The organism is Lederbergia sp. NSJ-179 (assembly GCF_022867885.1).
Lineage (GTDB): Bacteria > Bacillota > Bacilli > Bacillales > Bacillaceae_C > Lederbergia.
Map to the genome: position 1 here is coordinate 1 of NZ_JALIFP010000021.1, position 57397 is coordinate 57397.

Annotated in this window: 66 protein-coding genes, 6 tRNA genes, 1 riboswitch and 2 other annotated features; of the genes, 65 read left to right on the top strand and 7 right to left on the bottom strand. The window is 39.6% G+C overall.

What is annotated here, in order from left to right; all coding sequences use genetic code 11:
• The first annotated feature begins 191 nt into the window (after window positions 1-191).
• Window positions 192-350, top strand: coding sequence for a PspC domain-containing protein (locus MUB24_RS14820; protein ID WP_244705526.1), 159 nt, complete (start codon window positions 192-194; stop codon window positions 348-350).
• Window positions 351-380: 30 nt separating this feature from the next.
• On the opposite strand, the gene MUB24_RS23510 is transcribed toward MUB24_RS14820, so the two are convergent.
• Window positions 381-2252, bottom strand: coding sequence for a glucose PTS transporter subunit IIA (locus tag MUB24_RS23510; protein ID WP_244705389.1), 1872 nt, complete (start codon window positions 2250-2252; stop codon window positions 381-383).
• Here MUB24_RS23510 and MUB24_RS14830 point away from each other — a divergent pair.
• Entirely contained in the window at window positions 2166-3395 is a 1230-nt protein-coding gene (locus tag MUB24_RS14830) for an enolase C-terminal domain-like protein (protein ID WP_244705390.1), read from the top strand. The genes MUB24_RS23510 and MUB24_RS14830 overlap by 87 nt on opposite strands.
• A 29-nt stretch (window positions 3396-3424) precedes the next feature.
• Here the strand turns inward: MUB24_RS14830 and MUB24_RS14835 are convergent, their stop codons facing one another.
• On the bottom strand, window positions 3425-4132 hold the full coding sequence (locus MUB24_RS14835) for a GntR family transcriptional regulator (protein WP_244705392.1): 708 nt from the start codon (window positions 4130-4132) through the stop codon (window positions 3425-3427).
• A gap of 121 nt (window positions 4133-4253) precedes the next feature.
• On the opposite strand from MUB24_RS14835, the gene MUB24_RS14840 reads away from it, so the two are divergent.
• The 28 genes from MUB24_RS14840 to MUB24_RS14970 all read left to right on the top strand — a co-directional run bounded on the left by MUB24_RS14840 (window position 4254) and on the right by MUB24_RS14970 (window position 27862).
• Complete coding sequence (locus MUB24_RS14840; protein WP_244705395.1) at window positions 4254-4901, top strand: bifunctional 4-hydroxy-2-oxoglutarate aldolase/2-dehydro-3-deoxy-phosphogluconate aldolase; 648 nt, start codon at window positions 4254-4256, stop codon at window positions 4899-4901.
• 451 nt (window positions 4902-5352) lie between these two features.
• Window positions 5353-6852 (top strand): DUF1538 domain-containing protein, encoded by a 1500-nt coding sequence (locus MUB24_RS14845; protein WP_244705397.1) that lies wholly within the window; start codon window positions 5353-5355, stop codon window positions 6850-6852.
• The gene (locus MUB24_RS14850) at window positions 6836-7504 is read left to right on the top strand and encodes a P-II family nitrogen regulator (RefSeq protein ID WP_244705399.1); all 669 of its coding nucleotides are present in this window, start codon (window positions 6836-6838) and stop codon (window positions 7502-7504) included. The genes MUB24_RS14845 and MUB24_RS14850 overlap by 17 nt, the downstream gene beginning before the upstream one ends.
• 166 nt (window positions 7505-7670) lie before the next feature.
• Entirely contained in the window at window positions 7671-8492 is an 822-nt protein-coding gene (locus MUB24_RS14855) for a GNAT family N-acetyltransferase (protein ID WP_244705401.1), read from the top strand.
• Between the two features lie 29 nt (window positions 8493-8521).
• The gene (locus MUB24_RS14860) at window positions 8522-9676 is read left to right on the top strand and encodes a glycerate kinase (RefSeq protein ID WP_244705403.1); all 1155 of its coding nucleotides are present in this window, start codon (window positions 8522-8524) and stop codon (window positions 9674-9676) included.
• Between the two features lies 1 nt (window position 9677).
• The gene (gene larC, locus MUB24_RS14865; RefSeq protein ID WP_280517006.1) at window positions 9678-10574 is read left to right on the top strand and encodes a nickel pincer cofactor biosynthesis protein LarC; all 897 of its coding nucleotides are present in this window, start codon (window positions 9678-9680) and stop codon (window positions 10572-10574) included.
• A 35-nt stretch (window positions 10575-10609) separates the two neighbouring features.
• The gene (gene larC2 / locus MUB24_RS23310; protein ID WP_280517007.1) at window positions 10610-11014 is read left to right on the top strand and encodes a nickel pincer cofactor biosynthesis protein LarC2; all 405 of its coding nucleotides are present in this window, start codon (window positions 10610-10612) and stop codon (window positions 11012-11014) included.
• A 103-nt stretch (window positions 11015-11117) separates the two neighbouring features.
• A complete protein-coding gene (locus MUB24_RS14870; RefSeq protein ID WP_244705405.1) occupies window positions 11118-12023 on the top strand; it encodes a TIGR01777 family oxidoreductase in 906 nt (301 codons plus the stop codon).
• Between the two features lie 371 nt (window positions 12024-12394).
• Window positions 12395-12643, top strand: coding sequence for a hypothetical protein (locus MUB24_RS14875; RefSeq protein WP_244705407.1), 249 nt, complete (start codon window positions 12395-12397; stop codon window positions 12641-12643).
• A complete protein-coding gene (locus MUB24_RS14880) occupies window positions 12640-13020 on the top strand; it encodes a retropepsin-like aspartic protease (protein WP_244705409.1) in 381 nt (126 codons plus the stop codon). Before MUB24_RS14875 ends, MUB24_RS14880 begins: the two co-directional genes overlap by 4 nt.
• A 379-nt stretch (window positions 13021-13399) precedes the next feature.
• A complete protein-coding gene (locus MUB24_RS14885; RefSeq protein WP_244705411.1) occupies window positions 13400-13945 on the top strand; it encodes a hypothetical protein in 546 nt (181 codons plus the stop codon).
• Window positions 13946-14149: 204 nt separating this feature from the next.
• Window positions 14150-14386 (top strand): hypothetical protein, encoded by a 237-nt coding sequence (locus tag MUB24_RS14890; RefSeq protein WP_244705413.1) that lies wholly within the window; start codon window positions 14150-14152, stop codon window positions 14384-14386.
• Window positions 14387-14447: 61 nt separating this feature from the next.
• Window positions 14448-14557: riboswitch (TPP riboswitch) on the top strand.
• Window positions 14558-14716: 159 nt separating this feature from the next.
• Window positions 14717-15700: an ABC transporter substrate-binding protein gene (locus MUB24_RS14895; RefSeq protein WP_244705415.1), complete on the top strand. Its 984-nt coding sequence runs from the start codon at window positions 14717-14719 to the stop codon at window positions 15698-15700.
• A 12-nt stretch (window positions 15701-15712) separates the two neighbouring features.
• Window positions 15713-16003, top strand: coding sequence for a thiamine-binding protein (locus MUB24_RS14900; protein ID WP_244705417.1), 291 nt, complete (start codon window positions 15713-15715; stop codon window positions 16001-16003).
• Window positions 16003-16764, top strand: a complete 762-nt coding sequence (locus tag MUB24_RS14905) for an ABC transporter permease (protein ID WP_244705419.1) — start codon at window positions 16003-16005, stop codon at window positions 16762-16764. The genes MUB24_RS14900 and MUB24_RS14905 overlap by 1 nt, the downstream gene beginning before the upstream one ends.
• Window positions 16764-17510: an ABC transporter ATP-binding protein gene (locus MUB24_RS14910; protein WP_244705421.1), complete on the top strand. Its 747-nt coding sequence runs from the start codon at window positions 16764-16766 to the stop codon at window positions 17508-17510. The genes MUB24_RS14905 and MUB24_RS14910 overlap by 1 nt, the downstream gene beginning before the upstream one ends.
• Window positions 17503-18279 (top strand): TatD family hydrolase, encoded by a 777-nt coding sequence (locus MUB24_RS14915; RefSeq protein WP_244705424.1) that lies wholly within the window; start codon window positions 17503-17505, stop codon window positions 18277-18279. Before MUB24_RS14910 ends, MUB24_RS14915 begins: the two co-directional genes overlap by 8 nt.
• Window positions 18280-18752: 473 nt before the next feature.
• On the top strand, window positions 18753-19619 hold the full coding sequence (locus MUB24_RS14920; protein WP_244705426.1) for a YitT family protein: 867 nt from the start codon (window positions 18753-18755) through the stop codon (window positions 19617-19619).
• A gap of 106 nt (window positions 19620-19725) precedes the next feature.
• Window positions 19726-19976 (top strand) — a binding site (T-box leader).
• 65 nt (window positions 19977-20041) lie between these two features.
• Window positions 20042-20252, top strand: a binding site (T-box leader).
• Window positions 20253-20324: 72 nt separating this feature from the next.
• A complete protein-coding gene (gene trpD, locus MUB24_RS14925; RefSeq protein WP_244705428.1) occupies window positions 20325-21350 on the top strand; it encodes an anthranilate phosphoribosyltransferase in 1026 nt (341 codons plus the stop codon).
• Complete coding sequence (trpC, locus tag MUB24_RS14930; RefSeq protein WP_244705430.1) at window positions 21351-22139, top strand: indole-3-glycerol phosphate synthase TrpC; 789 nt, start codon at window positions 21351-21353, stop codon at window positions 22137-22139. It begins immediately after the preceding gene.
• Window positions 22140-22799 carry a phosphoribosylanthranilate isomerase gene (locus tag MUB24_RS14935; RefSeq protein ID WP_244705432.1) on the top strand — a complete coding sequence of 220 codons (660 nt, stop codon included), beginning with the start codon at window positions 22140-22142 and terminating at the stop codon, window positions 22797-22799.
• Entirely contained in the window at window positions 22774-23979 is a 1206-nt protein-coding gene (gene trpB, locus MUB24_RS14940) for a tryptophan synthase subunit beta (protein ID WP_244705434.1), read from the top strand. Before MUB24_RS14935 ends, trpB begins: the two co-directional genes overlap by 26 nt.
• Window positions 23972-24763, top strand: coding sequence for a tryptophan synthase subunit alpha (trpA, locus tag MUB24_RS14945; protein WP_244705436.1), 792 nt, complete (start codon window positions 23972-23974; stop codon window positions 24761-24763). The genes trpB and trpA overlap by 8 nt, the downstream gene beginning before the upstream one ends.
• A 185-nt stretch (window positions 24764-24948) precedes the next feature.
• Window positions 24949-25224, top strand: a complete 276-nt coding sequence (locus tag MUB24_RS14950) for a hypothetical protein (RefSeq protein ID WP_244705438.1) — start codon at window positions 24949-24951, stop codon at window positions 25222-25224.
• 132 nt (window positions 25225-25356) lie between these two features.
• The gene (locus MUB24_RS14955) at window positions 25357-26193 is read left to right on the top strand and encodes a metallophosphoesterase (protein WP_244705440.1); all 837 of its coding nucleotides are present in this window, start codon (window positions 25357-25359) and stop codon (window positions 26191-26193) included.
• A gap of 61 nt (window positions 26194-26254) precedes the next feature.
• Window positions 26255-26614 carry a DUF2512 family protein gene (locus MUB24_RS14960; RefSeq protein WP_244705441.1) on the top strand — a complete coding sequence of 120 codons (360 nt, stop codon included), beginning with the start codon at window positions 26255-26257 and terminating at the stop codon, window positions 26612-26614.
• 332 nt (window positions 26615-26946) lie between these two features.
• On the top strand, window positions 26947-27444 hold the full coding sequence (locus MUB24_RS14965; RefSeq protein WP_244705443.1) for a helix-turn-helix domain-containing protein: 498 nt from the start codon (window positions 26947-26949) through the stop codon (window positions 27442-27444).
• Between the two features lie 268 nt (window positions 27445-27712).
• Window positions 27713-27862: an Lmo0850 family protein gene (locus MUB24_RS14970; protein ID WP_244705444.1), complete on the top strand. Its 150-nt coding sequence runs from the start codon at window positions 27713-27715 to the stop codon at window positions 27860-27862.
• A 114-nt stretch (window positions 27863-27976) separates the two neighbouring features.
• Here the strand turns inward: MUB24_RS14970 and MUB24_RS14975 are convergent, their stop codons facing one another.
• Window positions 27977-29278, bottom strand: a complete 1302-nt coding sequence (locus MUB24_RS14975) for a hemolysin family protein (RefSeq protein WP_244705446.1) — start codon at window positions 29276-29278, stop codon at window positions 27977-27979.
• A gap of 551 nt (window positions 29279-29829) precedes the next feature.
• On the opposite strand from MUB24_RS14975, the gene MUB24_RS14980 reads away from it, so the two are divergent.
• From MUB24_RS14980 to MUB24_RS15005, 6 genes are all read left to right on the top strand, one after another.
• Window positions 29830-30615 (top strand): hypothetical protein, encoded by a 786-nt coding sequence (locus MUB24_RS14980; protein WP_244705448.1) that lies wholly within the window; start codon window positions 29830-29832, stop codon window positions 30613-30615.
• 222 nt (window positions 30616-30837) lie between these two features.
• Window positions 30838-31914, top strand: coding sequence for a D-alanine--D-alanine ligase (locus tag MUB24_RS14985; RefSeq protein ID WP_244705450.1), 1077 nt, complete (start codon window positions 30838-30840; stop codon window positions 31912-31914).
• Between the two features lie 68 nt (window positions 31915-31982).
• Window positions 31983-33359, top strand: coding sequence for a UDP-N-acetylmuramoyl-tripeptide--D-alanyl-D-alanine ligase (locus MUB24_RS14990; protein ID WP_244705452.1), 1377 nt, complete (start codon window positions 31983-31985; stop codon window positions 33357-33359).
• Between the two features lie 230 nt (window positions 33360-33589).
• Window positions 33590-35032 carry a degradosome RNA helicase CshA gene (gene cshA / locus MUB24_RS14995; protein ID WP_244705454.1) on the top strand — a complete coding sequence of 481 codons (1443 nt, stop codon included), beginning with the start codon at window positions 33590-33592 and terminating at the stop codon, window positions 35030-35032.
• A gap of 402 nt (window positions 35033-35434) precedes the next feature.
• Window positions 35435-35917, top strand: a complete 483-nt coding sequence (locus tag MUB24_RS15000) for a PH domain-containing protein (RefSeq protein ID WP_244705456.1) — start codon at window positions 35435-35437, stop codon at window positions 35915-35917.
• Window positions 35910-37412, top strand: coding sequence for a PH domain-containing protein (locus tag MUB24_RS15005; protein WP_244705458.1), 1503 nt, complete (start codon window positions 35910-35912; stop codon window positions 37410-37412). The genes MUB24_RS15000 and MUB24_RS15005 overlap by 8 nt, the downstream gene beginning before the upstream one ends.
• A gap of 29 nt (window positions 37413-37441) precedes the next feature.
• Here the strand turns inward: MUB24_RS15005 and MUB24_RS15010 are convergent, their stop codons facing one another.
• Window positions 37442-38044 (bottom strand): rhomboid family intramembrane serine protease, encoded by a 603-nt coding sequence (locus MUB24_RS15010; protein ID WP_244705459.1) that lies wholly within the window; start codon window positions 38042-38044, stop codon window positions 37442-37444.
• A gap of 504 nt (window positions 38045-38548) precedes the next feature.
• On the opposite strand from MUB24_RS15010, the gene acpS reads away from it, so the two are divergent.
• The 16 genes from acpS to MUB24_RS15090 all read left to right on the top strand — a co-directional run bounded on the left by acpS (window position 38549) and on the right by MUB24_RS15090 (window position 50767).
• Window positions 38549-38908 (top strand): holo-ACP synthase, encoded by a 360-nt coding sequence (acpS, locus tag MUB24_RS15015; protein ID WP_244705461.1) that lies wholly within the window; start codon window positions 38549-38551, stop codon window positions 38906-38908.
• A 238-nt stretch (window positions 38909-39146) separates the two neighbouring features.
• Window positions 39147-40169, top strand: coding sequence for a LolA family protein (locus MUB24_RS15020; RefSeq protein WP_244705462.1), 1023 nt, complete (start codon window positions 39147-39149; stop codon window positions 40167-40169).
• A 207-nt stretch (window positions 40170-40376) separates the two neighbouring features.
• Window positions 40377-41495, top strand: coding sequence for an alanine racemase (alr, locus tag MUB24_RS15025; protein ID WP_280517008.1), 1119 nt, complete (start codon window positions 40377-40379; stop codon window positions 41493-41495).
• A gap of 305 nt (window positions 41496-41800) precedes the next feature.
• Entirely contained in the window at window positions 41801-42082 is a 282-nt protein-coding gene (locus tag MUB24_RS15030) for a CopG family ribbon-helix-helix protein (protein WP_244705464.1), read from the top strand.
• Between the two features lie 4 nt (window positions 42083-42086).
• Complete coding sequence (locus MUB24_RS15035) at window positions 42087-42437, top strand: type II toxin-antitoxin system PemK/MazF family toxin (RefSeq protein WP_244705466.1); 351 nt, start codon at window positions 42087-42089, stop codon at window positions 42435-42437.
• Between the two features lie 176 nt (window positions 42438-42613).
• Entirely contained in the window at window positions 42614-43447 is an 834-nt protein-coding gene (locus MUB24_RS15040; protein WP_244705468.1) for an STAS domain-containing protein, read from the top strand.
• On the top strand, window positions 43444-43800 hold the full coding sequence (locus MUB24_RS15045; protein ID WP_244705470.1) for an STAS domain-containing protein: 357 nt from the start codon (window positions 43444-43446) through the stop codon (window positions 43798-43800). The genes MUB24_RS15040 and MUB24_RS15045 overlap by 4 nt, the downstream gene beginning before the upstream one ends.
• A 3-nt stretch (window positions 43801-43803) precedes the next feature.
• The gene (locus MUB24_RS15050) at window positions 43804-44205 is read left to right on the top strand and encodes an anti-sigma regulatory factor (protein ID WP_244705472.1); all 402 of its coding nucleotides are present in this window, start codon (window positions 43804-43806) and stop codon (window positions 44203-44205) included.
• Between the two features lie 13 nt (window positions 44206-44218).
• Entirely contained in the window at window positions 44219-45226 is a 1008-nt protein-coding gene (locus MUB24_RS15055; RefSeq protein WP_244705474.1) for a PP2C family protein-serine/threonine phosphatase, read from the top strand.
• Between the two features lie 73 nt (window positions 45227-45299).
• The gene (locus tag MUB24_RS15060) at window positions 45300-45629 is read left to right on the top strand and encodes an anti-sigma factor antagonist (RefSeq protein WP_244705529.1); all 330 of its coding nucleotides are present in this window, start codon (window positions 45300-45302) and stop codon (window positions 45627-45629) included.
• A 1-nt stretch (window position 45630) separates the two neighbouring features.
• On the top strand, window positions 45631-46104 hold the full coding sequence (rsbW, locus tag MUB24_RS15065) for an anti-sigma B factor RsbW (protein ID WP_244705476.1): 474 nt from the start codon (window positions 45631-45633) through the stop codon (window positions 46102-46104).
• Entirely contained in the window at window positions 46082-46876 is a 795-nt protein-coding gene (gene sigB, locus MUB24_RS15070; RefSeq protein ID WP_244705478.1) for an RNA polymerase sigma factor SigB, read from the top strand. The genes rsbW and sigB overlap by 23 nt, the downstream gene beginning before the upstream one ends.
• Window positions 46873-47469, top strand: coding sequence for a PP2C family serine/threonine-protein phosphatase (locus MUB24_RS15075; protein WP_244705480.1), 597 nt, complete (start codon window positions 46873-46875; stop codon window positions 47467-47469). Before sigB ends, MUB24_RS15075 begins: the two co-directional genes overlap by 4 nt.
• Before the next feature lie 148 nt (window positions 47470-47617).
• On the top strand, window positions 47618-48043 hold the full coding sequence (locus MUB24_RS15080) for a hypothetical protein (RefSeq protein WP_244705482.1): 426 nt from the start codon (window positions 47618-47620) through the stop codon (window positions 48041-48043).
• Window positions 48021-48491, top strand: a complete 471-nt coding sequence (locus MUB24_RS15085; RefSeq protein WP_244705484.1) for an endolytic transglycosylase MltG — start codon at window positions 48021-48023, stop codon at window positions 48489-48491. The genes MUB24_RS15080 and MUB24_RS15085 overlap by 23 nt, the downstream gene beginning before the upstream one ends.
• A 104-nt stretch (window positions 48492-48595) precedes the next feature.
• A complete protein-coding gene (locus MUB24_RS15090; protein WP_313898455.1) occupies window positions 48596-50767 on the top strand; it encodes a Tex family protein in 2172 nt (723 codons plus the stop codon).
• A 294-nt stretch (window positions 50768-51061) separates the two neighbouring features.
• Here MUB24_RS15090 and cmpA read toward each other — a convergent pair whose 3' ends face one another.
• Window positions 51062-51175 (bottom strand): cortex morphogenetic protein CmpA, encoded by a 114-nt coding sequence (gene cmpA / locus MUB24_RS15095; RefSeq protein WP_244705486.1) that lies wholly within the window; start codon window positions 51173-51175, stop codon window positions 51062-51064.
• A gap of 85 nt (window positions 51176-51260) precedes the next feature.
• Here cmpA and MUB24_RS15100 point away from each other — a divergent pair, with 85 nt between their 5' ends.
• From MUB24_RS15100 to MUB24_RS15160, 13 genes are all read left to right on the top strand, one after another.
• Window positions 51261-51734: a SprT family protein gene (locus MUB24_RS15100; RefSeq protein ID WP_244705488.1), complete on the top strand. Its 474-nt coding sequence runs from the start codon at window positions 51261-51263 to the stop codon at window positions 51732-51734.
• An 81-nt stretch (window positions 51735-51815) separates the two neighbouring features.
• A tRNA-Asn gene (locus tag MUB24_RS15105) sits at window positions 51816-51887 on the top strand.
• Window positions 51888-51979: 92 nt separating this feature from the next.
• A tRNA-Ser gene (locus tag MUB24_RS15110) sits at window positions 51980-52070 on the top strand.
• A gap of 11 nt (window positions 52071-52081) precedes the next feature.
• Window positions 52082-52153, top strand: a tRNA-Glu gene (locus tag MUB24_RS15115).
• Between the two features lie 170 nt (window positions 52154-52323).
• Window positions 52324-52398: transfer RNA gene (locus tag MUB24_RS15120), tRNA-Gln, on the top strand.
• A 19-nt stretch (window positions 52399-52417) separates the two neighbouring features.
• Window positions 52418-52499: transfer RNA gene (locus MUB24_RS15125), tRNA-Leu, on the top strand.
• Between the two features lie 59 nt (window positions 52500-52558).
• Window positions 52559-52642 (top strand) — tRNA-Leu (locus tag MUB24_RS15130).
• A 332-nt stretch (window positions 52643-52974) separates the two neighbouring features.
• Complete coding sequence (locus MUB24_RS15135) at window positions 52975-53178, top strand: hypothetical protein (RefSeq protein ID WP_244705490.1); 204 nt, start codon at window positions 52975-52977, stop codon at window positions 53176-53178.
• Between the two features lie 55 nt (window positions 53179-53233).
• The gene (locus MUB24_RS15140) at window positions 53234-53647 is read left to right on the top strand and encodes a DUF5412 family protein (RefSeq protein ID WP_244705492.1); all 414 of its coding nucleotides are present in this window, start codon (window positions 53234-53236) and stop codon (window positions 53645-53647) included.
• 327 nt (window positions 53648-53974) lie between these two features.
• Window positions 53975-54061, top strand: coding sequence for a DUF4467 domain-containing protein (locus MUB24_RS15145; protein ID WP_244705533.1), 87 nt, complete (start codon window positions 53975-53977; stop codon window positions 54059-54061).
• A gap of 293 nt (window positions 54062-54354) precedes the next feature.
• Window positions 54355-54822 carry an 8-oxo-dGTP diphosphatase gene (locus MUB24_RS15150; RefSeq protein ID WP_244705494.1) on the top strand — a complete coding sequence of 156 codons (468 nt, stop codon included), beginning with the start codon at window positions 54355-54357 and terminating at the stop codon, window positions 54820-54822.
• 210 nt (window positions 54823-55032) lie between these two features.
• Entirely contained in the window at window positions 55033-55476 is a 444-nt protein-coding gene (locus MUB24_RS15155) for a GNAT family N-acetyltransferase (RefSeq protein ID WP_244705496.1), read from the top strand.
• Window positions 55477-55686: 210 nt separating this feature from the next.
• On the top strand, window positions 55687-55929 hold the full coding sequence (locus MUB24_RS15160) for a hypothetical protein (RefSeq protein ID WP_244705498.1): 243 nt from the start codon (window positions 55687-55689) through the stop codon (window positions 55927-55929).
• A 174-nt stretch (window positions 55930-56103) separates the two neighbouring features.
• Here the strand turns inward: MUB24_RS15160 and MUB24_RS15165 are convergent, their stop codons facing one another.
• Both MUB24_RS15165 and MUB24_RS15170 read right to left on the bottom strand, forming a co-directional pair.
• The gene (locus MUB24_RS15165) at window positions 56104-56406 is read right to left on the bottom strand and encodes an addiction module toxin RelE (protein ID WP_244705500.1); all 303 of its coding nucleotides are present in this window, start codon (window positions 56404-56406) and stop codon (window positions 56104-56106) included.
• A 63-nt stretch (window positions 56407-56469) separates the two neighbouring features.
• Window positions 56470-56826: a hypothetical protein gene (locus MUB24_RS15170; protein WP_244705502.1), complete on the bottom strand. Its 357-nt coding sequence runs from the start codon at window positions 56824-56826 to the stop codon at window positions 56470-56472.
• Window positions 56827-57397 lie beyond the last annotated feature (571 nt).

The window sequence follows — 57397 nt, forward strand, 5'->3', positions numbered from 1 at the left end:
GAGAAAAAGCAAGAAATCCAAAGAATAAGCTAAAAGAGATAAAAGTATCGCCATACGGATGGCGTAGTCGGCACAGACCTTGCCCACTGGAAAGGATCATCCAGTGTTGTTCGCCCAAGTTTCCCCTCTGCACCCTCCCTGGAGGTTTGTAAGGGAAATGTTTGCGAAAAAGAATCCCATGTTCTTTAGACATGGGAGTGGTCAAAGATAAGTCATTATATGGTGTTTGTGGAGGGATAGCTGAGTTTTTTGGGATATCCTCTTTTGCTGTGAGACTCATATTTTTAATTTTTATGCCTACTTCGTTGCTTATATATATTATCCTTGCTGACAGTCCCCGGTCCTTATAATTTGGGAGGTGCCCGGCACCTCCCGAGTTACTAAATGGACAAAATAGCCTTTTTTAAAATGATTCCTGGTTGCTGATTTCCTTTTAATTGATCTTTACTAGAAATTCTTTCAACCTTGTCCATATTGGTAATCACGACAATAATTGAAGGATCTTTTTTGGCATTTTCCAATACTTTCAAGTCCATATGCGCCACTTTCGTTTTAGGGGTGACACTCTCTCCTTCTTTTTCGAAGACCTCGAATCCTTGACCATTTAAGCTAACTGTGTCAATTCCCATGTGAATGAGGATTTCAATGCCGTTTTCAGTCGTAATCCCCACTGCATGCTTCGTCGGAAAAACAGTGGTGATTGTCCCGCTTACTGGAGAATAGATATCCCCGGTATTTGATTTCATTGCGTAGCCATCACCGATTAGTTTTGTTGAAAATACCTCATCTCCCACAGCTTCAAGAGGCAGATAAACACCATCCGTTACGGAACGCAATTCAACTTGACCTTCAAATGTTTCTTTATCTTCTTTATCTTCTTTATCTTCTACTTGTTTAGGTTTTGGCACCATCATGTACGCCAAGACAAAGGATAGTATGAGTGAAATAAGAATGCCTAACACCGCAAAAATAAAATATTGACCGATATAAGCGGGCAGACTAAAGATACTTGAAAGAATATAGCCATAAATACGAACGCCAAAGAAACTAATAAAAGCAGAAGCAACAGAACTACCGATTGTTGCAGCAATAAATGCTTTTTTATACTTTGTTAAAACCCCGAAAAGTGCAGGTTCCGTAATGCCCAGTAAGCCAGAGACAGCGGAAGAAACAACAATGGACTTCTCTTCTTTTGAAACTACTTTTGTATAAATCGCAGCAGTTGCCCCCGTAATCGCCATGTTGGCCATGAACATCATTGGCATTAACATGTCATAGCCTTGATTGGCAAAGTTTTGCAGGGCGATAGGTGTCATGGCATGATGCAAGCCAGTTAAAATAGCAATCGGCCGAATCGCACCAACAATGACTCCCGCTAAAATAGGTGAAATGGTAAACAACCAGCTTACGCCATTCGCTAATAGGTTTCCTAAGTGAATACCGATTGGTCCAATCACTACAAGGGTTAATAATCCAGCCAAAAATAGGGAGAAGGTTGGAGTAAAGACGGTTCGCAAAGCTTTTGGTAAAATTTTATCGACACCACGGTAAATATAACTTAATGCTAGAACGGCAAAGATAATCGGAATAACTGTACCTGCATAATTGAAGACCGGCACTGGCAGGAAGCCAAATAATAAAAACTGAGAAATATCTCCGGCTTCTACAGCAGCGATCATCGTTGGGAATTGGATCGTTGCAGCAATCGCAATCGCCAAGTATTGATTCGTTTTAAAGATTTTGGCAGCAGAAGCAGCTACGAAAAATGGCAAAAATGTAAATACGCCACTGGCAAGCATGTCAATGACTTGGAATGTTGGCGTTGTATCTGAGATGATATTCAGAGCAACAAGACCAGCCATTAACCCCTTGATCATACCAGCCCCTGCGATCGCTGGAACAATTGGACCGAAAACGCCTGATACCGTGTCCATAAAGAGGGAAACAATGCCCTTTTTCTCTCCTTTTTCCTGTTTGCGATTTTCGCCGCTTTCAAGTCCTAGTAATTTGGATAAGGGTGTAAAGTATTCCGCTACATTTGTACCAATCACGATTTGGAGTTGATCGCTTTGATATTTGACTCCTACAAATGCAGGATTCTGATTAAGATTGTCATAATTGATCTTATCTTTATCTTTAAGATCGAAACGAAGACGCGTCATACAATGCCACGCGTTGTTGACATTTTCTTTGCCGCCAATATTTGCAATAATCTCTTTTGCGACAGTTTTGCGATCAAACCAGATCGTCACAATCTTGTCGTTGTAAAAGTCGAAACAGACAAAGGCATTTCAGGTATAGGATGTGCCACTTTTCAATTTCGACCACTAGCCGTTAAGTGTATCGTGGATGAGTACTTGAAACCCCTTCTTGTTGGCCGTGATGCAAATCAGATTGAAGATTTATGGCATGTTATGACTGTGAATGCGTATTGGAGAAACGGACCCGTTATAAATAATGCCATTTCAGGTGTGGATATGGCGTTATGGGATATTAAGGGAAAACGAGCAGACATGCCTTTATATCAATTACTAGGTGGAAAAGCACGCACCGCCATTCCCGCCTACACTCATGCAGTTGCGAATAATTTAGATGAATTATACGGAGAAATTGATAAGTTTTTGGCGGAGGGGTATCAATACATTCGCTGTCAATTGGGATTTTATGGCGGCAATGCCACAAAACTGAACACCCCTAAACAAGCAATCAAAGGGACTTATTTCGACCAACATGAATACATGAACACGACATTAAAGATGTTTGAAGCAATCGCTGCTAAATATGGGGACACTTTCCAGATGCTGCATGACGTCCATGAGCGATTATTCCCCAATCAAGCCGTACAATTCGCGAAAAAAGCGGAAAAATATAACTTGTTCTTTTTAGAAGATATTTTACCACCAGATCAAAATGAATGGCTGGCACAAATCCGCAGTCAAACTTCTACACCAATTGCTACAGGGGAATTGTTCAATAATCCTATGGAATGGAAAAAGTTAGTCCTTGAACGGCAGCTAGATTATATGCGTGCTCACGTTTCACAAATTGGTGGGATTACGCCTGCGCTCAAATTAGCTCATTTTTGTGATGTGATGGGGGTACGAATGGCTTGGCATACACCATCGGATATTACACCCATCGGGTTAGCAGTTAATACACATTTGAATATTCATTTGCATAATGCTGCGATTCAAGAAAATATTGATGTACCTAAGAATACCCAAAAGATCTTCCAAAACATTCCAGTACCAGAAAAGGGATACTTCTACCCCATTGATCGCCCAGGTATTGGTGTAGATTTTCTAGAAGGATTAGCAGATGAATTTCCTGTAGAATATCGACCACATGAATGGACACAAAGTCGGATTCCTGATGGCACTTTAATCACTCCTTAATAGCAAGACAAAGCTAATTGGTAGTAAATTTAGCTTTGTCTTGCTTGATGCATTTCTTTGTCAAATGGGGTAATATATGTGCAGGTGTAATCAATGGCCGTTAACTCACTGTATTCATATACTCTCCCAACATGGAGCAAACAGCGGTTGGCAATTTTCATTGCGGGCGTTCCCTTTTTACACAAAAGTAGTTTCGCATGTTCCTTGGTCACTGCGGTGGGTGTATAGCTAGTGATATAGTGAGAAATCTCATAGCCACGGCTTTGGACATACTCTTGAATAGAGTGTTCTACATGTTCTTTGCTGAGATCTGGGAAAAGTGATACTGGCATTTTAGATACCTCAATTTGCTCTATTTTAAAATCGACAATACGTACACGTTGGAATATCCAAATTTCTTCCGATGGATGTAACTGAAAGATCTGTGCATCTTTCGGTGTTGATTTCACTTTGGAAATCTCAATCATTTTTGAAGAAATACGATCATAAGGTGTGCGGGTCAGTGAATTAAAGATCAACGGATTTTTCTGTAAGTTGTCGTAAACATACATTCCTGAACCTTGAACGACCTTAATCACACCGATTTCATTTAAATTTTTGATTGACTCTTGGATGGTATAGCGAGACACTTGATACATCTCCGCTAAGGTTCGCTGGTCGGGAAGTTTTCCATTAGGAAATTGTTTTTGATATATTTTGCTTAATAAGTCTTGAATAATAAACTCTGTTTTTTTCAAAAAATAAGTCCCTTCTTTCCTGTAATTTAGGGTGTGTATTCTTGTAACAAGTATATTTTTTGTTTTTAAATTGTCAATGGGGTTCACTGACCTCATTAAAAATAGAAAAGGAGAATGGCCCATGCAGCGAGTAACTATTTTGAATCGTTTAGAACAAGCTGGCGTTATCGCGGTAGTCCGCGGCGAAACGAAGGAAGAAGCACTTAAAGCCAGCCATGCCATTGTGAAAGGAGGAATGAAAGGGATTGAACTAACTTTTACCGTCCCTCAGGCAGATGAAGCCATTGGTGAGTTAGTGGAAATGTATAAAAATCAACCAGAAGTCGTGATTGGGGCAGGTACTGTTTTGGATGCGATAACAGCACGCTTAGCGATCATGGCCGGTGCTCAGTATATCGTTAGCCCAAGCTTTGATCCGGATACAGCGGAAATTTGCAATTTGTATCAAATTCCTTATTTGCCAGGCTGCATGACCATAACGGAAATGAAGACTGCCTTGAAGAGCGGTGTCGATATCATCAAATTATTCCCTGGAAGTGCATATGGTCCAAGTATTGTAGGCGCCTTGAAAGCACCAATGCCTCAATTGAATATTATGCCCACAGGAGGCGTTAGTCTAGAAAATATGGAAGACTGGTTCAACGCGGGGGTGGTAACCGTAGGTGTTGGTGGAAATCTTCTAGCCCCAGCAAAAACAGGAGATTTTGACAAGGTAACCGAAATGGCTCAACAATACATGGAAAAATTCCGTGCCATTAAAGGAGCTTAGATTATGGGAAAAGTAATCACCTTTGGCAATGATGCTACGATTGTCTACTGACACAGGCATCTGTTAACGTGCGCCAATTATTTGCAATCCTATTATGGAGGGAGAAGCGAATGAAAGGAAATCTCCCTTGAAAGGTCAAAAATTAGATTGCAATCCACATTTTCTTCATTTTCATTCATAGACTATATATGTGGCATTGAATTTTAAAACCTCCAAATGATACACTTTCATGCTATAATAATTATAAATACGTGATAGTTGAAGAGGAACAAGTATAATAATTTTATATTGATTTTTAGGTGGAGTCTGTCACTTAAGGGATAATAGGTCTCTTTTGTAACAGACTTTTTCTTGTTTTATCCCAATAAAGAAAAGGCCTGCATCCTGGAGGTCTAAACTCCCCCTAATTGAAGTTTTACATTATAATAAGTTTGAAAGGAGTGATTTGTTTTTGAATGCACTAGGTTCGAAATTAAAAGAGGTATTGTATGCTGTTCTCCCCATTACTGTCATTGTTTTGATTTTGAATTTTACTTTAACCCCTCTTGATTCATCCCTTATCATCCGCTTTATCATTGGTGCCGTCTTGATTATCATTGGATTATCTATTTTTTTAATTGGGATCGATATTGGGATAACGCCTATTGGTCAATCTATGGGTGCCACAATCGCAAAATCAAATAAAATTTGGATTGTCGTAATAGCCGGTCTTTTACTTGGTTTTTTTATTTCTATTGCTGAACCCGATTTGCATATCCTCGCAGGGCAAGTTGATTCCGTTACTTCAGGTCTGATATCGAAATCAAGCCTTGTTGTGGTTGTTTCCATTGGAATTGGTGTTCTCATTGCGACAGGACTTGTTCGAAGTGTATATAATATCCCGCTTTATAAACTATTGACTGTTTTGTACCTGATCATTTTTGTACTTGCTTTATTTACATCACCAGAATTTTTAGCCATTTCCTTTGATGCTTCAGGTGCTACTACTGGTGCGTTGACAGTTCCGTTTATTTTAGCCCTTGCCCTAGGCGTTTCGATGCTGAAAAAGGATAGTAAAGCCTCAGAGAAAGATAGTTTTGGATTAGTGGCCATTGCTTCTACAGGTGCTATCATCTTTGTTATGATTATGAATATCATTTCGAAAACGGATAAAATGACTGGCAGTCTTGAACAGATAGAAACGACCTCACCTTCGATTATCGGTCCTTTTATACAAAAGCTTCCCACCATATCTCAAGAAATTATTGTGGCTTTATTACCGATTTTACTAGTTTTCCTTGTATTTCAGAAAATTTCCTTTAAAATGTCTAAGAAAGCTGTCAGAAAAATATTGATGGGATTATTATTCACCTTTATAGGACTCGTATTATTCTTAGTCGGTGTGAATGCCGGTTTTATGGATGTTGGTAGTGCTGTAGGACATAGCATAGCCTCTTTAGATAATAAAGCATATGTTATGATTGTAGCTTTTGTTTTAGGAGTCGTTACGATATTGGCTGAACCCGCTGTTCATGTTCTGACCCATCAGATAGAGGATGTTACGAGTGGGTATGTAAAGAGAAGTGTGGTGATGGGCACCCTTTCGATAGGTGTAGGTTTGGCCGTTCTTTTATCGATATTAAGGGTATTGATACCGGATCTTCAATTATGGCATTATCTTTTGCCTGGTTATGTGATTGCGATCGCTATGACTTATTTTGTTCCAAAACTGTTTGTTGGGATCGCCTTTGATTCTGGTGGTGTTGCATCAGGACCAATGACCGCTACTTTTATATTAGCCTTTGTACAAGGTGCTGCCGAAGCGATAGAAGGGGCAAATGTTTTAATAGATGGATTTGGTATGATTGCGATGGTGGCGATGACTCCTCTAATCGCTTTGCAAATTTTAGGTCTTGTTTTCAAATTAAAATCTAAAAAGGAAGGGGTAGAACGTAATGTCGAGTCATTCTGAAATAACCGATCTTGAGCGGGTTTGTATTATTGTCAATCTTGGATTAGGAAGCAAAGTCATGCAGGCGGCTAAGAAATACGGTATTTCAGGCGGAACGGTAGTGTTGGGAAAAGGCACAATCAAAAGCCGCCTCTTGGAATTATTGGCTTTATCTGACGTTAGAAAAGAGATTGTCTTCATGGTCGGCCATAAAAAAACGGTTGATCAAGCTCTTGAACAGCTTGATATGAAATTTAAGTTTCATAAACCCAATCACGGCATTGCATTTACTACCTCTGTTTGTCAAGTAATTGGATCTAGTAGTTGTAAAAGTGATTATATAAAAGAGGAAAGAGGTGTAGATCCTATCATGTATCATGCGATTACAGTGATCGTAGAAAAAGGGAATGCAGAGTATGTGATCGATGCAGCGACTGAGGCAGGCTCTAAAGGTGGTACGATCATGAATGCAAGGGGTTCGGGAATACATGAAACAAGTAAGCTATTTTCAATGGAAATTGAACCGGAGAAAGAGGTTGTCATGATTCTGTCAGAAAAAGACAGCACTGAACCCATTGTCTCTGCGATAAAGAAAAAGCTTAAGATAGATGAACCGGGCAATGGGATCATCTTTATACAAGATGTCAATAAGACGTATGGGTTATATAAGTGATCCTATTTTGCATTAACCCTCCCTCACCCCAGGACTTCAGAGAACGAAAGAAGCCGAAGGTGGGGGATAAGTAATTGGAAAGACGCTACTTGTTTTGTTTCGGCGGCATATACGGATGAAAAAGGACCAAGGTTCTATGTGAAAAATAAAGGATGGTATTGGAAACATGATATATGAATTAAAAAAAGATGAATTTTATAAATGCAAAAGTTTGGTAAATGAAAATATTCCTGAGTCGGTTGCTGTAGTTTCGGGGAATAATCCTGGGAGAATATTTGTTGATAATAAAGATTACCCGACTACAGGACTCATCTGGTTTAAATCGATGGATATCGGCTTTAATTTTATTGGAGATTGTTTCAATACAAACTTTAATCAAGAGATCGGTCCTTTCGTTGATAAATATATTAAGTCCGAAGCGAAAAAGATAGGAATGGACTGGTTTGAAGCGAGCGGAGGCGACCCAGATTGGGATCGCACGATACACGATATTTTTAAACATAAAAATGTAGAAACCCAAGAACAACATGTTTATATACTGCGTGAAAGAAATGGTATAACGTTACCAGCAATTGAACTACCACCCGGTTATCAACTGGTCAAAGTATCAGGTCCCTTGTTGAGATCGAATGAAATTGAAAATTGCTCCTTCTTGCACGATAAAATTTTGAGTTTTTGGGATTCTATACAAGATTTTTTAGATAAGGGCATAGGGTATTGCATCATTTATCATAATAAAATTGTGAGTTTTTGTTTTTCAGGATTTATAACAAATGCTTTTTCTGTAACAGATGTAGAAACATTAGAGGAATACAGGAGGAAAAACCTAGCACAAATTGTCGCAGTTGCCTACTTACAAGATTGTATGAGTAGAGGACTCATACCTTATTGGGACTGCATGAAGGAAAATCTCCCTTCCAATGCTGTTGCGAAAAAAGTAGGATTTGAAAAGGCTCGAAATTATTATGTTCAGTATTTTCAATTTTAATGTTAAATAAACGACGGAGGTATAGTTAGATGAAAATTGTCATAGCACCAGATTCTTTTAAAGGGAGTGTAAGTGCGAAAGAGGCAGCAATATCGATCGAACGAGGAATCAAAAAGGCGTTTCCAGATGCTGAAACGGTGTTAGTACCCGTTGCAGACGGGGGAGAAGGGACAATGGAGAATCTTGTCGCTGCAACAAATGGACAAGAAATAGAGATTACGGTTACAGGTCCACTTGGCCAACCTGTTCAGGCTCAGTTCGGTGTACTTGGAGATCGTCAAACATGTGTGATTGAAATGGCCAGTGCTTCTGGGTTACATACAATCGCAAGTTCTGAGCGAAATCCTTTGAAAACGACTACATATGGTACGGGAGAATTAATCAAGAAAGCATTGGACTTGGGATATCGCCATTTTGTCTTAGCGCTTGGAGGATCTGCGACGAATGACGGGGGAGCGGGTATGCTGCAAGCACTTGGTTTGCAGCTATTAGATGTAGAAGGAAATGAGATTGGTTTCGGTGGAGGTGAGCTTTGTCATATTGATAGAGTGATAACAGACAGATTAGATGAAAGGATCAAAGAAAGCCATTTTCTCATTGCTTCTGATGTCGATAATCCATTTATTGGTGAGAATGGAGCTAGTCATGTATTTGGTCCACAAAAGGGAGCCACTCCGGAGATGGTTGAAATCCTTGACCAAAATCTTTCCCATTGGGCCGACCTGATTGAACGAACAACAGGTATCCGCATTCATGACCGTCCAGGTGCAGGAGCGGCTGGTGGTATTGGAGGGGCTTTTCAGGCATTTTTCCCTTCAGAAATGAAACGGGGGATTGATGTTGTTTTAGAGTTTACGAAGCTAGAGGAAAAACTTGCTGGTGCAGATCTTGTTTTGACAGGTGAAGGCCAGGTAGATTTCCAAACAGCTTTTGGTAAGACGCCGATGGGCGTGGCGGAAATGGCGAAAAAACAGTATATTCCTACTATCATTGTTGCAGGATCTGTTGGAGAAAACATTGAAACCTTATACCCGTACGGTGTGATCGGAATTTACAGCATGGTCAATGGTCCAATGAGCCTTGAAGTGGCAATGGAAAAAGCGGAAATATTATTAGCAAAGACTGCGGAACAAATTTGCCGTACATATTTTTTAAAACATTTTCATTCAGAGGAGAAAAAATAAAATGAAAACTCTTTATATTGATTGTTTTTCAGGAATTAGTGGAGATATGATGGTGGGGGCTCTGATTGATGCAGGCGTCTCCTTTGAAAAAATTCAGCAGGAATTAGAAAAATTGAATCTTGCCGGCTATCAATTGGCTGTTCGAAAGGTCATGAAGGAAGGCATTAGCTCAACGAAATTTGAGGTTCTTTTAGAAAAAGATGAGCATGATCATCACCATGTGAACGAAGTCCATGATCATAGCCATCACCATCACGAACATGAGAACGATGGAGTCCATCATGTTCACAATCATCACCATGACCATCATAATCATCACCACGATCACCATAGTCATGATCATGATCATCATGGGCATTCTCATCATCACCGCAGCTATGCGGACATTCTTCAGTTAATTGAGGAATCGGAACTTTCATCGGGTGTGAAAGAACGTAGTAAGCAAATTTTTGCGCCGATTGCTAAGTCTGAAGCGAAAATTCATAATATGCCTATCGAAAACGTTCATTTTCATGAAGTTGGAGCAGTGGATTCGATTGTCGATATTGTGGCGACTGCGATCGCTTTAGAAGAATTAGAGATTGAAAGAGTCATTTCCGCGCATGTTCCGCTTGGTTCCGGCAGTATTCGTTGCGCCCATGGGATTTATCCCGTTCCAGCTCCTGCAACGTTGGATATGATGAAAAATATTCCGATTGCACCTACAGATTTAACATATGAATTAACCACACCGACAGGGGCAGCTATTGTAGTGAGTCAAGCAGATGACTTCGGAACATTACCTGCGTTGAATATGGAGGCCATTGGATATGGTGCAGGGACTAGAGACATCCCCAACCGTCCGAATGTACTTAGAATCATGATTGGAGAAGAACTTAAAAAAAAACAAGTGATCTAGAGCAATCGGAAACGATTTCCATTTTAGAATGCCAAATGGATGATATGACTGGAGAAGCACTTGGATTTACGATGGAAAAACTATTGGGAGCAGGTGCCCTAGATGTGTATCACACCCCAATTTATATGAAGAAAAATCGTCCGGGAATATTACTTACAACTCTTGCACCAACAGAATTAGAGTCTGCTTTAACAGATATTTTATTAGAAGAAACAACAACACTTGGGGTCCGGTCTTATCCATCTACCCGAACGATTTTAGATAGAAAAATAGTGAATACCAATACGCCGTACGGTCGCATTCGGATCAAACAAGCGATAAAACATGGACATGTCATCCGCGCTCTTCCAGAATACGAGGATGTGAAACAAGCAGCACTTGAGCACAATTTGCCGTTTCAGGAGGTATATAAAGCAGCCTTAACTTTTGGAAACAAATGATCATAGAGTGGGAGTCTAGAAATATGTGTCTTATCTCACACGAGAGACAGAAGATAGTCCTAAGATTAATGACATAGATGAAACATAGAAAGGGAGTCATTTCATGCATATTGTGATTGCAGGTGGCAGTGGCTTTGTTGGTCAGGCATTAAAACAGCGATTATTAAATGAAGGGAACCAAGTAACCATTTTAACAAGAAATCCTTCTAAATTCGAATCATCAGAGCGATTGCAATATGTAGAATGGTTAACCCACAACAGTCAACCTGAAATACAAGTGGAAAAGGTAGACGCTTTTGTGAATTTGGCCGGGGAATCTATTAATGGACTAAGATGGACAAAAGCAAAGAAGGAAAGAATTATCCAAAGTCGGATAACAGCCACAAAGGAAGTTTTACGGATAATCGAAAACCTACATCCAAAGCCGAAAGTGCTTGTGAATGCGTCTGCCATTGGCTATTATGGCATGTCAGAAACCGAAACCTTCACAGAGGAGGCACACTCAAACGCTCATGACTTTCTAGCAACGGTTGTGAAAAAGTGGGAAGAGTTAGCTTCCACAGCGGAAAAATGGGGAGTGCGAACAGTATATGCCCGATTTGGCATTGTCCTCGGGAAAAAAGGGGGAGCTTTACCTTTCATGTCTCTACCATATAAGCTTGGGGTCGGAGGAACGATTGGTTCAGGAAAACAATGGGTTTCATGGGTTCACGTAGCGGATGTAGCAGGATTGATCAGCTATGCGATCGAACAATCTGATATCCAGGGGCCTCTGAATGTAACAGCACCTGAACCTAAAAGGATGGCTGATTTCGGAAAAATGATTGGCTATGTCCTTCATCGTCCTCATTGGTTTCCAGTTCCCAGCTTTGCGATGAAAGCCCTATTAGGCGAAATGAGTGAAATGCTGCTGTGTGGGCAAAGGGCAATCCCTGAAAAAGCTTTGACTTCTTCTTACAAGTTTCAGTATCCAGATTTAGAAGCAGCATTAAAAGATATTTTTGCCTAGGGAATAAGGTGAACTTTACCTAATATCCGTTTTTGTAATGAAGAGCGGAACCTCTTGTGGTCCGAGCAAATCGGGCCTTCACTTATTTAAAAGTGAAATGCCTGGGATGCTAAGGCTGACTTGTTTCTCAAGAAGTTCATATGGGAAATTAAAGGATAATCCTATAGAGGAGCGAGGTAACTTTATCCAAATATAAATATAGGGGTAATTGAATTAGGGGAATAACTGTTGATTGACAATAGAGTTTTTTAGGTAAAGGCCAGAAATTCACGTTCTGATTTACTCCGCCACTTTGTGAAGGTAATCATTATTTAAGTTGTCACGGGAATATGCTATGGTAATGATAGTTACAAAATAAGGAGTGATAAACAATGAAATGGGAAGAAGTTCGTAAACTATACCCAGATCAATATGTAAAGCTTACTATCCTTGATTTTTACTTAATAGATGATAGGAAAATTGTAACGGATGTTGCATTAATCAATGTGATTGAAGATTCTAAATTGGCAACAAAAGAGTTACTTAAATCAAAAGGCAATACCATTGTTTATCATACTGGTTCCGAAAAAATTGTGATTGAAATGAGAACTCCAACAGGCTTAAGAGGTATGAGATTATGAAGTTAGAGATAGTGAATCGGTTACTCGAAGTGGAGATGACGATTTCGTATAAAGGAAAAACGAAAATAATAGATAAGCTTATTATCGATACGGGTGCAGCACATACTCTTATTTCATCCGACGTTGTAGAAGATATAGGTATTTTCTTTGAAAATGAAGATTCTTTGGTTAGTGCGTACGGAATTGGCGGTGAGGAATATTCTTTCCGAAAACCAGTTGATTATATAAAGCTTGGTACACATGAAATACCAGAAATGAAGCTGGATTTTGGGAATTTAGATGATTGGGGTATCAACGGGCTCATAGGACTTGATATCTTAATGAATGGAAAATTCACCATTGATTTAGAAAAATTAGAGTTAGTTCAAAATCATTGATTAAAATATGGCTTCTTTAGCAATGCAATTTAGGTATAGCGAATCCCGCGAATTGGGATACGCTTATTTTTGTATAGAGACAGATTGTGAATAACTTATATTGTGAAAATAATGCGGGAATAAAACGGCGTTAGAAGCAACATAAAGAATTATTCTTCCTAGGGAATAAGATGAAACCTCACTGAATGTGTTTTCGTATTCATTATGAAGGAAGAAATGTAAACTTTTGTTAGTCTGTAATAAAAATTGTCTCGAGTAAGATTAATTTGCCATGTAAGAGGTTCATATGGGAGGTTACAGGACGTTCCTACAGAGATGTGATAGATAAGGATAAGGGGGCTTAAAGATAGATGAACGAAACGTAAAGGGGAGGTAACTGATGGTCGATTTCCTATATCATTACTATGATGAATCAGCTGGGCCTTTCCGTAATTTATCAGATCTCGATTTAGAAGAGGCAGAACAGGTTCTGAACGATATTAGAATAAAAAAGAAGGGATTTGCAAGCAAACGATCCTTAGACTATCTCAAGATTCGTCGTAGTTTAGAATGGAAGGCGAGAAACTTATTTATTGCGAAGGGTGGAAAACCGGTTCGAGGTCATCCACATTATATGACATTCGGGGAGTGTTCGTGGTTGTTAGATTGGTATCCAAGGGGCAAAGATCTTTTAATCCCGATAACGGAATTCGATCCGTATACAATTAGTTTTACATATGGTGATTTGTTTCCAACCATGAGATATAAGGATGGAAATTTCTATCGAGGCCAAGTTTATACGCTTGAAGAAATTTATCAAGTCATACATATATGTGGATTACCACAAGAATGGAATCCTGAAGGAAATAAAGGGCCGGAGCGGTATATTGAAGTGCAAATTTGGGATGATCAACCAATAAGGAAAATAATAGGCGCCATAAAGTAATTGCATTGGCGGCGAATTACTTTCTAATTGATCAAAATCCAGGTGTAAGATCAAGTAATATAACAAAATAGGAATCTCTCTCTTGGAAAATACAGAAAAAGTGTCAAAAATTATCTGGCAATCCCTGGAATTAATAGTAAAATGTACAATGTTGTCATAAACATCAATAAAAGGATTTTAGTAAGTAAAGGAAGGTGAAATGGAATGCAGTCAGAAAAAAATATGACATTAAAAGATTGGATAGTTACAATGATTTTGCTCGTTATTCCCATTGTCAATATTGTTATGTTAATTATATGGGCGGTGGATAAAGAGGAGCCGCGTAATTTATTCGCAAAAGCCTACTTAATTGTCATGATTGGGGGCATTGCGCTTGTATTTATTTTTTACATCATTATATTTATTGTCATCATGGTTTTCTCAGTGTCCCTTTCTTATTGATAAGTCTTTGATCTGGCTTTTGTGAAGCAATCTGCTATAATAGATTGTGAAAATAATAGTATATGGAATGTGGGGGGACCGGTTATGCCGGTTGAGAGTGCATCCTCGAGATGCTGACCCTTAGAACCTGCCCTGGTTAAGACCAGCGAAGGGAACATGAATCCATTCACCACGATGAATGTTCTTTCAAGATGCCCAGGTTCCAACTGAGGCATCTTTTTTCGTTGTATAGCCATCATCATGAGATTTTTCCAATAAGTTTTTAAAATCCTTATAAAACTCATGATAGGTCTTTACGGTTCACTTTCCTATCTTTGGAGGGAAAAAGAGATGAAAAAATGGTTAGGCGTCAGTTTGCTCGTTTTTCTTTTACTTGCTGGATGTAGTGGGACAACAGAAGAGAAAAACGATACAAGCTTGAAGAAAGTCTCCGTTGTTCTCGATTGGACACCAAATACCAATCATACGGGGTTATATGTAGCGCGCGATAAAGGGTATTTTAAAGAAGAGGGATTAGATGTTGATATTATTCTTCCGGGTGAAGCGGGCGCGGATCAGTTAGTCGCATCGGGTAAATCCGAGTTCGGCATCAGTGCCCAAGAAAGTCTTACCGAAGCAAGGGCTCAAGATGTTCCGATTGTGTCAATTGGAGCGATTATTCAACATAATACATCCGGTCTCGCCTCACCGGTTGATAAAAATATTAAAAAACCGAGTGATTTTGAAGGGAAGACATACGGCGGTTGGGGTGCCCCGGTAGAACAAGCGGTTCTGACTTCGTTGATGGAAGCAGATGGCGGGGATTTTGATAAAGTGGATGTGATTAATATGGGGGACACGGATTTTTTTACAGCGGTGCAAAGAGATATTGATTTTGCTTGGATTTATTATGCTTGGACGGGTGTGGAGGCAGAGATGCGCGGAGAAGAACTCAATATGATTTATTTAACGGATTACTCGGACAAGCTAGATTATTATACCCCTGTCCTTACAACAAGTGAGAACATGATTGAAAAGGATCCTGACACTGTAAGAGCATTTATGAAGGCTGTGTCAAAAGGATACCAACTAGCAATCGATGATCCAAGCGAGGCAGCGGAAATTTTAATCAAGGCGGAACCAGATCTTGATGCTGATCTTGTTCGTAAAAGTCAAGAATGGTTAGCATCCCGCTACCAAGACGATGCTCCGCGTTGGGGCGAGCAAAAACAAGAGATCTGGCAAAATTATATGGACTGGATGTTGGAGAAAAAGGTTCTAGAAAAAGAAATCGATGTAGAGCAAGCATTTACAAATGAGTTTTTACCTAAATAAGGAGGAAGAAATATGGCAAACGCATTAGTAAGCATCCAAATTATCCCCAAATTAGCAAATGGTGGAGACACCTATCCACTTGTAGATGAGGCAATCAAAATCATCGCGGAATCAGGTGTTCAATACGAGGTTCATCCATTAGAAACAACGATGGAAGGGGATTTGTCCCAAATTATGTCGATCATTGAAAAAATGAATCAAAGAATGATTGAGTTAGGGAGCATAAGCGTTATTTCCCAAGTGAAAATCGTCTATAAACCAGATGGGATTACGATGGGGTCCCTGACGGAGAAATATCGATAATGGGAGCGGTTTGGAGGAAAGGATGGAGACCGGCAGCGGTCCTCCTTCTGATCCTTATCCTATGGGAAGGAATTGTTCGTTTATTCAAAACGCCCAGTTGGTTGTTGCCAGCACCAAGTATGATTTTGAAAGAGGCGGTAACGGGTTATGAGCGATTTCTTCCCCATCTCCAATCAACGATTGGCTTAGCGGCGGCTGGTTTTTTGATTGGTTGTTCGATTGGGATCCTGGTGGCTGTTGCGCTTCATTTACTTCCAGGGGTGCAGGAGGCGGTATACCCGCTATTAATACTTTCACAAAACGTTCCAACCATTGTCTTAGCCCCTTTATTAGTCATCTGGTTCGGGTTTGGTTGGCTTCCAAAACTAATCGTGATCACACTTGTCTGTTTTTTCCCGGTGACGGTTGCCGCTTTGGGCGGATTCCGCCATACGCCAGTCGAAATGAAACAATATATGTTGATGGCAGGAGCTTCTCAGCTGCAAATTTTTTCAAAACTGGAATGGCCTCATTCCCTCCCAGCTTTGTTTTCGGGTTTGAAAATATCGGCTACATACAGTGTGATGGGGGCTGTTATTTCAGAATGGTTGGGCGCAAAAAAAGGAATAGGGGTTTATATGACGCTTGCCTCTTCTTCCTTCCGAACAGATCGAGTGTTTGTCGCTATTTTTATCATTATGATCTTGAGCATGCTGTTCTTTGTGTTCATCCAAATAGCTGAAAAATGGTTGGTTCGTTGGACACGGGAGGAGATGAGATAATGGGGACATTATGGATTAACGAGGTCTCGAAAAGTTTCCAGGGACGGAAAGTGTTAGATCATATTCAATTTCAAGTCAACGAAGGGGAATTTGTCACCATTCTCGGACCCTCTGGTAGTGGGAAAAGTACGTTATTTCAACTGATTGGAGGACTTTTGGTACCAGAAGAAGGATCGATTATCTTGGATGGACAGGATATGACGGGAAAACGAGGATCGATCAGCTATATGCCACAGCAGCCGGCCTTACTTCCCTGGCGGACGGTATTACAAAATGTCATGCTTGGACAAGAACTCCGAGGAAAGAAAGAGGAGGAAAAAGCTCGGGAGATGATTCAGAAGGCCGGTCTTGGGGGATATGAGGACGCTCTTCCCGGTGCTTTATCTGGAGGAATGAAGCAAAGGGTAGCCTTTATACGCGCTTTATTAAGTCCCCAATCGTTAATTTGTTTGGATGAACCTTTTTCCGCTTTGGACGATTTTACGCGGGAAGACATGCATGAATGGTTACTCTCGATCTGGTCCAACTATCGAAGAACGATACTTTTTGTGACCCATAATATGGATGAAGCCTTATTTTTATCTGATCGTATTCTTGTGCTATCGACAAATCCAGCACGAGTGATTCATCAATTTGTCGTTCCATTCGCAAGGCCGCGCATGCATAACCTCCTATTATCCAATGAATTTTTAGAGAAGAAACGAGAGTTGGCAAGTTTTGTAAAACGGGGGAATCAGCATGAATAGAAGAATAATCGATGCCCATATCCATTTAGATCATTATGAAGAGGATGAGATCAAACAGATTATGGCTGATTTAGATGCGGTTGATTGTACAAAGTTGATTGCGGTATCTTATGATCTTGCTTCCTGTCAGAAAAACTGGCAATTGGCAACAATCTATTCACAAGTAAAGCCAGCTTTCGGATTTCACCCAGAGCAAGAATTACCATCTAAAAAGGAACAGCAGAAATTGTTTCAATGGATGGAAGAGCATGTAAATGACATGATCGCTGTCGGAGAAATTGGGCTGCCTTATTACACTCGTAAGGAAGTTCCTGCGTTGAAAATCGAAGGGTATATCGAATTATTGGAGCAATTTTTAGCTTTTGCGAAAAAATGGGACAAGCCTGTTGTGCTCCATGCTGTTTATGAAGATGCTGGGCTGGTTTGTGATCTGTTGGAAAAGTATAAAATTCGGGATGCCCATTTTCATTGGTTCAAAGGGGACCAAAAAACGATCGAGCGCATGATTCACCAAGGATATTTCATCTCGATTACGCCTGATGTTGTGTATGAACAGGAAATACAGGCTTTAGTTCAGCAGTATCCGGTGGAACTTATGATGGTTGAAACAGATGGGCCATGGCCGTTTGAGAATCCATTCCAAGGAGAGATGACCCATCCTCAAATGATTCATGAGTCCATTAAGATAATTGCAGAAGTTAAAAAAGAAGGTCTAGAAAGTATTTACCAGCAACTTTATCAAAACACGGGAAAATTTTACAGATTGTAATTAGGATGTTTCATCGTAGCTCCCTTAAGGAATAGAAGAACTAACGAAGGAGGGAGAAAAGATGAAGCATCATCCAACTCAAGATAAAATTGACCGTGACAAAGCATTGAAGGAACGAAATGATCGAGACAAGGCTTTCTATAAGGATCGTGAAAAACAAGCTTAACGTGATCAATTGGTTATGCCTATTGATGATATCTCGGATGAACTCGTCGAAAAGCGAGAAAAGAATGAACGAGATAAAAGAGGAAGTTTTGGACAAAACGATGGGTGAATGTAACCCGGGTTCCACTATTGGGATGAAGACGGCTTGAGTCTTCATCCCTTTCTCGAGTAAAGCCTCCCTACAAAACTTCTCCCCTATATAAAAATTTCTCTCCCTTTATATAAAATGGTATCCTTGATAAGGGTTTACTCTACTTTGAGTTAAAAATATCATCAATGTTTAAACAGAAAAGGGTAGGTGCAGGAGAATGTCTGTTTCTAAATCGAGTTATTCTCAACTCTGGGAATATTTAATGGTTATGTTTGGGGCCACTTTAGTAGGCCTTGCTTATAATATCTTTTTGCTGCCAGCCAAAATAGCTGCTGGCGGGATTTCAGGTGTTAGTACCTTATTCTATGAAGCCTTTCATTGGAATCCTGCGTTGGTGCAAGCGGCCATTAATATACCTCTATTTTTCCTAGGTCTTTGGCTGTTAGGGAAAGACTTTGGGGTAAAAACATTAATTGGGACAGTTTTCGTTCCGTTCGTTATTTGGTTGACGCAAGGAATCCATATGAATCTTCATGAGCCTATGCTTGGCGCCATTTACGGAGGAATTCTCATTGGGGTTGGACTTGGAATTGTGTACCGTGGTGGAGGTTCGACAGGTGGAACAGCAGCTATTTCTCAAGTGCTAAAAAAATACACGGGCTTATCGAGCGGTTTTTCACAGTTGATTGTGGATGGGATTGTCGTAGTAGGTGCGGCTTTTGTCTTAAATTTAGAACTCGCCTTATTCGCCCTTATTTCGATCTATGTTACCAGCAAAGTGATTGACTTTGTCCAACTTCAAACTTCTCCAACCAAGCTTGTGATGATTATTACGGAAAATGAAGAGAAGGTGCAGCAAATTATTCGGGAGGAAATTGATCGGGGTCTCACAAAGGTGAAGTCATTAGGTGGGTACACGAATTTAGAACGAACAATGATTTTATGTGTCGTTGAGCAGGCAGAAGCCGTCTATTTGAAAAAAGTTCTGCAGGAACAGGAACCATCTTCCTTTGTGATTTTCCTTAATGCTTCGGAAATTTTAGGCAGAGGTTTTACAATGGAAAAAATCCACGGGGTGAAATAACCGTAAACAAGAAAAATAGCAAAAAATATTTAAAATAAATAAAAAGCCTCTTGACTTTTCTGTTCTATAAAGTTATTATGTTAAATAATTCAAAATTTACATGATGATTTTGGCAGTGACGAAGAGTAGTAGCTGTTTTGTCGCATTGAAGAGAGCCGGTGGTTGGTGCAAACCGGTGTGCAAAAATAGTGAATGGACTTCTGAGCCTCCAAACCGAAACCAGACAGGGAGTAGGCTTTGGCGTTCTAGTCTTGGCGTTAACAGAGACTGGGCATAGGCGAAGTCAGTCGCTTGTTGCTGTTAAAGTGAGCTGTATTCAGCTAATAAAGGTGGTACCACGGGTTCCTCGTCCTTTGGATGAGGGGCCCTTTTTGTATGATTAGGCTCGTTTATAAAGTGAATTTTTAAAAAATAACATAGACATAAAATCGTTGAGTAAGAAGAGTACATTTGGTAAGGCGTTATAGAGAGTCGGAGTTGGTGAGATCCCGGCACGTACTGCTGAATGGAATGGACTTACGAGAGATTTCCTGAACAAACTAAAGTAGGGAAATCCGGCTTCCACCGTTAACAGGATTAGAGATGAGGATTTATTCCTCAATAGAGGTGGCACCGCGACTTTTCGCCCTCTGTTCTAGACATAGACTTTATGTTTGGGACAGGGGGCTTTTTATATTTTACCCTTATCCAGAAAGGAGAATGAAAATGAAGACATATTTGCAAAAATTAATGGCTGGAGAATCTTTAGACATAGAGGAAATGAGAGACGCGGGAAGAATTTTATTTGAAGGAGAGGCCTCAGAGAGTGAGTCTGGTGCTTTGCTTGGTTTACTCGCCCTCAAAGGGGAGACAGCGGAAGAAATCGCCGGATTGGTGCAAGCCATTCGAGAAAAATCCCCTGCGAATTTGGAATTGACTGAAAGTGTTATGGATAATTGTGGAACCGGGGGAGATGGTTCCAGCAGTTTCAATATCAGTACAACTTCCGCCTTTGTCATTGCAGGGGCTGGCATCAAAGTAGCAAAGCATGGAAACCGAAGTATCTCAAGCCAAACAGGCAGTGCTGATGTACTAGAGTATCTTGGGGTTTCTCTTGATCAAACACCAGAGGAAACAAAGGAATTATTAGTAGAAAATGGTATATCCTTTTTATATGCCCCCCATGTTCATCCAGCTATGAAGGCAGTCATGAAAGTGCGGAAGGATTTACGTGTTCCGACGATATTTAATCTGATCGGCCCCTTAACAAATCCTGTTGAATTGGATACACAATTACTTGGCCTTTATCGGCGCGATAAATTGATGCTTATGGGTGAGGTGTTGAGAAAGTTAGGCCGAAAACGTGCTGTTATTATTAACGGTTCAGGCTTTCTTGATGAAGGGTCATTATCAGGGGAGAATCATCTAGTCGTATTAGAAAATGGGCAATTAACTTCGATCCTTTTAAAACCGGAAGATGTGGGACTCTCTTATTATGCGAACGAAGAAATCTTAGGTGGGGATGCTGAAAGGAACGCTCAAATTATGCTTAGTGTATTAAGAGGAGATGACGGACCTTTTCGTGATACTGTATTACTGAATGCAGGCATTGGCATTTTTGCAAACGGAAAGGCGGAAACGATCCAAGAAGGAATCGAATATGCCAAACATAGTATTGATTCTGGGGCTGCGATGGAAAAATTAGAATTTTTAATTAGAAAAAGTGAAAAATCGCGACAGGGAGTGGTATGAATGACAATCCTTGATAAAATTCTTAAGCAAAAGAAATTAGAAGTTCGGGAATTAAAAGCTATCTATAGTGGACATAAGACCGAATCTTCGAAAAAACGGGTTTCCCTTTATAATCATTTTATCCATACAGAAAACATGAGCGTTATTGCAGAAGTGAAGAGGGCATCGCCTTCTAAAGGAATCATTAACCCTGATGTTGATCCAGTTGCTCAAGCAAAAGCCTATGTAACGGCAGGGGCAGGTGCGATTTCTGTTTTAACGGATCGCCAGTTTTTTAAAGGGTCGATGGCAGATTTATCAGCAGTGGCTCAAGCGGTCGATGTGCCTCTTTTATGTAAGGATTTTATTATTGATGAAGTCCAAATCGATGCGGCGAAAGATCATGGTGCTAGCATCATTCTTCTCATTGCAGCTGCTTTACCTGAAACAAGATTGAAAGAGTTATATAAATATGCACAATCTCAGCAGCTTGATATTTTATTTGAGGTGCATAATGAAGAAGAGGCAGAAACTGCCCTAAATATTGGCGCGAATATTATCGGCATTAATAATCGTAATCTAAAGACCTTTGAAGTAGATTTGGCTGTAACCGAACGGGTAGCCTCTCTTTTACAGCAAACGGATTGCTTATTCATTAGTGAGAGTGGGATAAAGACAAAGGAAGATGTAGAGAGGGTTCGAGAAGCAGGGGCAAAAGGAATTCTCGTTGGGGAGACGTTAATGCGTTCTAGTAATATCCAGGAAACGATGAGTGAGATCCGAATTCCTTTCTCCAAGGTGGTGGAATAAGTGCGAGTCAAAATTTGCGGCATCAAGAAGCTAGAAACAGCCCAAACCGCTGTGGAAGCTGGGGCGGATCTGCTTGGGTTTGTATTTGCGAATAGTAAAAGGAGAATTTCACCTGAAAAGGCAGCGGAGATTATCAAGGAACTGCCTGCTCATGTGAAATCGGTTGGTGTATTTGTCAACGAAAGTAAAGAAGAAATTCAGCGGATCGCTTGTCTCGCCAACCTCGATTATGTGCAATTGCATGGCCATGAATCACCTGCATTGTGTGCAGGTCTTAAGATCCCGGTCATTAAGTCCTTCTCGATCAAAGAAGAAAAAGATTTGAATCAGCTTAAGGACTATGATTGTGCTTATTATCTGCTTGATAGTCCAGGTGTTCAATATGCAGGTGGGAGCGGTATTCCTTTTAATTGGAATTTATTACAGGAAAAACATCTACCGAATGATCGTCTTATTTTAGCTGGAGGACTGACGGCTGAAAATGTGCAAAGAGCCATGGCAAAAGTGCATCCAGAAATTGTGGATGTTTCAAGTGGTGTAGAAACAGATGGGGAAAAAGATGCATCTAAAATAGTAGAATTCATCCAAACAGTAAAAGCATATCAACCAAATAAAACATCTAGGAGTGAAGAAAATGGCTCTGTACACATCACCAGATGAAAAAGGAAAATACGGACCATATGGGGGGCGCTTTGTGCCGGAAACATTGATGACCGCTGTATTGGAATTAGAGGAAGCCTATGAAAAGGCCATTCAGGATCCTGAGTTCGCAGAGAAAATGGATTATTATTTAAAACAATATATCGGTCGGGAAACACCGCTCTATTTTGCCGAAAATTTATCCAAACAATTGGGGGGTCCCAAAATATATTTAAAACGGGAAGATTTGAATCATACCGGTGCCCATAAAATTAATAATACGATCGGGCAGGCGTTATTGACCTTGAGAATGGGCAAGAGGAAAGTTGTGGCTGAAACAGGAGCTGGTCAACATGGGGTGGCAACCGCAACAGTTTGTGCCTTGCTTGGCCTTGAATGTATTGTGTTTATGGGGGAAGAGGATATTCGCCGTCAAGCATTAAATGTGTTCCGAATGGAACTCCTCGGAGCAGAGGTGAGAAGCGTATCTCAAGGGAGCGGAACGCTGAAAGACGCGGTGAATGAGGCGCTTCGTTATTGGGTCGCCCATGTAGAGGATACTCATTATATTTTAGGATCTGTTGTCGGGCCTCATCCATTTCCAAAAATTGTTCGGGACTTCCAAAGTGTGATTGGTAAGGAAACGAAGCAGCAAATCCTTGAGCAAGAGGGAAAACTTCCTGACGCTCTTGTCGCCTGTATCGGCGGCGGCAGTAATGCAATGGGTATGTTTTACCCATTTATTCAAGATGAAGAGGTAAACATTTATGGAGTAGAAGCGGCTGGCTCCGGAATTGAAACAGGTAAACATGCGGCTGTTCTAACGGATGGGAAATCCGGAATTTTGCATGGTACATTGACTTATCTTTTACAAGATCAGTATGGGCAAATCCAGGAGGCGCATTCCATTTCGGCTGGGCTAGACTATCCTGGAGTGGGGCCTGAACATTCTTATTTAAAAGATCGTGGCCGTGTGAATTACACATCGGTGACAGATGCGGAAGCTTTAGAGGCCTTTCAATTGCTTTCCAAAACAGAAGGGATTATCCCCGCTCTGGAAAGTTCCCATGCCGTCGCTTATGCCATTAAGCTCGCTAAGGAAATGAAAACATCCGAAACCCTTGTCATCTGTTTATCTGGACGAGGAGATAAAGATGTAGATGCGGTTCGAACTGCGATTGGAGGTCAGAACAATGGGTAAAACAAAAATCGATACAGCTTTCGCCCAAGTGCTTAATCAAGGAGATAAGGCTTTTGTCCCTTATATTATGGCAGGCGACGGAGGCTTGGAAAATCTTAAAGAACAAATCCTTTTTTTAGAAAAAAATGGGGCAACGGTTGTGGAACTAGGCATTCCCTTTTCCGATCCTGTCGCAGATGGGCCGGTTATTCAGGAGGCTGGTTTGCGGTCTCTTGAGAATGGCACGACACTGGAGGCAATTTTAACCAGTCTAGCAGAGTGGAAGGAAACGAGAAAAATCCCCATTGTCCTGATGACGTATATCAATCTCATTTATTCTTTTGGCATCGACAAGTTTGCGGAGCGTTGCGAGGAGGTTGGAGTGGATGGTCTGATTATCCCTGATCTTCCATTGGAAGAAGAAGAGTTGGTTACACCAGCTTTAGAAAAACGCGGTATTGCGTTGATCAGACTCGTATCTCCGACAAGCCCTCCGAGCAGAATCGAACAAATTGCCAAGCGGACAGAAGGATTTTTATATGCGGTAACGGTCAAAGGTACAACCGGTGTTAGAAATCAATATGAAGACGGGGTAGGGGCGTATTTACGGGAATTGAAAGCTTGTTCTAAAGTTCCGGTTTTAGCTGGATTTGGTGTTTCCACTCCAGAACAGGTACGTGAAATGAGTGAGTATTGTGATGGCGTCATCGTAGGAAGTAAAATTGTGGAATCTCTTTATCAAGGAGAGAACCAAGCAACCATTGAATTAATCGCTGCTTCTAAACAATCCGCTGCAAAAATATAAATACCTAAGCTGATGGAATAGGTTCTGTTCGAGTATTTTATTTTGTGAGAATCCTAATTTATTTGCCTTACTCGCGTTTGTCTTAATTGTCTTTAAATTTTAAAGGACTTGTCATCTTTTTCATGCTTGATTACTTGGAAAATAGGGTAAAGGATAAGTAAATAATGAAAAGGAGGCAAGTCCTAATGGCTAGGAAAAGCTTGAGCCCGTATATTTTGTTAGGGATTGGAATTGCCGGTGCCACGTATTTAGTGAAGGAAGAGAATCGACATAAAGCATTCAATAGCGTTCAATCGATAAAAAGAACCGTGCAGAAATGGTATAATGGAGCAAATTCAAAAATACAAGAAGAGATGATGGAAAAGGCAGGTCATCCCGATCCTTTTGATCAGGGAGATGCAAACATGGTAGCTGAGGGTGCTATGTATGCGGTAGAATACTATAACAAGGAAGAACAGTGATTGGAATAAACAGAAGAGTTGCTCAAGAGCGGGGCACTCTTTTTTTATTGCTCATTAGGCTCATAGCATGTCATGATAGTAAATATATTAGTAGTAATAGGAACGATCATTCTAACTTGAAGGGATATTCGTATGGCACGTAAAATTTTTATCTTTATTCTATGTATTCTGGCTTTTTGGTTATTTTTAGAAGTGAATAATAATTGGTTACAGACAACCAAACATACGATTGAATCAGAAAAAATTCCGAAAGCCTTTGATGGCATGAAAATCATTCAAATCTCTGATTTACAAGATGCTACCTTTGGTGAGGGGCAATCTCGCTTGATTGATAAAATCGCTCAATATCAACCTGATTTGATTGTCATTACAGGGGATCTGGTGGATAGTAATCGGTATGATTTATCAAACAGTTTAGACTTAATCGAGCAATTGACCAGCATGACGGATGTCTTTTTTGTTTTAGGTAATCACGAGGTGGCGGTCAATAAAGTAGACGAGATGACAGATACTCTCTCTTCCTATGGGGTTCATGTCCTGCGAAATCAAGCGATCAACTTAAAGAAGGACCATAAATTGATCTCAATTGTCGGAGTAGATGACCCACTTATGAGGGGAAATGAAAGTCCAGACGAAGCGATGGAGAAAATGTTGGGAGAGGCACTTTCTTCCGTTCCAACAGGCGCCTATACGATCCTGCTTTCTCATCGTCCTGAACTAATAAATGTATACGCGGGGAAAAAAGTAAATCTTGTGTTTGCAGGTCATGCGCACGGTGGGCAAATGAGGTTACCGTTCATCGGGGGCTTGTTTGCGCCGGGGCAAGGTTGGCTGCCCAAATATACATCAGGTCAACATCAGCAAGGGGAAACCACAATGATCGTCAGTCGAGGCTTGGGAAACAGTCTCATTCCTTACCGAATTTTCAATCGACCCGAAATCATTGCCGTCACATTGAAAAGTAGCTGAAGGGTATAATTTCGTTACAAATAGGCAACCTTTTCTTTATAGGAAAAGGAGGTCGTTATCGATGCTGAATGTCGTAATAAAAGTGATCGTCGTTCCGCTCATTTTAATACTGGCATCAAGATTATTACCAAATGTTCATTTTCCCTATCTTTATCAACCGCTTGTGACAGGAGTTATATTGGCCATTGTCGGTTATTTATTGGAATTGGTCCTTTTGAAAAGAGGAACCTTTTGGATTAGTCTAGCTGTTGACTTTATTGTATCCTGGATATTTCTTTATACCTTTGTTTATTTTTTCCAAGGCGCCTATATTACAGCTTGGGGAACGATTTTAACAGCAGCCCTATTAACGGCTGTCGAATTTTTCATGCATCTCTGGTTAATTGGCTCAGGCAGAGCAAGAAAAGAACCTTCTCTTTAGAAAAAAATGGAGCAGTCCCGCAAGTACAGTCAACTGATTAGGCCTAACTCCTCGTTTGGGACAGCTCCGGTTGGATTATCCAATTTAATACCTTCATTGCTGATCACTTCCTTTTTATCATATAGATTTCCGAAAAGAGCGGTCTTTAAACCTAGCAGGGGAGAAGTAAAATAGCTGTCATAAAATGTTGAAATAAGGGGTTGCCGAAAAAGATCATCGAAAACTATTTAGAGAGCATGACAAAACCTCCCTTTACCTGACAGTTTTAGAGAGAGGAGATAGGGCGTTTTTCATGGAACTTATGATTAACGCAAAAAAACGGGAGGGATTCGGTGAATCAGCACATTTTTACAACAGAGGCGGCGAAAAGATTAGGAATAGGGGTGAGCACCCTTAGAAAGTATGCGGCATTATTAGAAGCCAAAGGTTATACATTTGAACGGGGAGCTAATAATGGACGGATTTTTGAAGAAAAGGATCTTACTCTTTTAGAGACGATATTGCGAAGAATGGAGGAGGAAGGGATAGCAGTAGAAGCAGCGATTGCAACAGTGGTGGACAAACCAAGTCAAGCAGCTCCAACCCCATCCGTTCAACCAACGGATTTAAACAATTTTATCGCGCAAATCAAAGAACTAGAAACGCAGCAGGCATCCCTTACAGAAATGAATCGACATCTTGTCAAACAGGTGGAAATTTTGACAGAAAAAATAGAAGAGAGAGAAAGAGATCAACAATTATTTCGTTTAATCGAAGAATCTCGAAAAAAGAAGAAAAGAAAGGGCATCACCTTTCTAGGACCGTTTACCCAACTAGCAGGAAAAAGGTAAAATGGAAGAACGATAAACCATTTTCGCATCGCCAAGAAAGCAAATGTCCAAAAGGCTCACTTTCCTTCATGGAGAGGAGCTTATTTTTTTCTCCTGTTTTGTCATTTCTTTCAATATTTGCGGTTATTTTCATGGAAGATGGGTAAATTATTAAAAGTACAGACAAAATAGTTGACAAATTCATTACGCTTTAAAAAAACAATATACAGTAGCTTGAAATTGAGGTAAAATATAGGTAAGATGTCAAATCTTAAAGAGGTGGATCTTCTTGCAAAGAGATCATGACCAACTACAGAAAATTATATGTAGTCTATCGGAGATTGGTGTGAAAATATCGAAAACGAAGTCTCGACTTGAACTAAGCAAGGTTGTTGATAATGTCGAGAGACTTCGAAACTATCCTGAACTTCATTCTTAAGAGGAAATAAACTGGGCATAAATCAAGAAATGTCTAGTTTATTTTTTATGTAATCAACATTTAAAAGGGCAACCGGAAAAATCAGCTTTTCACTTCCGGTGTGCCCTTTTATCACTAGGTATTTGTCGGTTTTTGTACTTCCACAATACTAATGTGAGAGCCTTCCATCGAATGGACTTGAAATTGGTATCCCTCCGCTTCAATGATATCTCCCTCTCGTAGATCATATTTTTGCGTTAGCAACCATCCTCCAATGGTATCGACCTCATCGTCTAATAAATGAATCCCTAGTAGTGCATTTACTTCCTCGATAAGTAGTTTGGCTTCAAACAAATAATGATCTTCCGCAATTTTCCGAATCTCTGGTAGTTCCTCTGAATCAAACTCATCCCTAATTTCACCCACAATTTCTTCAAGAATATCCTCTACCGTAATAATCCCGGCTGTCCCACCATATTCATCCAATAAAACGGCCATATGTGTACGTTCTTTCTGCATTTTCACTAATAAGCTTTGGATAGGGATCGTCTCAATCACACGGATAATTGGTTTGACATAGGGCATAATCGGTTCATCTCCATGACAATCGCCATGAATACAGTCTGTTAGAAACTCTTTAACATTCACGACCCCAATGATTGAATCCTTATCTCCATCTATGACCGGATAGCGAGTAAATCTTTCATGCTTGATCGTTTCGATAATTTCCTCTATGGAAGCCGATTTTTCAATTGTATAAACTTCGACTCTCGGTACCATAATTTCTTTTGCAATCCGATTGTCAAATTCAAATATTTTATTTACATAACGGTATTCGGATTGATTAATTTCTCCACTTTTTAGACTTTCTGACAGGATGATTCTAAGTTCCTCTTCGGAGTGGGCAATTTCAGTCTCGGAAGAATGCTCAAATCCAAATAACTTCACAATAAATCGTGCGGAATGATTAAGTACCCAAATAAACGGATACATGACTTTATAGAAAAAAATAAGGGGGCCTGCAACGGTTAAAGTGACTTTCTCTGCTTTTTGAATAGCGATTGTCTTAGGTGCAAGTTCTCCAACAACTACATTTAAAAAAGTAATAATAGTAAAGGCAAGAATAAAAGAAATAATTTTCACCAAAGAATCGGACAGATTCATTTTTTCAAATACAGGTCGAAATAGGGATTGCACAGTAGGTTCACCAAGCCAACCTAATCCGAGTGCAGCAACCGTAATTCCAAGTTGGGTAGCGGATAAATAGCCATCTAAATTAGATAATAATTTTTTAGCTGTGACAGCTTTTGAATTTCCCTCTGCAATCAATTGATCAATTCTAGAGCTGCGAACTTTCACAATCGCAAATTCAGAAGCAACGAAAAAAGCCGTTAAGGCAATTAAAAATAGGACAAGAACAATATTTAAAAAGAGCAATGGAGTATCTTGCCTTCACACGCAACTAGGCGTTTGAAGCAAGATTTCACCTCCCCTAATCCAAGGTTTCGTTCTTCTTACTTTACCCAAAAAAGAAGGCTTCAATCAGCAGAATATGTTTTAATGGTTTGAACTCCCCCTTCAATGCCTCAAACCCCTTCCGCTTTTCTTTGTCCTGCTCCAGACGGCAGGGGCTCGAGGTCAAATAACCCTGAACTACGAAGGGGAAATTCACCCTTCTTTAGTTCAGGAACATTTGCTTGTCGCCCCTAAACAGCCGTCTTCCGCTTTTCCTTGTCTAGCTCCAGCGCCTAGCGACTAGCAAATTTACGCCTTCTTCCTACGATAAGTCAACATCGGCTCATTCTTCGCCGTGTTTCCTTTATCTAGTCAGAAGTCTTTAAATTTGTACGTCGCTGAACAGGCGCTTCCGCTTTTCTAATCAAAACGATACATAATTGTAATGTAGGCTTGACTGCCTACATGATATAATGAGTCGTATCTAATACGGTTGTGATAAAAGTTCACCTAGAGAGATGGGGGGTTGTTTTTTGAATAATCCTATAAGAGATCAAGAAATTATTTATGTCCATATGAACCATTCTGATCGTTTTGTTATTTCTTCAGGTATTTCCTTTTCTGACTTTATAGATGGAATTTCCGTGGATTTATCCAATCTTTTGTTAATCCGCCATAAGTTTGAGGAAGGACATTTTAATATGCATATGCTGCTTGATTATGTAGATCAAGATATGCTGAAGAAGATTTCAGCCGCCGAAGTGAAGAATTATGGCGATTTTTGCTGGATAGATTTTACGGATGAAGAACAACTTAATCAGTTAAGTGGACAGGAAATAGCTGAAATTTTATATATGGGCCATTTTAAGGATCATTTAAAGCAACCTTTCTATCGAAAACTTGGCAATCAATTTGTTTATTTGACCGGTGACGATGGCTGGTTGAATAAAACTTATTACCAATCATGGGAACCTTTTTTTACAATGCTCGGGTCAGTCATTGCCAAGAAAATGATGAATCAAAGGGAGATCGGTTTTTTAAATTTTCGTAAGAAAAGGAGATTATCACCTATACCTGGAGAAATTCTTCATTCTTTTATGGATGATATGAAAGAGGGAATCGTTATTTCGCTTGGAAAGTCGAACCGTAATCGTTCCGTGCTAGAGATCCCGATTTGGCTGGTTGGAGATTTTTATGATATGGATACAATGACGACAGAATATGAATTGATAATGGAAACCAATCAACCAGATGGTAAGCTTGTTTTGGATCGAAAAACTGGGGAATGGCAGGCCTTAACCAAATATGTAGTGAAATGACCCTTCAGCAATGTTCAAATCGGAGTGCTTTTGTCGAAATTTTGTTTACGGCAAAGAGAGAATGTGGAACTACCTTATGGTGGTTCCACATTTTTTAGAATATAGCGGTACGCCTCAATATTCCGCCCATATACTATTAACACGCACGATTAGAAAATATTTAGTTATGGCTTTGGATCCATGGTAAAATAGATGACATATATACATGATGGAGGATTTTTAATGAAAATTAATCTTTGTTTATTATATGGTGGTAAGTCAGCAGAACATGAAGTTTCTCTACAAACAGCAAAAGCTGTGATTCAGGCTCTGGATACAAGTAAATTTTCCATTCATCCGATCTTTATTACAAAGGAAGGGGCTTGGAGAAAGGGACCAGAGCTTTTAGAACCTGTCGAGACAGTTCGGGAGCTTGAATATGAACAAACCGGTCAGGAGGTGGGTCCCAACGCCTTAGCAACTATACTTTCCCCTAAGGATAATCGCACTTTTGATGTTGTTTTTCCATTATTGCATGGTCCAAATGGGGAAGATGGTACTGTACAGGGAATGCTGGAGCTCTTGAATATCCCTTATGTTGGGAATGGTGTACTCTCCTCCTCGGCAGGAATGGATAAGGTTATTATGAAAAATTTATTTGCCCAAGAAGGATTGGATCAAGTGAACTATACTTGGTTCACTCGAAGTACATGGGAAGCTTCCCCAGATCGCGCTTATGAACAAGTTGAGAGGGAGATTCACTATCCTTGCTTTGTAAAACCTGCTAATCTAGGCTCCAGTGTGGGGATTAGTAAATGTGAAAATCGGGAAGAGTTGAGTGCCGCTTTTTCTGAGGCCTTCCGATACGACAGAAGAATTATTATTGAAGAAGGTGTATCCGCAAGGGAAATTGAAGTGGGCTTACTGGGGAATGATTTTCCAGAATGCTCGGTTGCAGGAGAAATTGCTCCGAAAAGCGAATTTTATGATTATCAAGCCAAATATTCTGATGGAAATACAGATCTTATAATTCCAGCGGATATTCCGGCTGAACAGTATACAGAAATACGAAATATGGCGACTAGAGCTTTCCGGGCCTTGGATTGTGCCGGTCTTGTACGGGCAGACTTCTTTATTACCAATGAGGGAAGAACCTTAATTAATGAAGTGAATACCATGCCAGGATTTACTCCAGTTAGTATGTTCCCGCTACTTTGGAAACATACGGGGCTTGATTATCCCGCATTGATCGAACGTCTCGTTCACCTTGCACTAGAAAGACATGATGAAAAACAAAAGATTACTCATACATTTTTTTAACAAAAATACTACTAGCTGTCCTAGGCATAGTGTAGCAGAGGACAGCCTGCTTTATTGGAGGGATTTGTGTGATTCAACGAACAATCGAACAATTAGCATCGATGATGAGTGTAGAAAATGATGTGACAAAGTATAAAGACCATTCCATCAAAGGGATTGCTTTTGATACGCGGATGATGGAGGAAGGCAATTTATTTGTCCCTTTAAAAGGGGAAAACGCAGATGGGCATCAATATGTGGAGAATGCGATTGCGAAAGGGGCAGGGGCTGTTTTATGGCAAAAGGACATGCCTTATCCACCTGAGGAACTGCCAGTTTTGATGGTAAAGGACACTTTGGTAGCCTTACAAGAACTTGCCCATTCTTATCGAAAACAAATACCTGTAAAAGTCATTGGAATTACCGGTAGTAATGGGAAAACAACGTCAAAAGATATTGCGGCAGCCGTTTTTTCACAAGAATATCGAGTTCATAAAACAATGGGGAATTTTAATAATCATATTGGCTTGCCGTATACATTATTGTCAATGGAAGAAGATACCGAGGTAGCTATTCTTGAAATGGGAATGAGTAGTAAAGGAGAGATATCCCTACTTTCTAAAATTGCTGAACCTGATGTAGCGATTATTACAAATATTGGTGAAGCACATTTACAAGATCTAGGTTCAAGAGAAGCGATTTCTGAGGCGAAATTCGAAATTACGGATGGACTTTCACAGAATGGTTTGCTCATTATTCCTGGAGAGGAGCCGTTATTACATAATAAAATCACTAATCTTCAACAAATTCGCATCCAAACATTTGGAGAAACAGGTAGCAATGATGTCTATCCCGAAAAGATTCGAATGGATGAAACGGGTAGTGAATTTACAATCCCCTCCTTTAAGGAAGACGTCCTTTTTCTCCCCATTCCTGGCAAACATAATGTTTTGAATGCTCTAGCGGTTTTCTTGGCAGCGAAAGATTTTACTATTCCGTATTCTTCGATCAAAGCAGGTTTGAAATCTGCAGAATTGTCTAATATGAGAATGGAATGGCATGAGGGGATGAAAGGGACAAAAATTTTAAATGATGCTTATAATGCGAGTCCAACCTCCATGAGAGCGGTGCTTTCCATGTTTGCAGATATGGGGGGAGATCGTGATAGAATTGTCGTCTTAGGTGACATGCTTGAACTTGGTGAGCATGAAAAGGAATACCATCAGCAGCTTGGGATGGAGTTAAACCCTGAGAGCATTAAATACGTTTTTATTTATGGAAAGCTTGGAAAATATATAGCAGAAGGAGCCTTAAAACATTTTTCGCGAGATAGGGTCTTTGACTTTACCGAGAAAAGCGAATTGATTAAGCGATTAACGGAAAAAATAAAGGGAAATGAGTATATTCTTTTTAAAGGCTCGCGCGGAGTGAAATTGGAAGAGGTAATAGAAGCACTAGAAAAGTAAATCAAGAAGAGAACTTTAGGAATGTAGTAGGTGCAAAAATTCAATTAGTAGAAAATTTCCTTTACGTAAAATTGTATTCAAAAACATTTAGTGATAGAATTATGAACATCGTTTACAATTTTTTTGCATTGAACCATGTTCTTAGGATGTTTTTGGGCAAAGGGACTGGGAAATAGAAGTAGTGAGACGACATGTCTCAATTTGAAGGAATCAAAGGAGATTGAGAAGCATTGACGAAGTTTGCAGAATTGAATATAAGCCCTGCTCTTTTAAAAGCAGTTAATCGAATGGGCTTTGAAGAAGCAACACCGATACAAGTAAAGACCATTCCATTAAGTATGCAAGGAAAGGACTTAATAGGGCAGGCGCAAACTGGTACAGGTAAAACTGCGGCATTCGGTATTCCATTGATCGAAAAGCTTGATGTGAGAAGCCCGCATGTGCAAGGAATTATTATTGCCCCTACGAGGGAGTTGGCAATACAAGTATCAGAAGAATTATTTAAAATTGGGAGAGACGCTCGTGCCCGTGTTTTGGCCGTTTATGGAGGTTCCGATATTCAACGGCAAATTCGTGCATTGAAAAAAGGTCCGCATATTATTGTAGGAACTCCTGGGCGGATCTTGGATCATATTAAGCGCAAAACATTAAAACTGGATAAAGTCCAAACGCTTGTGTTGGATGAAGCCGATGAGATGCTTAATATGGGATTCATTGACGATATCGAATCGATTTTAGAAAGTGTTCCGGATGACAGACAAACATTGTTGTTTTCCGCAACAATGCCTAATCCAATACGTAAAATTGCAGAACGATTTATGAAATCCCCAGAAACGATCCGGGTAGAAGCCAAAGAAATGACAGTTCCATCGATTGAACAATATTTTGTTAAGGTTCATGAAAGGGAAAAATTCGACGTATTGGCACGTCTCATTGATGTTCAGTCACCTGAACTTGCGATTGTCTTTGGTCGTACAAAACGACGTGTGGATGAATTGTCTAACGCCCTAACACTTAGAGGCTATGCCGCAGAGGGTATCCACGGCGACCTTAGCCAAGCGAAGCGTTTATCGGTTTTAAGAAAATTTAAAGATGGAAAAATCGATGTGCTCGTGGCGACAGATGTAGCAGCTCGTGGCCTGGATATTTCAGGTGTGACCCATGTGTATAATTATGATATTCCACAAGATCCTGAGAGCTATGTTCACCGAATTGGCCGGACCGGACGTGCGGGAAAAGAGGGAATGGCGATTACCTTCGTAAGTCCGCGTGAAATGGGGTATCTTCGAATTGTGGAGCAAACAACGAAAAAACGGATGCAACCAATGCGCCCGCCAACTTGGAATGAAGCATTAGAGGGTCAACAACGCATGACTATGGAAAAAATAGAAGAAGTCATTAAAGAAGGAAACTTCGATGAATATAAAGCAGTAGCGAATGAACTTCTTACTGAATATCAAGATGCTGTCTCCATTGTAGCAGCGGCTTTAAAAACAATTACAAAAGAACCCGATAAAACACCGGTTCATATTACGGAAGAACGACCACTTCCATCCAAACGAGATTCTTATCGTGGTGGCGGTGGAGGCGGCAATCGCAACCGCCGTGGAAAATCTGGCCCGCAATCCTATAAGGGCAACCGCAAGCCCCAACGCCGCACTGGGCGTCGTTAATCCGAAAAGCGGAAGACGGCTGCATAGGAGCGACAGTCAAATGTTCCTGAACCTAGGAAGGGCGGTTTTTCCCTTCCAAGGTACAGGGTTATTTGACCTCGAGCTCCTGCCGTCTGTAGCTAGACAATCCGAAAAGCGGAAATTAAAATAGAAAAATGGCCTTTCAAAGAATATTCTCGCTAAAAAATAGTAAGCGATCGTGAACCAAATCACAGTCCTCTGTGCCTAAAATGGTTTAAAAAAGCAATCGGACCAGCCGGTTGCTTTTTTTAATCCAAGTAGCAAAGAAATACATAAGCGTCTTCTTACAAATAAGCTAAATGAATGAAAATGATGAATAACTTGAAACTATATTCCACAGGGGAACGTATAGATAGATGACGAAGAAAGGAAGGATCTCAAATGAAACTTGAACAACCATCGAAGCAAATTTCCTTGCGTGGTTTAAAAGTATGGCGAATAACCGGAAGCCTTTACTCCATCCTGTTATGGATTGTAGTGATTGCCGGGGGTTTTGTTACTTATTTTTTTGAATGGCCATTATGGATCGTTTTTTTCGCAGCGGGAATTGCGTGCATCGTCACGATTTTAAGTATTTTCATTGTTCCACCTATTCGCTGGGGCCGTTGGAGGTATGAGGTGAGAGAACAGGAAATTGAACTGCAACACGGCGTTTTCTTCATCACTCGTACCCTCGTACCCATGGTTCGTGTTCAACATGTGGATACTGTGCAAGGGCCACTCCTGCGCAAATACAATTTGGCCACCATTCAAATTTCAACGGCTGCAACCGTGCATGAAATTCCCGCTGTAGAACTACAAGAAGCCGAAGCAATGCGGCAAGCGATTTCGAGCTTGGCAAGGGTGGCGGAAGATGATGTCTGAACCGAAACGTCTCCATCCCATTATGATTCTATTGGACATTGTGAAAAGTATTAAAGACGTGATCGTTCCGATTTTTATTTATTTTTTTATTTTCTTTTTCAAAGAACCTTCCGATAATATTTGGCTGCGGCTGAGCCCTTACATTTTTGTGGGGATTATGCTCATTATGCTCATCGTGACAAATGTGATTTCTTGGCTGCGCTATACATATCGACTTGAAAACAATGAACTGAGAATTGAGTACGGCCTATTTGTAAAAAAGAAACGATATATCCCTTTTGAACGAATTCAAAGTCTTGATTTCTCTGAAACCATTTTTCACCGTCCCTTTGGGCTTGTCAAAGTAAAAGTAGAAACCGCAGGGGGAAACCACGATGAAGCGGAAGCCGAAATGACAGCGATTAAGAAAGCGGAAGCAGATGCGATCAAACAAATCATTGCACAAGCAAAGGATACGGGAGAAATCTCTGAAAATGCCGATGGGGAACTTGAGACGGAATCGAATAAAGAAGCCATTCTTTATAAAATTTCCCGTAAACAATTACTGTTTTTTGCCTCTACTTCCGGACGGGCAGGTGTCATTATCTCGGCCGTCATCGCCTTTCTTGCCCAGTTTGAAGAGATTATTCCCTTTAAAGCGATTTTTCACGAAATGGAAAATATCGTAAAAGCGGGATTACTCATTGTGACGCTAATTGTCTGTTGTGTTCTCGTTCTTGCATGGCTTTTATCCGTAGTTTGGGCTTATTTAAAATATAATGATTTTACCTTAAAATGGGTGAATAATGAATTTGTGATTACGAGAGGACTATTAGAAAAGCGAACGACAACGATTCCTGCCCGCCGAGTACAGGCGATCAAAATTTCAGAGACCCCATTTAGACAACCGTTCGGCTATGCGAGCGTCTCCGTTGAATATGCGGGTGGTTCGATTACAGATGACAATCAATTCGGTATGCTGATGCCCGTAGTGAAAAAGAAAGAAATTGCGCAACTTCTTGAACAGGCATTGCCAGACTATTCATTGGATGTCGACTTAACCAGTGTACCCAGAAGAGCAAAGCGGCGATATTATTTTTTAAAAATGTTTTTTCTCGCCCTTTTAACAACCGGTTTATCGATTTGGCTATGGCCTTACAGTCTTTTCTCATTACTGCTCGTCCCGCTTGCTTGGGTGTGGGGGCATTTTCAGTATCGATCAGCCGGCTGGAATTTAACCAACCAACAATTGGTCTTACGTTCACGTGATATTCAGCAAGAAACAGTGTACTTACGAAAAAATCGGATTCAATCCATGGATATTGAAGTGAATTGGTTTCAGAAGAGAGCAAACCTTGCGACTATCCATACAACGGTCATGAGTGGGGGCCTGGGGAGTGCTAAGGTGAAGCATGTAGAAGTAGAAGATGCAAGAAAGATGTATCAATGGTATCGACCGGACAAAAAACCGGGGAAAAGAAACGAAGTCCATGGGGAGGAGCCGCAAATCCCGTAAGACTTCGTTCGTGAAAGCGGAACTTCATTTTACCTAAAGTCAATCGGGCGAAAATGAAGCAGGATTCTTCCGATTAAAAGACCACTAATTAACCCGAAAATATGCCCAGTAATGTTTACATTCGGGGTGAAGAAAGTCATAATCACACTTATGACGGCGATCGGAAGAATGACTTGTTTTCCTTGTTTGGGCATGTATTCCTTTTTAAATAAAATAACGGCCAAATAAATGCCAAATAGGCCAAAGATCGCCCCACTTGCCCCAATATGGGTGTAATAAGGGGGTTGGATTAATAAGGTGGCGAGATTCGCTCCGATTCCACTAAGGATATAGACTAGAATAAAGCTTGCTTTACCTAACGCTCTTTCAAGAGCTGGTCCAAATAGTACGAGCGAAAAAGAATTAAACAATAAATGTGTAAAATTCACATGCACAAGAATAGGTGAAACTAAGCGCCAATATTCCCCTTCACGGATAAATAAATTGACCCCGGCTAAGGATTCTAATAATAGATTCTTGGGGAAAAAAGGGACATGCATCAATAAAAATAGAATAATTTGGATTCCAATGATAAAAGAAATGACTGGATAACGTTTAAGAAATTGTCCAAAACTCTCTGTTCTGACAAACATGATTTGCTTCTCCTTTCTAGTAGATAAAAAAGCATAAAAATTGGCTGGTGTTTGATCCAGCTCCAGCGCCTAGCCCCTCGAGGTCAAATAACCTGAGCCAATAAAAGTCAAAACCGGACTTTTCTTGTCTCAGAACATTTGCTTGTCGGAGGCCTGCAGGATGCAGGTCAGAACGGCGTTGCGACAGGACGTCGCGCTTTTAGCCGTTCTTCCTATTTTAAAGGCGCTTGCGCTTTTCTTACGGGATAGGAAAGTATAAAAATTGGCTAATGTTTGGATCTAGCTCCAGGCGCCATCGGCTCGAGGTCAAATAACCTAAGCCAATAAAAGTCAAAACCGGACTTTTCTTGTCTCAGAACATTTGCTTGTCGGGGCTGAACAAGGCGCTTGCGCTTTTCTTATAGAGAAATCTTACTTTACCTAGCATAAATCATGGTACGAAATAGAACAACTTTTGATCAATTCATATGGTGTAAGTTCAGTTTTTAGAAGGGAGGGAGAAAGATGATTATTGGTATTGGTTTAGATATCGTAGAAATAAAAAGAATAGAAAATGTTTGTCTAAGGCAGGAGAGATTCCCAGCGAGAATTTTGACAGCAAGGGAAAAAGAGCTCTACTTGTCATTATCAGAAAAAAGGAAAGCAGAATTCTTAGCCGGCCGTTTTGCCGCAAAGGAGGCGTATGCAAAGGCGCGAGGGACAGGACTTGGCTGCGAGCTTTCGTTTTTGGATATTGAAATTATACCAGACCGAAATGGCAAGCCCTATATCAACAAGCCCCAATTTGAAAAGGCTCATCTCTCTATTACTCACACAGAGCAATATGCAGCCGCACAGGTTATCATTGAGTCCTACAAGATGTAGATTCAAGAACGTCGTGCTTCCTCCTTCCAAGGCGTCTTGTGCTTTTCTTAAATAATAGGTCTAATCCCCATACTTGTCTCATATATTTTTAATGCGTTAGGAGAGATGGGGATGGCTGCGGAATGATGAGCGCACCTGAGCGGAACGGTCGCTAGTATTACAGTGTGAAGATCAATGATTTCACAGCCACTTTCTCTCTTCTTTTCATGGTCAAAAAGGACAAGAAGGGGTTGAAAGAATGAGAAAGGGGTTATGGATAATTGGATTATTGTTCGTGTCAGTTGTGGTCCTTTCCGCCTGTGGGGCAAAGTCTCAGGAAGATGTCACAAAAGCTTTAGAAAAAAAGGTGGGGGATTTAAAAGGGTATAAGGCCGAGGCGAAAATGACATTGACCGTTGGGGAGGAGCCTCAAACCTATAATATCGATGTTTGGTATGAAAAGCCGGGAAATTATCGTGTCCATTTAAAAAATGAAAACAAAGATCAAAGCCAAATGATCTTACGCAATAAAAGCGGTGTATATGTATTAACCCCGGCATTAAACAAAAGCTATCGTTTTCAGAGTGAATGGCCTGAAAATAGTAGCCAAGCTTATTTGTTTGAATCGCTCGTGAAAGACATCCTTGACGATAAAGAGGCAGAATTTAAGGCGGGTAAGGATCAATTTGTTTTTCATTCAAAAACACGCTACCAGAATAAGAAAATGCTTCCTTCTCAAGAAATCACTTTAAAAAAAGGATCATTAGAACCTGTTAGTGTGAAAGTTTTGGACAACAATCAGAATGCTGTTGTCACTGTCGAATTCTCCAAATTTGAATTTGATGCTAAATTTGACTCCAATGCCTTCGACACAAAGAAAAATATGACGAGTGCACAATTGGATATTCCTGTTCTTAAAAATGTAGGGGATAGTGATGATTTTGCTGTGAAATATTCAATGGCAGAAATTCCAGGAGTAAAGCTTCTTGAAGAAAATGAAGTATCAACGGAAAATGGAAAAAGGGTTATTTTAACGTATGCTGGTGAGGATAAGTCCTTTACGATTTTCCAAGAGGCTTCAGAAGTAAGCCCGACCTCTTCGATGGAGGTCATACCAGTTAACGGCGAGATGGCTGATTTAGGATTTTCGATTGGGGCGATGACAGAAGGTTCGATTAGTTGGACAGATCAAGGAGTAGATTTTTTACTCGTTTCCTCTAATTTAACTCCTGAAGAAATGGTGATGGTCGCAAAATCTGTTCAAGGCAGCTCCGTCAAATAATGGCGGCAATACTTTTAAAATTGTTTGACAGACCTCTTCAAAAAAGGTCTGTTTTTTTAGTTTTTCCATTTCTTCACCAATTGTTAATATTTTCCACAATTACAAATTGTTTATTCGCTGAAACTTAGGTTACAATGATGATTGACATCTGGTAAATAGAGTTTGATAATAAATATCAGTTTCTATTTTGTTTAGGGAAGTGAACCTTTGGTGGGTGAACATCAATTTTATCGAGATACTTGGGCTGAAATTAATTTGAATGCCATTATGTATAATATGAAAGAAATCCGTAAGCTGTTTCCTTCAGAGACAAAGGTCTTTGCGGCTGTTAAAGCCAATGGGTATGGTCATGGTGCCGTTCAAACAGCTAGGGCGGCACTTAAAGCAGGGGCTCATGGTTTGCTCGTTGCTTTTCTGGATGAAGCCTTGGTCCTAAGAAAGGCGCAAATTACTGCACCCATTCTTGTATTAGGGTATACGCGGCCAGAGGATGCAGGGAAAGCGGCTGAAGAACATATATCTTTAACCGTTTATCAATATGACTGGTTGCAAACGGCAGAGCATGCTATTCCTCAAGGGTACAAGCTTTCCGTCCATATAAAATGTGATACAGGTATGAATCGAATTGGAGTCAAAAAAGTAAGTGAATTAAGCGAACTTGAAAAATTCATCGATGCTTCTCACACGTATTGTTTTGAAGGAATCTATACCCATTTTGCAACAGCCGATCAAGTGGAGGAGAGTTACTATCAGCAGCAATTAGCCCGCTTTCACGATTTTCTGAACGTTTTAAAGACGCAACCATCCTATATCCATGCTGCCAATAGTGCTGCAGCACTCATTCATCATGATTCGATTTTTAATGCGATTAGAGTTGGTATCGCCTTATATGGTCTGTCTCCTTCACCAGAAATAAAACCCTTACTGCCTTTTACTGGAAAAGAGGCATTCTCTCTTCACTCGAAAATCATTCATATTAAAAAATTAGCAGCGGGTGAAAAAATAAGCTACGGGGCAACATATACAGCGGAACAGGAACAATGGATCGCGACGATCCCAATTGGGTATGGGGATGGATGGCTTAGACATCTACAAGGCTTTCATGTGATAGCAGATGGGGAACTAGTCCCGGTCGTCGGCCGAATTTGTATGGATCAGACAATGCTCCAGCTTCCACGTTTTATGCCAGTTGGGACGAAAATTACCTTGATTGGCGAACAAAAGGGGCAACAGGTATCCGTTGATCATGTTGCAAAAAAATTAGACACAATCAATTATGAAGTAACATGTATGATCAGCCATCGTGTTCCGCGGATCTACGTATAGGCCCACAGGATGTGGGTCAGAACGAGGCCCACAGGGTGTGGGTCAGAACGGCGTTGCGCCAGGACGGCGCGAACTTAGCCGTTCTTCCCCATTAAGGTGCTTGTGCTTTTCTTACATTTTTTGCCGAAAAAAATAAAAATTTTGGTAAATAAAGAAGGATAATTACGATAAACGTAGAAGTATAGGTATTAAATCCAAAATTAACGGTTGATACTAGAGAAAGAATCTAGAAATACCTTTGCACAAGTGCTGAATGATGGTATCATAATACAGAATGGTTTGTAGTGATTGTGGAGGTGTAGTGGGTGTCTGAATCCAGCGCAACAACGGAAATCATGATTCGCTTACCGCAACAATTGATTGCGGAAATGGACGGATATGCTGAATTGGAAAATGTAAATCGGAATGAATTTATTTATCGTGCTACAAAAATGTATCTTCGTGAACGAAGAAGGCGGCAAATTGTGGAAACAATGCGGCGTGGTTACATGGAAATGGCGAAAATCAATTTGGCAATTGCTTCGGAAGCCATACAGGCGGAATATGAGGCGGAAAATACAGTCGAACGTCTTGTAAGCGGGGGCTAGTATTTTGAGTGTAAAACGTGGTGATGTGTATTTCGCCGACTTATCGCCAGTAGTCGGTTCAGAACAAGGCGGGGTGCGCCCTGTTTTGGTGTTGCAAAATGATATTGGGAATCGCTTCAGTCCCACTGTAATCATTGCAGCCATAACGGCGCAAATTCAAAAAGCCAAATTGCCCACTCATGTGGAAATTGATGCCAAAAAATATGGATTTGAAAGGGACTCTGTTCTACTACTTGAACAGATTAGAACAGTGGATAAGCAACGGCTAACGGATAAAATTACACATCTGGATGAAGAAATGATGGAAAAGGTAGATGAAGCCTTGCAAATTAGTTTAGGCCTCATCGATTTTTAAGGCGCTTTATTGTTGAAAAACAAAAGCGTCTTTCTTATTGTTGTAGACCACTTTTTTCCTATTTCTCTGTTAAGATGTCTTTGTATTTGAGTTTGTAAATGGGCTATGGTTAAAATGAAAAATAAAGGATTTGCACGGTTTTTGGATCGTCAGCAAATAGAGGAGGAAAGGATTCGATGAAGAGAGAAATTGCTCAATATATACAAAATTATGGAGGGAATATGCTGGATGAGTGGATGGTTGAAATGAAGGAAAAGGGGGATTCTCGTTCATTCAACACCATCTCAGATAATGTGTTCAGCAATATGAGTAAAGAATTTTTAGATGTGATTGTTTCCAATATTGTCGATTCAAATGAAATCTACCATGAGAAAGTGAAGGACTTTGCTGAAAGTATTATAAAATTAGGTTGGCCACTTACTTACCTAACAACGGGGATTCGGGTGTTTCAAAGTATTATCTTTGAGAAAATGGTGACCAAAAATGAGTATACGACTGAACAAATAAAGTTATTGGTTCTTGACCTTGAGGACTGGTTGGCCCCTTTACAGGATCAGATGATTGATACCTATTCAGAAACTTGGGAGAAAACGATCTCGATGCAAAAGGTTGCTTTACAGGAACTTTCCGCCCCCCTCATTCCGGTCTTTGAAAAGATCTCCATTATGCCCCTTGTAGGAACAATTGATACCGACCGTGCCAGATTAATTATGGAAAATCTTTTAGGTGGTGCAGTTAAACATCGCTCAGACGTCGTTTTAATCGATATTACAGGAGTCCCTGTTGTGGATACAATGGTGGCTCACCACATCATCCAAGCGGCAGATGCAGTTAGATTAGTAGGGGCAAAATGCATGATTGTCGGAATTCGTCCGGAGATTGCTCAAACGATTGTTAATTTGGGGATTAATCTTAACCATATTACAACAACTAGCACATTGCGGAAGGGAATCGAAAAAGCACTTGAATATACCAACAGGGAAATTGTCATGATGGAGGGTGCAAATTGAGAATACCAATACTAAAATTAGGCAAATATTTACTTGTTTCGATTCAATGGGAACTAGATGATCAAACAGCCTTACAATTTCAAGAGGATCTATTGCAGATGATTCATCAGACAAATGCAAGTGGTGTGGTGATTGATATTACATCCATAGATTTTATAGATTCATTTATTGCAAAAGTCTTAGGTGATGTGATAGAAATGTCTAAATTAATGGGAGCTAAGGTAGTCATTACTGGTATCCAACCTCCAGTTGCCATTACGCTGATTGAACTTGGAATTCGCTTGGATGATGTGATGACTGCACTTGACTTAGAAAACGGTTTAGATAAATTACAACAGGAACTGGGGGAGTAGCCTATGGAGCTACAGTCCTGCGTGAAAATATTAAATGAATGGGACATAGTAGCAGTTCGCCAATTAGGCAGAAATGTGGCAAAGGAGCTTGGGTTTGGGACTGTCGACCAGGCAAGAATCACGACTGCAATCAGCGAATTGGCAAGAAATATTTTCTTGTATGCCGGTCAAGGCGAGGTTTGTATTGAAAAGTATTATGTAGGTGAAAAAACGGGTGTCAAAATTATTGCAAAAGATAATGGAGCGGGAATTGCCGATATTCGCAAGGTAATGGAAGACGGCTATACCACATCAGGGGGGTTGGGAGCCGGACTTCCAGGTGTGAAGCGGCTGATGGATGAATTTGACATCTACTCCAAAGTTGGGGAAGGAACAGAAATCACTACAGTGAAATGGCTCCGATAGGGGGATTTTCATCATGGGCTTTAGAGAAAGTTTGGAAGATAAATATAGAGCTATTCTGGGTAAATATTTAGAAGGTAAAGACGAGCAAACATTGTACCAAGGACAGAAATTAAGTAGAAAATTAATCGAACATCATATCTCTCCTGAGGAGATTATTAGCTTACATAGAACTGTTCTCATGGAGAATGGATTTCAAGCAGACGCTATATTCGATTCCTTTGATATTTTGCTAGAGGTCATGATGGGCTATGGACTTGCATACAGAGAGCATCAAAGCCTACGAACGGAACAGCTTGCATTAAAAAATGAAATTGAAGTAGCGGCGAAAATGCAACAGACCTTGTTGCGGACCGTTAAACCTGAGATTGAAGGGCTTGATATTGGCGTTATTAGTGTGCCTGCTAGACAGATGAACGGAGATTATTATCATTTTGTCAAAGACGAGAATCAATGCCTTGGAATTGCAATTGCGGACGTGATAGGCAAAGGAATCCCAGCCGCTTTGTCCATGTCGATGATAAAATATGCCATGGATAGTTTCCCAGAAAATCAACATAGTCCAAAGCAAATTTTAGAAAGTTTAAATCGAGTAGTGGAACAAAATGTGGACCCCAGTATGTTTATTACAATGTGCTATGGGGTATATGATCCCCGTACACATGATTTTACCTATGCCTCGGCTGGACATGAAGCAGGTTTTTTTTACAATGGTGAAAAACAGAACTTTCAGGATTTAGAAGCCAGAGGATTATTATTAGGTATCGAAAAGAAAACGAAATATAAGGAATTTAACGTACAACTTTCACCTGGCGACATGGTTATCCTTTTATCAGATGGTGTGACGGAATGTAGGACACAAGAAGGATTTATTGAAAGGGAAGACTTAATTTCAATGCTTCATGATTATATACATATGTCAACCCAAGAAATGGTAACGAAAATCTATAAGGATTTAGAAAGATTGCAAGATTTTGAACTTCGGGATGATTTTACTCTTGTGATTTTAAGAAGAGTTCAGTAATACAATCAATAGGTTTCGTTTTTAAGGAATCGGGTAGAAGTAAATTCAGTACTTTTAAAGGGGTTGGTGGATGATGAATATTTCTATAGATGTACAAGAAATGGAATCGATTATTAGCGCTAAACTTGCCGGTGAAATAGATGCTTATACTGCTCCAAAAGTTCGTGAAGCACTACTCCCGCTTGCAGAACAATCCGGCATAAAAATTGTCGTTGATCTAACGGATGTACACTATATGGACAGTACAGGCTTAGGCGTCTTTGTAGGATTATTTAAAACATTGAAGAAGTACGACGGCAAGCTTGTTTTAAAAGGAATGTCTGGTCGTTTGAAACGGTTGTTTGATATTACGGGACTAACAGATGTGATGGATGTCAATACCGAGGTAGAAGGTGGAGTTTAAGATGAAAGAAGCGTTTGACTACATTGAAATGAAAATTCCTGCAAAACCAGAGTATGTTGGGGTTATTCGACTAACCTTATCAGGAATTGCGAGCAGAATGGGCTTTACGTATGATGTCATTGATGATTTGAAAGTAGCTGTGAGTGAAGCGATCACGAATGCTGTGCAACATGCCTACAGGGAAAAGGAATGTGGGGAAATTGTTGTAGGATTTGCTCTTTATGAAGACAAACTCGAAACGATGATCGCTGACTCTGGAAAAAGCTTTGATTTGGAAAAGGCGCGCTCTAAAATCGGTCCATATAAGAGTGGTGATAAAGCTGAATTTCTTCGGGAGGGTGGCCTAGGACTGTATTTAATTGAAAGTTTGATGGACGAGGTGAAGATACACCAGCATGAGGGAGTAACGGTCTTTATGACCAAATTCCTTGAAGGAGAGCAGGTGGAGAGTGATGTTGAAACAATCTCAACCTGAACAAGGGCAAAGCCAAATTAACGAATGGATTAAAGCGTATCAAACCGATAAAGATGAGGAAGCTCAAGATAAGTTAGTTTCTCAGTACTATAAGTTAGTTGAATCGATTGCCCGAAAATATTCAAAGGGGAAATCGTTCCATGAAGATATTGTACAAGTAGGACTCATCGGCCTGCTTGGGGCCATACGCCGCTATGATGAAACGTACGGAAAAACATTTGAAGCCTTTGCAATCCCTACAATTATTGGAGAAATTAAGCGCTTTTTAAGAGATAAGACCTGGAGTGTTCATGTTCCACGGCGTATTAAAGAATTAGGTCCTAAAATTAAGGCAACGGTAGAAGAATTGACAAGGGAGCTTCAACGTTCGCCTAAAATTCCAGAGATTGCTGCCCATCTTGAAATACCTGAAGAGGAAGTTTTAGAAGCGATGGAAATGGGGAAAAGCTACCAAGCTTTATCTGTTGACCACTCGATTGAAGCGGATGCTGATGGCAGTACCGTCACATTATTGGATATAGTCGGTCACATTGATTCCGGTTACGAAAAAGTCAATCAAAAAATGATGTTGGAAGAAGTCCTTCATGTTTTGTCTGATAGAGAACGGAAAATCATTCAATATACGTATTTAGAAAACAAAAGCCAGAAAGAGGCTGGAGAAATGTTAGAAATTTCACAAATGCATGTATCCCGTTTACAAAGGAAAGCAATCAAAAAACTGAGAGAAGCCATTTTTGAAAATAAAAAAGATGCGGAGAAATCTTCTATATGATCCATGTGAAAAATAGTCATCTAGAGGCACATGCCTTTCAAACTGCTAAAGACAATAATGTTTATTGTGGTGATGGCTTCTACCTAAACTTACAAAATGATTATTTCCTTTGCGTTTTAGCCGATGGATTGGGAAGTGGACGATATGCCTATGAAGCTGCTAAGGCTGTAACTTCTGTGGTGGAATCTAACCCAGAGGAGAGTGTCGATACATTGATGGATTATTGCAATAAAGTGTTACTGCGTACACGAGGAGCGGCAGTAGGGATTTTAAAAGTTGATTTTCAAAAGCGAGAATTTGCATACAGTTGCGTTGGCAATATTCGCTTTTACGTTTATACGCCAGCAGGCAAATTAATTTATCCGTTACCCGTGACAGGCTATCTCTCCGGAAGACCCCAAAATTTCCATACCCATCTATATTCCTATGAAGGACAGTCTAAATTCCTGATCCATTCTGACGGCTTCATCAATATAAAAACCCGCGACTTGCTCGGAGGAAAGCATTCAGTTTGGACCATGACCGACCAACTAAAAGCAAAACAAATCAATACAACAGATGATATGTCCTTTATTGTCGGAACCCTACTCTAAGAGTAGGGTGTCTTTGCGGTGCCTGGCACCACCCGAATATGGTCGGAAAAAGTCTAAACCTCACCTTTGGATTTTCTCAAAAAGATTACATTTTTAATAAATTCTTGCTTTTAATCAGAATTTAGTTCAAATTATAGAGGATAGTATATTGAAAGATTCTGCAAAGGAAGTGAAGAAAATGATGGAATGGATGTTAGCCATTTTATTAGGCACAGCCGTTGTGCTACTTATTCTATCGTTTGTAAAAACACGGCAGACCTCAACAAAGATGGAGCGGGAAATGGATCAACTCTCTCTTACTTTTACAGATGAATTGTATAAAGTGCAACAACAAATTCGATTGGTAGAAATTGATGGTTTCATTACTGCACAAGAAGCAGGCGCTCTTCCAATCTCTTCGGAACAACGGGTTTTGCTGCGTGAGGTCATCGACCTTTATAAACGAGGCTACTCGATTAAAAATATTGCAGCAAAGAAAGGCTGTTCTCAACAGGAAATGGAACAATTACTTGCTCCTTATATGGATGTAAAGGAAGGGGAGAAAAGTAATCATGTCGGCAAAATCAATGCGTAGCTTTGCGATGGGGTTAATGATTGCGGCATGTGCCTGTGGTGTGGTCTACTATTCTACTCCCAATAATGAAACAAATGCTAAGGTGGAAGAAAAACCATCGGTAGAAGATATGAAAAGCATGTTAACCTCGGAGGGATATGTGATTCACACAGAAGAAGAGTGGGAGGAACAGCTTGCTGCAATGAAAAAAGCAAAAGAAAATGTTCCGGAAGAACCAAAAGAAAAGCCGAAGGAAAAAATAGTTTATCATGCGATCATTACTGTCACCGAAGGAATGACCAGCATTGATGTTGGAGAAGCTTTACAGAAGGCTCATATTATCGATAAAAAAATGGATTTTGTCAATGAGGTCGAAAAACGGAAGCTTTCAGGGAAGTTACGGCCTGGTACATATGAAGTGAATGATCAGATGAAGTTTGACGAAGTGATATCTGTGTTCTTTAAATAAAAACTATGAATGAAAAAAGCTGGATCATCACCGCAGTACTTGCTGGATGCTCTAGCTTTTTATTGATAAAATGGGAGGAAGAAATAGAGAAATGAGGGACTTACGTGACCATTGAACAAAAGATCGATTTGCTTGGGAAGATCGCCAAAGAGCTTACTTTATCTAAAAAGCAAGTATCCAGTGTGATTGACTTATTAGAAGAGGGAAATACCGTTCCATTCATTGCTCGTTATCGAAAGGAAATGACCGGCGCTTTAGATGAAGTGCAAATCAAAGGGATATTGGATAGTTGGACCTATTTACAAAATCTAGAACAAAGAAAAACCGATGTCATTCGATTGATTGAAGAACAGGGGAAATTAACGGAGGACTTAAAGGTAGCTATTTTACAAGCGGATCAATTACAAATGGTAGAAGATTTGTATCGCCCTTATAAACAAAAGCGTCGCACCCGTGCTGCTGTTGCGAAAGAAAAAGGATTAGAACCTTTAGCACAATGGCTTTTACAGTTTCCAACAGACGGTAATGTGGAACAAGAAGCTGAAAAATATATTTCAGAGGAAAAAGAAGTGTCGGATGCCACAGAGGCAATAAAAGGCGCCCAGGATATTATCGCAGAGCAAGTTTCTGATGATGCTGCGATTCGTCAATGGATCCGAAGGGAATTTTTCCATTCAGGAAAAATAACCTCTGTTGTGAGGGACGCAGAAAAAGATGAGAAAAAAGTGTTTGAAAATTATTATGATTATGAGGAACCAGTAAAAAGGATTGTGCCCCATCGCACTCTTGCTTTAAACCGCGGCGAGAAGGAAGAAATATTAAAAGTCTCCTTGAAAATTGAAGTCGAGAAAATTCTGCAGTATTTACATAGAAAGTTAATTAAAAAAGCGGATTCCATGGCTGCTTCAACGGTAATGGAAGCCATTGAGGATGGGTATAAACGGTTAATTGAACCGGCGATTGAGCGGGAAATTCGCAATGAATTGACCGAAAAAGCGGAAGCCCAAGCGATCCATATTTTTTCCGAGAACTTAAGAAACCTGCTCTTACAGCCACCTTTAAAAGGAAAAATGGTATTGGGAGTTGATCCTGCTTATCGTACCGGTTGTAAACTAGCGGTAGTGGATGAAACAGGTAAATTGCTACACATTGATGTTATTTATCCCCATCCGCCAAAAGCAAAATTAGCGGAAGCAAAGGAAAAAATGATTCGGATCCTGAAGCAATATAAGATCGAAGTGATTGCAATTGGAAATGGGACAGCCTCTCGAGAAACGGAGCAATTTACGGCTAATATTTTAAAGGAAATGAAAACCGATTTGGCCTATGTGATTGTGAATGAAGCGGGGGCGAGTGTTTATTCAGCATCCGCCTTGGCAAGGGAAGAATTTCCAGACTTACAGGTGGAGGAAAGAAGTGCAGCTTCAATTGCTAGAAGACTGCAAGACCCATTGGCTGAACTTGTTAAAATCGACCCGAAATCAGTTGGTGTTGGGCAATACCAGCACGATGTCTCTCAAAAGAAATTAAATGAATCATTGACATTTGTTGTAGAAACAGCGGTCAATCAAGTGGGTGTCAATGTCAACACAGCTTCGCCCTCATTATTACAATATGTTTCCGGTCTTAGCAAAACAGTCGCAAGCAATATAGTGAAGTTTCGTGAAGAAAATGGGAAGTTCTCAAGTCGAAAACAGTTGAAAGATATCCCGCGTTTGGGGGCGAAAACATATGAACAAGCCATTGGCTTTTTACGTATCCTAGATGGGATGGAACCGTTGGATACTACGCCAATCCATCCTGAAAATTACGCAGAAGTAATGAGCTTATTAAAGCGGCTTGGATTTTCAACGAAGGATATTGGAAGTCAAGAACTTGTTGAGGCATTGAAAAATGTGAATAAGGAATCAATGGCTAATGAGCTAGAACTTGGACTTCTAACATTAGAAGATATTATGGAGGCTCTGATGAAACCGGGACGGGATCTACGGGACGAACTCCCCAAACCTTTATTGAAAAAGGATTTATTAAAGTTAGAGGATTTGAAACCGGGGATGGAGATGCAAGGTACGGTTCGAAATGTCGTCGATTTCGGTGCATTTGTGGATGTTGGGGTGAAAGAAGATGGACTTGTTCATATATCCAAACTAAGTAACCAATTTGTGAAACATCCACTTGACGTTGTCTCTCTTGGAGATATTGTGACCGTTTGGGTGGAAAAAGTAGATGTACAAAAAGGCAGACTTTCCCTTACGATGTTACCCGAAGGTGAATAAACTTCAGTCAGTGGGGGATTAGATCTACAGCAGCAGGTCATGCAGACGAAGACGTGCGGACGGTGCTCTTAGTCTGCTTTCCTCTATTCCTCCACTGATTGTAAGGATCAAAAGCTAAATTCGCGACGTCCTATCGCAACGCCTTTGTGAACCACATCCTGTTGCCTGAACCAATCGAGGATTTGACTTTCAGTTGATCTCCCACCTACAATTCTTGTTTCTTCCTCGAATTCTTGAAGTAGGAGTGTTGTTTCCAGTTAATTCGGGATAAACAAGGAAAAACACTGCATCCCTTTATTTGCAGTGTTTTCTTCTATAAAAATTCCAGCATTGGTTCAATAATTTTATTTGATAGAGATTTTTTTCAAAGAAGGCCTTTTGCATTTGATTTAAAAACCAGACGGGCATTTAAAAAACCTCCCATATTCGTTTTCCACTATAATATGATAATAGCCAAAACAAAGTTCCAATACGATGGGTATGAGGTGTGAACATGACAAATGAAGAACTCCAATCTTTAGTTAAACAAATATCTGAGCAACACTTCAAAAAACCGTTTCTACATCATGCCATATTTAACGGTCGATTACGCACAACAGGGGGGCGTTATCTGCTTTCCTCTCATAATATAGAGATTAATCGTAAGTATTTAGAAGAGCATGGCTTTTCTGAACTCGAAGGCATTATTAAGCATGAACTTTGCCATTATCATTTACATATAGAAGGAAAAGGGTATCAACACCGAGACCAAGACTTTAAGAAGTTAATGAAGCAGGTTGGCGCACCACGTCATTGTACTCCTCTTCAAAAAGTAAAGAAAAGCAGTGGGAAAATATATATTTATCAATGCCAGGATTGTGCCCAAATCTATGAACGTAAACGCAGGGTGAATACGGACCGTTTTGTATGTGGCAAATGCAAGGGGAAATTAAAGCAAAGGAAGGAATACTTTTCTCAAAATGACTGAATGTGCAATGTAAGCATCAAAAAAGCCATCTTTTTATTGACAGGTTCTCGTTAGCCCCTTATAATCATAAGAGTCATTTATTCCGCAGTAGCTCAGTGGTAGAGCTATCGGCTGTTAACCGATCGGTCGTAGGTTCGAATCCTACCTGCGGAGTCTAGTGAAGCAAGGTGAAGGGTTTTCTGTAAATGGTTCTACACTTTTACTGGAAGACCCATATATATATTGCTATAGCTAGTTATTTTTATGGGGAAGTACTCAAGTGGCTGAAGAGGTGCCCCTGCTAAGGGTATAGGTCGCGTAAGCGGCGCGAGGGTTCAAATCCCTCCTTCTCCGCCATTATGTTTTTTGGCCCCTTGGTCAAGCGGTTAAGACACCGCCCTTTCACGGCGGTAACACGGGTTCGAATCCCGTAGGGGTCATTAAGAAATTCTTGATATTCTATTCATTGTGGGTAGAAACACTTAGGGACAAATCCCAAACGTTTTTCGTTCCTGCAAATTCAAGATGAAAATTCAACAGTTTATTCCCATATTTTACAACTTGTATTCACTGTTGCATATATGGTACTATATTACTCTTCCCTTTTGATTGGGCTATAGCCAAGTGGTAAGGCAACGGACTTTGACTCCGTCATTCGTTGGTTCGAATCCAGCTAGCCCAGCCATTGCTTTTTATAGTTTTGAGCGGATGTGGCGGAATTGGCAGACGCGCTAGAATCAGGATCTAGTGCCTTCGGGCGTGGGGGTTCAAGTCCCTTCATCCGCATTAAAAAACTTGACAACAATAGGCATTTTTGACATAATAAATCATGTCTCTTTCATTAAGCGGTAGTGGCGGAATGGCAGACGCGCTAGGTTGAGGGCCTAGTGGGTGAATAACCCGTGGAGGTTCAAGTCCTCTCTACCGCATCACATATAAATCAGTGATACCAACGCTTTTACGGTGTTGGTATTTTTTTTCGTGCATTTTCAAAATGTTTTTTTGTATCATTTATTAACCACTACATCACCATTTTTAAAAAGTAGTCGTCTAGGCTATCAAACGAATTTGAAACAAGCAAAAAAAGTAAAAGATTCCTATAATAAGTTAAAAAAATCCGATGGCACAGTTGCTGCTAATACATATAGACTTGCAACGTTTTACTCATTGGTAAAATCAAATGGGCCTTGGGACTTAAAAAGAACATTAGGAGCAAAAACTAAATATACGTTCAAAGGTTCATCTAAAACAGGAGAATATATTGGAAATCATCATTATAGGTTATATGGGTAAAGCCGTTGGATTTAGCAATACAGTATTAAAAGGTGCAGCTGGAATGTATCAAGTGTATATTGGAACTCCAAATGGAAATTCATCTCTTCATATTTTGATGATCCTGCCGATCAAAAAGCTATCACAAATGGATATACAGATTATAATAATGGATATAAATTTGAATATATAATAGCCTGATATTTTCAGTTAGTATACAATAGAGTTAAAAAAATAGGGGAATAACATTGAACACAATAAAAAAAATAAGTTTATTTGTAATACTACCTATTTTTATAGTGATTATCTTTCTGTTTTTTATCTTAGATTCTCTATTCTTCAACATCAGTCTTGATAGACTTAATGGAACTGGAGAAAAACAAGAAGAATATACATCGCCTAATGGAAAATATAAAGCTGAATTTTTTATTATTAATAAAGGTGGAGCAACAGCTGATTTTCAAGAAAGAGTATCTATTACATCTTTAAAAGACAATAAGAAGGAATTTAAGGATAAAACAATATATTGGTTGTATCCATCTAAAGAAAACACAACGATACAGTGGAAAGATGACAATACAATTATTATTAATGACAAAATAATAAACATCCATAATAAAAAATCATATTACAATTGGAAAAAAGATAATGATTTGAGTTAAAATTTGAAAATTGGTTTGTTTATTCAGAATGGACATTAAGGAGTCCTGATGGTTAAAATGCAGATTTTCGTTTGCCGGTAGGACTCTTTTTTTCTTGAAGGTGGCTTCAATAATAATATTTCTGTGTCGCTAAAACAGGTGATGTTCAAATTACCGCCACTTCTGTCATCTTTTTTTGTCAGCGATAGACGCCAGACTTACCACTCGTTGCCTTAAAAAGTGGGTAATATTAAAATAATGTAAAACAAAAGCAAATTTCTCTTTTATCGATAATATGATGATGCAATTGATGAAGTAATTTCCTTGGATAGAGAAGTCGCAAAAAGTTTGGGTGCAAATACGGAGAATAAGACTAGAGATAATGCGATTATACGTGTTTTTGAGGGTGGGAAGTATATTCAATTGGCATTCTAATCCGATAATCCAGACAGAAAAATAGCACCTTATTCAGAAGGGGATAGATTAGGTTTAGATAAGAAAATACCGGATTATGAAGAGGTAAGGGCAAAGAAACAAAACTCTAAAAGCAGATAAAAAATGTCTGCTTGAAACTCATAATGATTAGTTCCGTGTTATAATCGGGATAGGTGTTGCTTTGAAATAAAGTTCGATAATTTATATAGAGAGTTTGATACAATTAAGTTGGTAAGCTGGGCTGTGACAACTCAACAAACGGGCCATTATCTAAAACAAAGGAGAAAAGAGAAATGATGAAAATTGATTTATATACTATGTGCATAGTACAAGATGAAGATAAGGTATTATTAGTAAATAGGCCAAGTAAACTTGGTTTTCCTGGTTATTTAGGTGCAGGAGGCAAAGTTGATTTTCCAGAAGGACTTACTGAAGGGGCTATTCGTGAAGTATGGGAGGAAACAGGATTGAAAGTTAAGGATTTAGTTTTTAAAGGCATAGATGAATGTGTCGTTCCTGAAAAAAACTATAGATATATGGTTTTTAATTATTTAGCTAAATCTTATGAAGGTGAGTTATTAACAGATCCACCAGAAGGCGAGTTATTATGGGTTCCAATTGAAGAGGTACTTAGTCTTCCTATGCAATCTTGGTTTAAAAGGAAATTCCCATTATTTTTTGAGGAAGGAACGTTTGAAATATATGAAGTATGGGATGAAGAAAATGAAGTCATGTTAAAAGAATCAGTGAAAATGTTATAATTGTTCCACTAACGGGCGCTTTAGCTGAATAAAAGTTGTGCCAGAATCGGGCCATATTGTGGCATAACGGATGAACAATATTTTGCTAAAGTTAGGGTCAATTGGTGCATAGTAAAAAGAAATATTTACTTGACCATATACCTAAAAATACAGACATATTAGGGTTACCTGAAAAGGAATTCGTTAAATAAAAATAAGGAGGGATTTCAAATGGAAATATATCAAGCTACGATTGAGGATTTAGAAGGTGTATCAAATTTATTTAATTCATACCGCATGTTTTATGAACAAACATCAGATTTAGAGGGTGCTAAGGAATACATAAAAGAGCGTTTAGAAAATGAAGAATCCGTAATATTTGTTGTTAAGAAGAACCAAAAGTACGTGGGATTCACACAGCTTTATCCTACTTTCTCTTCTATTTCGATGAAAAAAGCATGGATATTAAATGATTTGTTTGTCAATCTGGAAGCAAGGAAACAAGGGGTAGGAGAAATGCTTTTACATAAGGCAAAAGATTATGCTATTAAAACAGGGGCTAAAAGCATTGCTCTTAGTACAGCACAAGATAATTTTTCAGCACAAAGGCTCTATGAAAAAAATGGATATGAACGGGATTCACAGTTTTATCACTATGAATTAAGTTTAACTTAATAACCGTTTTACCGATTATTCATCAATCGGGCGCGATAGCTGAAGATCATAGGTATAAAATGATCAAACTTTTTTGCGAAAAATATATACTAATTCACAAGAGAGAACCCATTTTGATTTTTCAAAACTTATCTTTTAATTTAACCTCAATTGTGGGTTTATAATTATAGTATAGATTACAATAAGAGAATTAATAAAGGAGTGATAGACATGTCACATTTTGAAACAAATGTATTGAAGTTGTTAGGAGAAATGAATCAACGTCAGAAAGATTTTCAAAAAGAGGTAAATAATCGTTTTGATGATGTGAATAAACAGTTTGATGATGTAAACAAGCGATTTGATAAGATTGAATCGGATTTGGCGGAAGTCAAAAAGACAACAAATATGATTCATGAAGAAGTTACTTCTATAAGAGTAGATGTGACAAAAGAAAAAATAATGAAAAATTAAATCATATGAACAGAAATTGTCTAGTTGTCGTCGTAAAATATTGGATTTGAACGACAGGGACAAATTGGGGTTAACCAGGTTAACTATAGTTAACTGATGCATCTTTGAAATAAAGTTTAATAATTTATATCTTTCAAGGCTACAGCAAGAGCAAGTAAAGAAAAAAGCATCCTTTTAAAGAAAAAAACTGACTCTCATTGCCGGGATGTTCCATTCTTCTTTTAGCTTTTTTAGGGTTTCTAATCGCTTATCTGTAATTTTATTCACTTCATTATCTTTAAGCTTGCCAATCGTAATAATTTCTGCAATTTCTGCCTTATCGCCAACAATTCGATAAACAATCCGAATGCCAATTTTTCGGAATTTAATCTTTCTGCAACCAATTAAATTCCGCGTTAACTCTTCTCCTAGAACATCCGCACGTTCTTCCATTTTTGCAAGAGCAGTATCTACAAGTTTTTTAATGGAACCATCCAATTTTCGATATTCCTTTTTTGCTTCCTCAATAAAAACAATTTCAAACTTTATCTGTTCCCTTGATCACTCGAATAACTCTTCATCAGAAATGGCGTTTGGATCAATACGACGGAATTCCTCATATCCATTCTTACCCATTACTTCTTTTAGATGGTATCTAATATTAGCGGCGTCGGCTTTTTCAATTCGGCGTGCGAGATTAATTTCCCAAGATAGCTCACTTAGAGCTTCAAGTTCCATATATAGCTTTTCATATTCTTTATAATCCAATAAGACAGAATCAATCCGATTATTTTCAGAAATAAATTGCGGGATTACTTTTGCCTTTTTTCGAACTTCCCCAAAACGTTTAGCTGCTAACGATGCTGGAACAACCTGATCTACATTAAAATGTGGTTTATCCTGTTCATTCACCGCCAATCTTTTCATCTCTCTTCTTGGATACGCTTCATATAATAAAAGGATACCAGTAATTGCGTAAAATGCACAGTTAAACGTTACGCAAGTTAAAGAGGGAGTTTGAACGCGCCTAAATGATGTTCTACCTTTTTTTAGAAAAACCCTACAAGTTAGTCGGTTATTCAGTAAAGATGTTAGATACATTTTGAAATAATAAATGAATTTATAAGAAAAACGAAGAAAACAAGAGAAATCGTTAGTATATAGAGGGAGTTTGATACAATTACGTTGATAAGCTGATTGTGACAATTTAACAAGCAGGCCATTTTGCTGGCTGCTTTTCCGCTGCTCAAAGGAACTTTAAATGAAGGTAACAAAAGTTTGTTTGAAACTCATAATGAAGTTCTGTTGCTATAATCGGGTTAAGTGTGACCTTGAAATAAAGTTTGATAGGATATAGGTTATCCCCCCACCTCTGCCATCTTTTTGACCCACTTCAGACAAGATATTGATCCACCTGTGACAGAACCTAAATAGCACTCATACATAAAACGGGCGTGTGTATTCTTTTGGTTATTTGGAACATTGGAGG

Bases quoted from the DNA above. Each gene is read 5' to 3' on its own strand.
- MUB24_RS14820 (WP_244705526.1), top strand. From the start codon at position 192: ATGGGAGTGGTCAAAGATAAGTCATTATATGGTGTTTGTGGAGGGATA.
- MUB24_RS14830 (WP_244705390.1), top strand. From the start codon at position 2,166: ATGCCACGCGTTGTTGACATTTTCTTTGCCGCCAATATTTGCAATAAT.
- MUB24_RS14840 (WP_244705395.1), top strand. From the start codon at position 4,254: ATGCAGCGAGTAACTATTTTGAATCGTTTAGAACAAGCTGGCGTTATC.
- MUB24_RS14850 (WP_244705399.1), top strand. From the start codon at position 6,836: ATGTCGAGTCATTCTGAAATAACCGATCTTGAGCGGGTTTGTATTATT.
- MUB24_RS14855 (WP_244705401.1), top strand. From the start codon at position 7,671: ATGATATATGAATTAAAAAAAGATGAATTTTATAAATGCAAAAGTTTG.
- MUB24_RS14860 (WP_244705403.1), top strand. From the start codon at position 8,522: ATGAAAATTGTCATAGCACCAGATTCTTTTAAAGGGAGTGTAAGTGCG.
- larC (WP_280517006.1), top strand. From the start codon at position 9,678: ATGAAAACTCTTTATATTGATTGTTTTTCAGGAATTAGTGGAGATATG.
- larC2 (WP_280517007.1), top strand. From the start codon at position 10,610: ATGGATGATATGACTGGAGAAGCACTTGGATTTACGATGGAAAAACTA.
- MUB24_RS14870 (WP_244705405.1), top strand. From the start codon at position 11,118: ATGCATATTGTGATTGCAGGTGGCAGTGGCTTTGTTGGTCAGGCATTA.
- MUB24_RS14875 (WP_244705407.1), top strand. From the start codon at position 12,395: ATGAAATGGGAAGAAGTTCGTAAACTATACCCAGATCAATATGTAAAG.
- MUB24_RS14880 (WP_244705409.1), top strand. From the start codon at position 12,640: ATGAAGTTAGAGATAGTGAATCGGTTACTCGAAGTGGAGATGACGATT.
- MUB24_RS14885 (WP_244705411.1), top strand. From the start codon at position 13,400: ATGGTCGATTTCCTATATCATTACTATGATGAATCAGCTGGGCCTTTC.
- MUB24_RS14890 (WP_244705413.1), top strand. From the start codon at position 14,150: ATGCAGTCAGAAAAAAATATGACATTAAAAGATTGGATAGTTACAATG.
- MUB24_RS14895 (WP_244705415.1), top strand. From the start codon at position 14,717: ATGAAAAAATGGTTAGGCGTCAGTTTGCTCGTTTTTCTTTTACTTGCT.
- MUB24_RS14900 (WP_244705417.1), top strand. From the start codon at position 15,713: ATGGCAAACGCATTAGTAAGCATCCAAATTATCCCCAAATTAGCAAAT.
- MUB24_RS14905 (WP_244705419.1), top strand. From the start codon at position 16,003: ATGGGAGCGGTTTGGAGGAAAGGATGGAGACCGGCAGCGGTCCTCCTT.
- MUB24_RS14910 (WP_244705421.1), top strand. From the start codon at position 16,764: ATGGGGACATTATGGATTAACGAGGTCTCGAAAAGTTTCCAGGGACGG.
- MUB24_RS14915 (WP_244705424.1), top strand. From the start codon at position 17,503: ATGAATAGAAGAATAATCGATGCCCATATCCATTTAGATCATTATGAA.
- MUB24_RS14920 (WP_244705426.1), top strand. From the start codon at position 18,753: ATGTCTGTTTCTAAATCGAGTTATTCTCAACTCTGGGAATATTTAATG.
- trpD (WP_244705428.1), top strand. From the start codon at position 20,325: ATGAAGACATATTTGCAAAAATTAATGGCTGGAGAATCTTTAGACATA.
- trpC (WP_244705430.1), top strand. From the start codon at position 21,351: ATGACAATCCTTGATAAAATTCTTAAGCAAAAGAAATTAGAAGTTCGG.
- trpB (WP_244705434.1), top strand. From the start codon at position 22,774: ATGGCTCTGTACACATCACCAGATGAAAAAGGAAAATACGGACCATAT.
- trpA (WP_244705436.1), top strand. From the start codon at position 23,972: ATGGGTAAAACAAAAATCGATACAGCTTTCGCCCAAGTGCTTAATCAA.
- MUB24_RS14950 (WP_244705438.1), top strand. From the start codon at position 24,949: ATGGCTAGGAAAAGCTTGAGCCCGTATATTTTGTTAGGGATTGGAATT.
- MUB24_RS14955 (WP_244705440.1), top strand. From the start codon at position 25,357: ATGGCACGTAAAATTTTTATCTTTATTCTATGTATTCTGGCTTTTTGG.
- MUB24_RS14960 (WP_244705441.1), top strand. From the start codon at position 26,255: ATGCTGAATGTCGTAATAAAAGTGATCGTCGTTCCGCTCATTTTAATA.
- MUB24_RS14985 (WP_244705450.1), top strand. From the start codon at position 30,838: ATGAAAATTAATCTTTGTTTATTATATGGTGGTAAGTCAGCAGAACAT.
- MUB24_RS15000 (WP_244705456.1), top strand. From the start codon at position 35,435: ATGAAACTTGAACAACCATCGAAGCAAATTTCCTTGCGTGGTTTAAAA.
- MUB24_RS15005 (WP_244705458.1), top strand. From the start codon at position 35,910: ATGTCTGAACCGAAACGTCTCCATCCCATTATGATTCTATTGGACATT.
- MUB24_RS15010 (WP_244705459.1), bottom strand. From the start codon at position 38,044: ATGTTTGTCAGAACAGAGAGTTTTGGACAATTTCTTAAACGTTATCCA.
- acpS (WP_244705461.1), top strand. From the start codon at position 38,549: ATGATTATTGGTATTGGTTTAGATATCGTAGAAATAAAAAGAATAGAA.
- MUB24_RS15020 (WP_244705462.1), top strand. From the start codon at position 39,147: ATGAGAAAGGGGTTATGGATAATTGGATTATTGTTCGTGTCAGTTGTG.
- MUB24_RS15040 (WP_244705468.1), top strand. From the start codon at position 42,614: ATGAAGAGAGAAATTGCTCAATATATACAAAATTATGGAGGGAATATG.
- MUB24_RS15050 (WP_244705472.1), top strand. From the start codon at position 43,804: ATGGAGCTACAGTCCTGCGTGAAAATATTAAATGAATGGGACATAGTA.
- MUB24_RS15055 (WP_244705474.1), top strand. From the start codon at position 44,219: ATGGGCTTTAGAGAAAGTTTGGAAGATAAATATAGAGCTATTCTGGGT.
- MUB24_RS15060 (WP_244705529.1), top strand. From the start codon at position 45,300: ATGAATATTTCTATAGATGTACAAGAAATGGAATCGATTATTAGCGCT.
- rsbW (WP_244705476.1), top strand. From the start codon at position 45,631: ATGAAAGAAGCGTTTGACTACATTGAAATGAAAATTCCTGCAAAACCA.
- sigB (WP_244705478.1), top strand. From the start codon at position 46,082: ATGTTGAAACAATCTCAACCTGAACAAGGGCAAAGCCAAATTAACGAA.
- MUB24_RS15075 (WP_244705480.1), top strand. From the start codon at position 46,873: ATGATCCATGTGAAAAATAGTCATCTAGAGGCACATGCCTTTCAAACT.
- MUB24_RS15085 (WP_244705484.1), top strand. From the start codon at position 48,021: ATGTCGGCAAAATCAATGCGTAGCTTTGCGATGGGGTTAATGATTGCG.
- cmpA (WP_244705486.1), bottom strand. From the start codon at position 51,175: ATGCCCGTCTGGTTTTTAAATCAAATGCAAAAGGCCTTCTTTGAAAAA.
- MUB24_RS15100 (WP_244705488.1), top strand. From the start codon at position 51,261: ATGACAAATGAAGAACTCCAATCTTTAGTTAAACAAATATCTGAGCAA.
- MUB24_RS15150 (WP_244705494.1), top strand. From the start codon at position 54,355: ATGATGAAAATTGATTTATATACTATGTGCATAGTACAAGATGAAGAT.
- MUB24_RS15155 (WP_244705496.1), top strand. From the start codon at position 55,033: ATGGAAATATATCAAGCTACGATTGAGGATTTAGAAGGTGTATCAAAT.
- MUB24_RS15160 (WP_244705498.1), top strand. From the start codon at position 55,687: ATGTCACATTTTGAAACAAATGTATTGAAGTTGTTAGGAGAAATGAAT.